The organism is Microcoleus sp. N9_A1, assembly GCF_036701795.1.
Classification (GTDB): domain Bacteria; phylum Cyanobacteriota; class Cyanobacteriia; order Cyanobacteriales; family Microcoleaceae; genus Microcoleus.
The window spans coordinates 1-43,589 of sequence record NZ_JAUBRI010000057.1 but is presented as its reverse complement, the minus strand read 5'-3'; the positions used below and the strand labels follow the sequence as shown (position 1 = coordinate 43,589).

Annotated in this window: 44 protein-coding genes; 21 read left to right on the top strand and 23 right to left on the bottom strand. The window is 45.7% G+C overall.

Going from position 1 to position 43,589, the window contains the following annotated elements:
- The 8 genes from QUA58_RS22960 to QUA58_RS22925 form a co-directional block, all read left to right on the top strand.
- The coding region (locus QUA58_RS22960) for a hypothetical protein (protein ID WP_333396174.1) at positions 1–252 on the top strand (252 nt) is incomplete at its 5' end.
- A 26-nt stretch (positions 253–278) separates the two neighbouring features.
- Entirely contained in the window at positions 279–704 is a 426-nt protein-coding gene (locus tag QUA58_RS22955; RefSeq protein WP_333396173.1) for a ferredoxin, read from the top strand.
- A gap of 648 nt (positions 705–1,352) precedes the next feature.
- Positions 1,353–2,003: a response regulator transcription factor gene (locus QUA58_RS22950; protein WP_333248574.1), complete on the top strand. Its 651-nt coding sequence runs from the start codon at positions 1,353–1,355 to the stop codon at positions 2,001–2,003.
- Between the two features lie 336 nt (positions 2,004–2,339).
- A complete protein-coding gene (locus QUA58_RS22945; protein WP_006633075.1) occupies positions 2,340–2,861 on the top strand; it encodes a LabA-like NYN domain-containing protein in 522 nt (173 codons plus the stop codon).
- 241 nt (positions 2,862–3,102) lie between these two features.
- Positions 3,103–4,746, top strand: a complete 1,644-nt coding sequence (locus QUA58_RS22940; RefSeq protein ID WP_333396171.1) for a 2-isopropylmalate synthase — start codon at positions 3,103–3,105, stop codon at positions 4,744–4,746.
- Positions 4,747–4,889: 143 nt separating this feature from the next.
- Complete coding sequence (locus QUA58_RS22935; RefSeq protein WP_333248577.1) at positions 4,890–5,690, top strand: class I SAM-dependent methyltransferase; 801 nt, start codon at positions 4,890–4,892, stop codon at positions 5,688–5,690.
- 46 nt (positions 5,691–5,736) lie between these two features.
- Positions 5,737–6,033: an antitoxin family protein gene (locus QUA58_RS22930; protein ID WP_106150941.1), complete on the top strand. Its 297-nt coding sequence runs from the start codon at positions 5,737–5,739 to the stop codon at positions 6,031–6,033.
- A complete protein-coding gene (locus QUA58_RS22925; RefSeq protein ID WP_333396169.1) occupies positions 6,027–6,509 on the top strand; it encodes a type II toxin-antitoxin system VapC family toxin in 483 nt (160 codons plus the stop codon). Before QUA58_RS22930 ends, QUA58_RS22925 begins: the two co-directional genes overlap by 7 nt.
- A gap of 72 nt (positions 6,510–6,581) precedes the next feature.
- On the opposite strand, the gene hisC is transcribed toward QUA58_RS22925, so the two are convergent.
- From hisC to QUA58_RS22905, 4 genes are all read right to left on the bottom strand, one after another.
- A complete protein-coding gene (hisC, locus tag QUA58_RS22920) occupies positions 6,582–7,628 on the bottom strand; it encodes a histidinol-phosphate transaminase (RefSeq protein ID WP_333396168.1) in 1,047 nt (348 codons plus the stop codon).
- A gap of 44 nt (positions 7,629–7,672) precedes the next feature.
- Positions 7,673–8,386 (bottom strand): glycerophosphodiester phosphodiesterase family protein, encoded by a 714-nt coding sequence (locus QUA58_RS22915; RefSeq protein ID WP_333396166.1) that lies wholly within the window; start codon positions 8,384–8,386, stop codon positions 7,673–7,675.
- Positions 8,383–9,237: an alpha/beta hydrolase gene (locus QUA58_RS22910; RefSeq protein WP_333396164.1), complete on the bottom strand. Its 855-nt coding sequence runs from the start codon at positions 9,235–9,237 to the stop codon at positions 8,383–8,385. The genes QUA58_RS22915 and QUA58_RS22910 overlap by 4 nt, the downstream gene beginning before the upstream one ends.
- 173 nt (positions 9,238–9,410) lie before the next feature.
- The gene (locus QUA58_RS22905; RefSeq protein WP_333309528.1) at positions 9,411–10,472 is read right to left on the bottom strand and encodes an esterase-like activity of phytase family protein; all 1,062 of its coding nucleotides are present in this window, start codon (positions 10,470–10,472) and stop codon (positions 9,411–9,413) included.
- 273 nt (positions 10,473–10,745) lie between these two features.
- On the opposite strand from QUA58_RS22905, the gene QUA58_RS22900 reads away from it, so the two are divergent.
- Entirely contained in the window at positions 10,746–12,068 is a 1,323-nt protein-coding gene (locus QUA58_RS22900) for a tetratricopeptide repeat protein (RefSeq protein ID WP_333309523.1), read from the top strand.
- 70 nt (positions 12,069–12,138) lie between these two features.
- Here QUA58_RS22900 and QUA58_RS22895 read toward each other — a convergent pair whose 3' ends face one another.
- The gene (locus QUA58_RS22895) at positions 12,139–12,660 is read right to left on the bottom strand and encodes a GNAT family N-acetyltransferase (RefSeq protein ID WP_333248590.1); all 522 of its coding nucleotides are present in this window, start codon (positions 12,658–12,660) and stop codon (positions 12,139–12,141) included.
- A gap of 246 nt (positions 12,661–12,906) precedes the next feature.
- Positions 12,907–13,266: a GNAT family N-acetyltransferase gene (locus QUA58_RS22890; protein ID WP_333248592.1), complete on the bottom strand. Its 360-nt coding sequence runs from the start codon at positions 13,264–13,266 to the stop codon at positions 12,907–12,909.
- A gap of 133 nt (positions 13,267–13,399) precedes the next feature.
- Between QUA58_RS22890 and QUA58_RS22885 the strand changes: the two genes are divergently transcribed.
- Positions 13,400–15,469, top strand: coding sequence for an ABC transporter ATP-binding protein (locus QUA58_RS22885; RefSeq protein WP_333248917.1), 2,070 nt, complete (start codon positions 13,400–13,402; stop codon positions 15,467–15,469).
- 217 nt (positions 15,470–15,686) lie between these two features.
- Here QUA58_RS22885 and QUA58_RS22880 read toward each other — a convergent pair whose 3' ends face one another.
- The 5 genes from QUA58_RS22880 to QUA58_RS22860 all read right to left on the bottom strand — a co-directional run bounded on the left by QUA58_RS22880 (position 15,687) and on the right by QUA58_RS22860 (position 20,147).
- A complete protein-coding gene (locus QUA58_RS22880) occupies positions 15,687–15,905 on the bottom strand; it encodes a hypothetical protein (RefSeq protein WP_172184703.1) in 219 nt (72 codons plus the stop codon).
- Between the two features lie 27 nt (positions 15,906–15,932).
- Complete coding sequence (locus QUA58_RS22875) at positions 15,933–17,150, bottom strand: DNA double-strand break repair nuclease NurA (RefSeq protein ID WP_333248594.1); 1,218 nt, start codon at positions 17,148–17,150, stop codon at positions 15,933–15,935.
- Between the two features lie 531 nt (positions 17,151–17,681).
- Complete coding sequence (locus QUA58_RS22870; protein WP_333248596.1) at positions 17,682–18,476, bottom strand: HAD family hydrolase; 795 nt, start codon at positions 18,474–18,476, stop codon at positions 17,682–17,684.
- A gap of 54 nt (positions 18,477–18,530) precedes the next feature.
- Positions 18,531–19,265, bottom strand: coding sequence for a DUF928 domain-containing protein (locus QUA58_RS22865; protein WP_333248598.1), 735 nt, complete (start codon positions 19,263–19,265; stop codon positions 18,531–18,533).
- 141 nt (positions 19,266–19,406) lie between these two features.
- On the bottom strand, positions 19,407–20,147 hold the full coding sequence (locus tag QUA58_RS22860; protein ID WP_333396161.1) for a DUF928 domain-containing protein: 741 nt from the start codon (positions 20,145–20,147) through the stop codon (positions 19,407–19,409).
- Positions 20,148–20,538: 391 nt separating this feature from the next.
- Between QUA58_RS22860 and QUA58_RS22855 the strand changes: the two genes are divergently transcribed.
- The 4 genes from QUA58_RS22855 to malQ all read left to right on the top strand — a co-directional run bounded on the left by QUA58_RS22855 (position 20,539) and on the right by malQ (position 25,463).
- On the top strand, positions 20,539–22,329 hold the full coding sequence (locus QUA58_RS22855; RefSeq protein WP_333396159.1) for a CHASE2 domain-containing protein: 1,791 nt from the start codon (positions 20,539–20,541) through the stop codon (positions 22,327–22,329).
- 71 nt (positions 22,330–22,400) lie between these two features.
- Positions 22,401–23,159, top strand: a complete 759-nt coding sequence (locus QUA58_RS22850; RefSeq protein WP_333081123.1) for a MinD/ParA family protein — start codon at positions 22,401–22,403, stop codon at positions 23,157–23,159.
- 206 nt (positions 23,160–23,365) lie between these two features.
- A complete protein-coding gene (locus tag QUA58_RS22845; protein WP_333248606.1) occupies positions 23,366–23,491 on the top strand; it encodes a photosystem II protein Y in 126 nt (41 codons plus the stop codon).
- Between the two features lie 463 nt (positions 23,492–23,954).
- Positions 23,955–25,463 (top strand): 4-alpha-glucanotransferase, encoded by a 1,509-nt coding sequence (gene malQ / locus QUA58_RS22840; RefSeq protein WP_333248609.1) that lies wholly within the window; start codon positions 23,955–23,957, stop codon positions 25,461–25,463.
- Positions 25,464–25,896: 433 nt separating this feature from the next.
- Here the strand turns inward: malQ and QUA58_RS22835 are convergent, their stop codons facing one another.
- The gene (locus QUA58_RS22835; protein WP_333396157.1) at positions 25,897–26,778 is read right to left on the bottom strand and encodes a RodZ domain-containing protein; all 882 of its coding nucleotides are present in this window, start codon (positions 26,776–26,778) and stop codon (positions 25,897–25,899) included.
- Positions 26,775–27,569 (bottom strand): pseudouridine synthase, encoded by a 795-nt coding sequence (locus QUA58_RS22830; protein WP_333396176.1) that lies wholly within the window; start codon positions 27,567–27,569, stop codon positions 26,775–26,777. Before QUA58_RS22830 ends, QUA58_RS22835 begins: the two co-directional genes overlap by 4 nt.
- 619 nt (positions 27,570–28,188) lie before the next feature.
- On the opposite strand from QUA58_RS22830, the gene QUA58_RS22825 reads away from it, so the two are divergent.
- A complete protein-coding gene (locus QUA58_RS22825) occupies positions 28,189–28,980 on the top strand; it encodes a DUF2993 domain-containing protein (RefSeq protein ID WP_333396155.1) in 792 nt (263 codons plus the stop codon).
- Positions 28,981–29,185: 205 nt separating this feature from the next.
- On the opposite strand, the gene QUA58_RS22820 is transcribed toward QUA58_RS22825, so the two are convergent.
- The 3 genes from QUA58_RS22820 to QUA58_RS22810 form a co-directional block, all read right to left on the bottom strand.
- A complete protein-coding gene (locus QUA58_RS22820; protein WP_333396154.1) occupies positions 29,186–30,103 on the bottom strand; it encodes a phosphatidate cytidylyltransferase in 918 nt (305 codons plus the stop codon).
- A 467-nt stretch (positions 30,104–30,570) separates the two neighbouring features.
- Entirely contained in the window at positions 30,571–31,164 is a 594-nt protein-coding gene (gene cbiT, locus QUA58_RS22815) for a precorrin-6Y C5,15-methyltransferase subunit CbiT (protein WP_190659397.1), read from the bottom strand.
- 99 nt (positions 31,165–31,263) lie between these two features.
- A complete protein-coding gene (locus tag QUA58_RS22810) occupies positions 31,264–32,835 on the bottom strand; it encodes an aminotransferase class I/II-fold pyridoxal phosphate-dependent enzyme (protein WP_333396152.1) in 1,572 nt (523 codons plus the stop codon).
- Positions 32,836–33,193: 358 nt separating this feature from the next.
- Between QUA58_RS22810 and QUA58_RS22805 the strand changes: the two genes are divergently transcribed.
- Complete coding sequence (locus QUA58_RS22805) at positions 33,194–33,442, top strand: gamma-aminobutyric acid A receptor, epsilon-like protein (RefSeq protein WP_333396150.1); 249 nt, start codon at positions 33,194–33,196, stop codon at positions 33,440–33,442.
- Positions 33,443–33,579: 137 nt separating this feature from the next.
- Here the strand turns inward: QUA58_RS22805 and QUA58_RS22800 are convergent, their stop codons facing one another.
- Positions 33,580–33,939 (bottom strand): hypothetical protein, encoded by a 360-nt coding sequence (locus tag QUA58_RS22800; protein ID WP_333396147.1) that lies wholly within the window; start codon positions 33,937–33,939, stop codon positions 33,580–33,582.
- Between the two features lie 121 nt (positions 33,940–34,060).
- Here QUA58_RS22800 and ychF point away from each other — a divergent pair, with 121 nt between their 5' ends.
- Together ychF and QUA58_RS22790 are read left to right on the top strand one after the other, a co-directional pair.
- A complete protein-coding gene (ychF, locus tag QUA58_RS22795) occupies positions 34,061–35,152 on the top strand; it encodes a redox-regulated ATPase YchF (protein WP_333396145.1) in 1,092 nt (363 codons plus the stop codon).
- Between the two features lie 21 nt (positions 35,153–35,173).
- Positions 35,174–35,539 carry a phage holin family protein gene (locus tag QUA58_RS22790; protein ID WP_333396141.1) on the top strand — a complete coding sequence of 122 codons (366 nt, stop codon included), beginning with the start codon at positions 35,174–35,176 and terminating at the stop codon, positions 35,537–35,539.
- A gap of 149 nt (positions 35,540–35,688) precedes the next feature.
- Here QUA58_RS22790 and QUA58_RS22785 read toward each other — a convergent pair whose 3' ends face one another.
- From QUA58_RS22785 to QUA58_RS22775, 3 genes are all read right to left on the bottom strand, one after another.
- Complete coding sequence (locus QUA58_RS22785) at positions 35,689–36,123, bottom strand: NUDIX hydrolase (protein ID WP_333396138.1); 435 nt, start codon at positions 36,121–36,123, stop codon at positions 35,689–35,691.
- Positions 36,124–36,437: 314 nt separating this feature from the next.
- Positions 36,438–36,890: a DUF3531 family protein gene (locus QUA58_RS22780; RefSeq protein ID WP_333396135.1), complete on the bottom strand. Its 453-nt coding sequence runs from the start codon at positions 36,888–36,890 to the stop codon at positions 36,438–36,440.
- Between the two features lie 15 nt (positions 36,891–36,905).
- Positions 36,906–37,928, bottom strand: coding sequence for a Sll0314/Alr1548 family TPR repeat-containing protein (locus QUA58_RS22775; protein WP_333248637.1), 1,023 nt, complete (start codon positions 37,926–37,928; stop codon positions 36,906–36,908).
- A gap of 396 nt (positions 37,929–38,324) precedes the next feature.
- Between QUA58_RS22775 and QUA58_RS22770 the strand changes: the two genes are divergently transcribed.
- Both QUA58_RS22770 and rsmG read left to right on the top strand, forming a co-directional pair.
- A complete protein-coding gene (locus tag QUA58_RS22770) occupies positions 38,325–38,996 on the top strand; it encodes an energy-coupling factor ABC transporter ATP-binding protein (RefSeq protein WP_333248640.1) in 672 nt (223 codons plus the stop codon).
- Between the two features lie 259 nt (positions 38,997–39,255).
- Positions 39,256–39,975, top strand: a complete 720-nt coding sequence (gene rsmG / locus QUA58_RS22765) for a 16S rRNA (guanine(527)-N(7))-methyltransferase RsmG (RefSeq protein ID WP_333396133.1) — start codon at positions 39,256–39,258, stop codon at positions 39,973–39,975.
- Positions 39,976–40,089: 114 nt separating this feature from the next.
- Here the strand turns inward: rsmG and QUA58_RS22760 are convergent, their stop codons facing one another.
- Both QUA58_RS22760 and QUA58_RS22755 read right to left on the bottom strand, forming a co-directional pair.
- Positions 40,090–40,842, bottom strand: coding sequence for a Fe-Mn family superoxide dismutase (locus QUA58_RS22760; protein ID WP_333248644.1), 753 nt, complete (start codon positions 40,840–40,842; stop codon positions 40,090–40,092).
- Positions 40,843–41,055: 213 nt separating this feature from the next.
- Entirely contained in the window at positions 41,056–42,237 is a 1,182-nt protein-coding gene (locus QUA58_RS22755; protein WP_333248646.1) for an aldo/keto reductase, read from the bottom strand.
- Between QUA58_RS22755 and QUA58_RS22750 the strand changes: the two genes are divergently transcribed.
- A complete protein-coding gene (locus QUA58_RS22750) occupies positions 42,200–42,328 on the top strand; it encodes a hypothetical protein (protein WP_333309531.1) in 129 nt (42 codons plus the stop codon). The two genes, QUA58_RS22755 and QUA58_RS22750, sit on opposite strands and share 38 nt — an antisense overlap.
- A 128-nt stretch (positions 42,329–42,456) precedes the next feature.
- Here QUA58_RS22750 and rpiA read toward each other — a convergent pair whose 3' ends face one another.
- Entirely contained in the window at positions 42,457–43,173 is a 717-nt protein-coding gene (rpiA, locus tag QUA58_RS22745) for a ribose-5-phosphate isomerase RpiA (RefSeq protein WP_333396130.1), read from the bottom strand.
- Positions 43,174–43,589 lie beyond the last annotated feature (416 nt).

Genomic DNA, 43,589 nt, shown 5'->3' with positions numbered 1-43,589 from the left:
GAGAGTGGGAGAGTGGGAGAGGGGGAGAGTGGGAGAGGGGGAGAGTGGGAGAGTGGGAGAGGGGGAGAGTGGGAGAGTGGGAGAGGGGGAGAGTGGGAGAGGGGGAGAGTGGGAGAGTGGGAGAGGGGGAGAGTGGGAGAGTGGGAGAGGGGGAGAGTGGGAGAGGGGGAGAGTGGGAGAGTGGGAGAGGGGGAGAGTGGGAGAGGGGGAGAGTGGGAGAGGGGGAGAGTGGTGATGACTTTCGATCGCTAACCAATTACTTTTGATTGATGAAGACAATGACAGAAAATAACGAGGAATCTTGCAGCCAAGGCTTGAGGGCTTGTGTCAAAAGCCTGGGAATCGCTCAAATCGAGCGGCATATTTTTATCTGTGCCGACCAAACCGTGCCCAAGTGCTGCGATCGGCAAACCAGTCTGGAGGCGTGGAATTACTTAAAAAAACGCTTGCAAGAATTGGGGTTGGACAAGCCAAGTGCCACTAGACCAACCTGCGTCTTTCGCACGAAAGCCAATTGCCTGCGAGTGTGCGCGTCGGGCCCGATTATGGTAGTCTATCCAGACGGAGTGTGGTATCGCGACGTTACTCCACCCGTCATTGAGAGAATTATTCAGGAACATCTCCTAAACTCAAAGGTAGTTCAAGAATACGCTTTCTTGACTCATCCTTTGCCTGTGCGTGCTGAGGCGGAGCCAAACATTTAAGTATAGCGCTGTTTAAAGTACAGGGTTATAGGTAAAGTGTTAAATTTAAGGTTAAGGGTGAGAATTTGAGACAGTTTGGCGTCCGGGCGATCGCACCTGCTACAGTTCAATAAAACTGTAGTTAGATTCTTGTCTTCCTTGTGCGGCTTCCCGTGTTCCTTGTGTTTCTCAAAAGGTACAGTAAAAAAATCGATCACAGGAACTGTGAAATTTTGTGCAAAAATTTCTCAGTGGCAGACACTAAGCAGGTTGCCAAACTACACTAGAAACAGTTAAATACGTAAGTAGGGAGTCTGCTTAAATTTCTCTATATCAGAAGTATCATTTAAAATCGGGGCATTAACCTGAAATTGAACCGATCAAGATTAAATATTTAACTTGGGATCTGTTAGGGAATCTCCAATCAATCAAGGCTGATCTTGACAGGGCGATCGTCGATTACAGGTTTGGGCTGCGTTCCAGGTCGTAAGACACTCACAAACAGCAGTCAATTATAGGTTGGAAAGCGGTAATACCCGCCCCGCTTTCCCTCACCGCCATCCCTTCAGCCGACCGTCGTCCTCCACCCCCAGCCGGGTGGCGGGGGACTGACGGAAAAGACAGAAGTGAAAATAAGGAAGCGTGCGGGATACTTTAGCGGCAATAAACATGACAAAGGACAATAATTCAGGAGATCAAAAACGGCTGATGCTGGTTGACGACGACCCCAACTTGATCTTGCTGGTCAAGGACTACTTGGAGTTTCGGGGTTACAACGTCATTACAGCAGAAAACGGCAGAGACGCTCTGGAAAAACTAGAACAAGAAGTTCCCGACTTGATTATCTGCGATGTGATGATGCCGGAAATGGACGGCTACACTTTAGTCAAACACATCAGAGAAGACCCTCGCACTAGCTGGATTCCGGTTCTTTTCTTGTCCGCAAAAGGTCAAAGTTCAGACCGAGTAAAAGGCTTGAGCACTGGGGCTGACGTTTATATAGTCAAGCCTTTTGAACCAGAAGAACTGGTAGCCCAAGTGGAATCTTCTCTGAAAGCAGCATCCCGCTTGATTCGCCACTCAAATCCCGGTATGGACAGTGGCCCCAAAATTAAGGCGCGCCGCAATGTCGAATTGACTCCCACTGAGTTAAAGGTGGTACAGTTGCTAGCGCAGGGTATGGCAAACCGCCAGATCGCAGACGTGATGAATGTCAGCCAGCGGACTATCGAAAGCCACGTCAGCAATATGCTGGGCAAAACAGGTCTGCACAACCGGACAGAGTTAGCTCGCTGGGCTCTTGAAAGCAAAAAGGCTTGAGCGGAGGTAGTCTGCACTATGAAATCAGGGAGCAAAATCTACTGCTATGCGCTTCGGTATGCCTGCTTGGCGGTAGGGCGGTGGGCGCGGTAGTTTGAAGGCGCCATTAACCTTGACACGGCAGCCGGTATTGAGTTACTAGGCGTATAGTTTGTGAGGGCCCCTCGCTCAAAAGCAAGCAGGGTTAAAAGAACCCTCTGGCGGTAGAGCCGAAAATATGAAATACTGGGGAGATGGAGTTTTCTGAAGTCTAATCTATTGCCTCAGTTAGCTCCATGTTGCTAAAATGTGATATTTAGATTAACTTCTTTCTACAATTATTAGGTCTAAGTTTCTATGACAAACTTAATGAACCGCCTTTCTATTTTTGTGGACGGGAACAATATGTTCTACGCTCAACAAAAGAACGGTTGGTTTTTTGATCCTCGCAGGGTGCTCGAATATTTCAAAACTTCGCAGCCGAATGTCATCTTGATCAATGCTTTCTGGTATACGGGTCTGAAAGACCCCCAAGATCAAAGGGGATTTCGAGATGCTTTGATTAGTCTAGGTTACACGGTTCGCACTAAAATTCTTAAGGAATATTACGACGATGCTTCGGGCAGATATTCTCAAAAGGCTAATTTAGACATAGAGATTGTGGTTGATATGTTTAATACCGTGGATCAATACGACCAAGTTGTGCTGTTTAGCGGGGATGGAGATTTTGAGCGGGCGATCGAGCTGCTCCGCTCGAAAAATACTCATATTACTGTGGTATCAACCGAAGGAATGATTGCTAGAGAGTTACGAAATGCTACAGATAGGTATATAGACCTAAATGAAATTAGGGAACATATCGAGAAGATGGATTATTAGTCAGTTGACAGTTGACAGTTGACAGTTGACAGGGAAGCAGTCCGATTTCATTAATCATTAGTCATTGGTCATCAGTCATCAGTCATTAGTCATTAGTCATTAGTCATTAGTCAGCAGTCAGGCGTTATGGGTTATTGATTATTAATTATTTGTTATGGGCGCGAAGCACAAGACTGGTGACTGGCAATAATTGCCCAGAAAAACGGACAAGTAAAAATCAGGAAAACACTTTTTTAGAGCTATGAAAACTCAACCAAGTCAAGACCGGATTATTATTTTCGATACGACTTTGCGGGACGGAGAACAATCTCCGGGTGCATCTCTGAATGTGGATGAAAAGCTGACTATTGCTCGCCAGTTAGCAAGATTGGGCGTGGATGTGATTGAAGCCGGTTTTCCTTTCACCAGCACGGGAGATTTTGAGGCCGTCCAAAAAATAGCGCGATCGGTCGGCACGGAAAATGGGCCGACAATTTGCGGTTTGGCAAGGGCGAGAAAGCCGGATATCAAAACAGCAGCCGAAGCTCTGAAACCAGCGGTAAATTCGCGAATTCATACGTTTCTGGCTACGTCTGACATTCACTTAGAATATAAGCTGAAAAAGACGCGGGCTGAGATTCTGGAAATTGTGCCGGAAATGGTGGCTTACGCTAAGTCTTTTGTGGATGATGTGGAGTTTTCGCCGGAAGATGCTTGTCGTTCGGAACCGGAGTTTTTGTATCAGGTTCTAGAACGGGCGATCGCAGCCGGTGCAACTACTGTTAATATTCCCGATACTGTGGGCTACACTACTCCGAGTGAGTTTGGGGCTTTGATTCGGGGAATTAAGGAAAATGTGCCGAATATCGATCGCGCAATTATTTCGGTTCACGGTCACAATGACTTAGGATTGGCTGTTGCTAACTTTTTGGAAGCTGTGAAAAATGGCGCCAGACAGTTAGAATGCACGATTAATGGCATTGGCGAACGGGCGGGAAATGCTGCTTTGGAAGAGTTGGTAATGGCGCTTTACGTGCGGCGCCAATATTTTAATCCGTTCTTGGGCCGGCCTGCGGATTCTGACGAACCTCTGACGAATATTGATTCGCGCCAAATTTACAAAACTTCCCGCTTGGTTTCCAATTTAACGGGGATGTTGGTGCAGCCAAATAAAGCGATAGTCGGGGCCAATGCTTTCGCCCACGAGTCGGGAATTCACCAAGACGGAGTGCTGAAAAATAAGCTGACATACGAGATTATGGACGCTGAGTCGATCGGCTTAACGGAAAATCAAATCGTCTTGGGTAAATTGTCGGGCCGCCACGCATTTCACACTCGCTTGAAAGAGTTGGGTTTTGAAATGGCCGACGATGAGCTGAATAAGGCTTTTGTCAAGTTTAAAGATTTAGCAGACAAGAAAAAAGAGATTACTGATTGGGATTTAGAGGCGATCGCCAACAACGAAGCCCACCAAGCACCGGAACTGTTCCGGTTAGAATTGGTACAGGTTTCCTGCGGCGACAAATCTCGCCCGACAGCAACAGTCACTGTGCGGAATCCGGCGGGCGAAGAATTGACCGATGCTGCGATCGGCACTGGGCCTGTGGATGCGATTTACAGGGCAATTAACCGGGTGGTAAACGTACCGAATGAGTTGATCGAGTTTTCTGTACAATCGGTAACAGCGGGCATAGATGCGATCGGCGAAGTCACAATTCGGTTGCGCCATGAAGGCAAAGTATTTTCTGGACACTCAGCAAATACCGACATTATCGTCGCCTCCGCAGAAGCATACATCAGCGCTTTAAATCGACTGTACGTGTCATTACAGTCTAGTGCTGAAAAAGCATCGGAAAAGCCAACTAAAATCAGAAGTGAAGTTGTTGCAGCAGAAGTACAGCGCTGATAAATTTATTGTCAGGCATATTTCTTAAAACAAACCGCAGACGAACCAAGATAATAGCAGATAAATCTCAATTAATCTGCGTTAATCCGCGTTCATCTGCGGTTTCAAATTAATTTTTTTACAAACAACAAACACTTAAAAAAATGCAAGACGAAACGTTAAAAAAAGAGCGACAATTCCATGATGCTTGGGCATCGACAATCGACGTTGATGGCATCCGAGTCAATGATTACTTTGAAGCTTGTACAGCCCCAGAAAATAGATTCATCGTCCAGCAAATGGGCGATATCATTGGCAAACGCCTCTTAGATTTAGGCTGCGGCGCGGGAGAAAATAGCGTTTATTTCGCTAAAAAAGGGGCGCTATGTACGGCGGCTGACTATTCTCAGGGCATGGTAGAAGTTGCTCTGAAATTGGCAGAGACAAACGGCGTCAAAATCGAAGGTTGTACTGTAAATGCAATGGCGCTAGATTTCCCAGACAATAGTTTTGATATTGTTTACGCTTCTAATTTATTGCACCATTTGCCGGAACCAGAAAAAGCAATTCGCGAAATGCAGCGCGTGCTGAAACCGGGCGGTAAAGCTTGTTTTTGGGACCCGATGAAGCACAATCCGGTGATTAATGTTTACCGCAAGATGGCTACTGAGGTGCGAACTGAGGATGAAACTCCTTTGGATATTAATATTGTCAAGTTTGTTGAATCTCTGTTTTCGGAGACGGCTTACGATACGTTTTGGTTGACCTCGCTGTGGATTTTTTTGCGTTTTTATTTGATCGAAAAAGTGCATCCGAATGATGAGCGTTATTGGAAGAAGATTATTCTTGAAGAAGAGAGATTGAAGCCGGAATACTCTCGATTGGAAACGTTGGATGGGTTTTTAAAGAAGTTGCCTTTGATGAAGCGGTTGGCTTGGAATTTGGCTGTGGTAGCAACAAAGTAATTAAAAGAAGTACAATAAGTCTAAGCATTTAATTAAGAAGCTAATTATGCCAGAAACTATTACTGCTATCTACGAAAACGGGGTTTTTCGCCCCTTGAGTTCTGTGTCTTTCCAAGATGGGGAAACTGTGCAGATTCAACTCTGGCCTGATGATCCCAAAAAGCAGGCAGAATTGGCAATCCAGTTGTTGGTCGATCGAGGATTGGTGACTCCACTACCTAACACTCCCCAGAATGTCGAGGCTGTAACCGATGAAGATGTTTATGAATTGGCTAAAAAGTTAGGGGCAAAACCGGGCAAGCCTCTGTCTGAAATGATTATCGAGGATCGCGGGCCGTGGTAAACATTTATTTTTTGGATAGCAGCGCTCTCATCAAAAGATATGTGGTTGAAATTGGCAGCCCTTGGATCAAGACTCTCACGGATTCCCAGACGGGTAACTCGCTGCTTCTCGTCCGCATCACCTGGGTGGAAGTTCTTAGTGCTTTTGCACGCAGACAGCGTGAAGGTGGTATAAATGCTGCGGAAGTTGCTACACTAATTCAACATTTTAGATCGGAATTCAATAGTCGGTATAGAGTTATTGAAGTTGATGAGGTACTAGCTGAAAGGGCGGGTGAACTGATTATTCAATATCCATTGCGGGCTTGTGATGCTGTGCAATTGGCGGCTGCTTTGCGGGTTCAATCTGTTTTAACATCAATGCCAGAAACTCAACTAATTTTTGTTTCGGCGGACAACAGGCTGCTGAATATTGCTCAGTCGGCCGGGTTGGCGATCGACAATCCTAATAATTATCGCTCATCAAACGGTTCGTAGTGCGGACTTTAGTCCGTTCTTATGCTGCGGACTAAAGTCCGCACTACGAACCTGTATTGCTGAAGTGGTTATTTAGAGGATTTTCTTCAAAGTTTTAACTAATATTTGATTCTGTTCTTCCGTACCTACACTAATTCGCAATTTGTCTTCTAATCGCGGCTGATTGAAGTATCTAATCAATATTCCCCGTTCTTTCAGTGTTTGATAAATTCTTTCTGCATCGCCGCCCAGCGGTCTGACTAACAAAAAGTTGGTTTGCGAAGGCCAAACTTCAAAGCCTAATTCCTTGAAGATAACTGCTAGTTTTGCTCGCGAAGCCTTAATCTTTTCGGCGTTGGCTGTTTTGTGGTCTGAATCTGCGATCGCACTCGCCGCCACCGCATAAGCTACAGCATCAACATTGTAGCTGTCTTTAATTTTATTTAATTCAGCCAGCAGCAGCGGATTTGCTATAGCAAAACCCAACCTCAATCCTGCTAGAGAATAACCTTTGGAAAGCGTTCTCAAAACTATAACATTACTGTACTTTTTTGTCAACTCCAAAGCATTTTCTTCTGCAAAATCTACATAAGCTTCATCAATGACAAGAATACCCGATAACTCTTGAGCCAGTTTCTCCAAATCTGCCACAGAAATAGCTGTTCCCGATGGACTGTTGGGCGAGGCTACAAATGTCACAGCACCCCTGGCTCCTATTAGCAAATCGACTGGTAACTGGTAGTCGTCTGGATAGGGAACTTCGACAAATTCTGCATCTTGAATTTGTGCCAAAGTGCGGTACAATACATAGGTTGGCGCGGGACAAACAATCTGTTTTCCCGGTTCGCCCACAGCACGAACTATCAAGTTCAATAAATCATCGCTGCCGTTACCTACAGCAATCCAATCGTCAGGAACTCCCAAAACTTGACTAGCAGCGATGCGGAATTTTTTACCCGTTGGGTCTGGATAGCGCCGCAGCATTTCTCCGTCTATTTCTTGAAGCACTTTTAAGGCTTTTGGAGAAGGCGGATAGGGATTTTCATTAGAATTTAATTTAATAATTTTTGTGCCTAGCGGTGGCTGTTCTCCCGGCACGTAACCCGACATTTCCTGGATGCTTTGGCGAAAATAATTCATCTATTATCTGGCGTTAATCTGCGTTAATCTGCGGTTAAAAAAGATCATATCAAACAATTAGTGACAATCCGAGTTATACCCAAATCAATTAATTTTTGCCTATCTTCTGGATCGTCCACCGTCCACACCACAATGTCAACTCCCTGACTCCGGCTTTCTTGAATCAGTGCGGGATTTTCCAGCAAAATGCGATACTGGCTGCTAATCAAGCGATCTTGATACGCCACAGCTTGAGATAATTGAGTTTTGTATGCTTCTAGATTAGCAACAATGTGTCCGATCGCCAAATCGCCATCTAGCCGCCGCACTTGTGCCAAAAATCCATCACTAAACGAGGTAATAACGCATTTTTCTTTGATTCCTGCACCATTCAAAGTATTGACAAAATCCGCAACTTCTGCATCCGACCATTCGCAATGGGGCTTGACATCAAAATAGAGAAATTTGTCAACTTTTTTCAGGATAACTAATGCTTCTGCGAAAGTAGGAATTTTTTGTCCTGAAAATTCATCGCTAAACCATTTTCCCGCATCAAGTTTCTGCAATTGTGACAGGTTTGTTTCCCTGACTTTACCAGAAAATCCAGTGATTCTATCTAGTGTTGTGTCGTGAAAAATCACCGGTACGCTGTCGGCTGATAGCTGGATGTCGAATTCGATCGAATTAGCTTTGCGGGCGATCGCCAGTTCAAAAGCTGCTAAAGTATTCTCAGGGGCGATCGCCGAAAATCCCCGATGTGCGATAATTTCTAAATTCACTGTCTTGTTCCCTCTAAAAAATCTGCCACAGTTTGATTAAAAGTTTCCGGTTGAGTCAAAAAACACCAGTGATTCCCCGGTACTTTTGCAGCGGTAAGATTTTTCAAGTATTTCTTGTACGGCTGCATTTGCCAATCCATGCGATTTACGCCTTTTTCCGGCTGTACAAACAAAGTCGGTATCTCAATATTTTCAGTTAAACCGGCAACTTTCATCACTTCTACAAATATCTGATTTCTGGCAGCAATCGCAAACTTACTACCCCAATTTCCGTCGGATTTTTGTTCGATTTGGTGTTGGAATACCCTTTGCTGCACGTCACTCCAATCTGCGTATTCTCCCGATTGTTTTGCTGCTGCTTCTGCTTGGGATAAAGTCGCAAACGGGCCCACACATTTGAGACAATCTAATTTTCGGTAAACAATGGGGAGGGTGAGTTTCATCACGGCGGGCAGTTTGGTGATGAAGATGGGGTCTACTAAAATCATACTGCAAAAGCGATCGGGATTTTGTCTCGCCCAAATCGGTGCTAGTTTTCCCGTCCAAGAATGTCCTACAATATGGGCATCAGGCCAGTTGAGATGTGCCATCAAAGCTTCTAAATCTGCGATCGCACTTTCAAAAGTATAGCCTGTTTTCGGTTTGCTACTCTCTCCGTGACCGCGCATATCTGGCGCTACAATATGATAGCGGTTGGAGAAGTAATTGCCCAAGCCCGTCCAGACACACGCACTATCTGCTAAACCGTGCAGTAGCAGCAAACGCGGAACTTTTTTTAGCCCAGTTTGTGGCTGCCATTCTAGGTAGGAAAGTTCAATTTCTGGTAAGTGCAAAGTCTTACGAGTTGGCATAATTAAAGTATTTTATAGTTGGATAAATGTGATTTAACTTTTTTATGAACAGGCAAGATGCCTGTTCCACAAAGAGTGAAGTTTCTTGGACTGTTTTCCTAAACAGGCTTTCCGGCTTATTTCACAAATAATAAGTCTTCTTGTGGGGTGGGCTTCTAGCCCGCCCTTCAGAGCTAATTTTTCCTTTTTAAACTTAACAAAATAAACTGAGTTTTCTGCGCTTCATCAAAATTGTCGTCACTGACCAAAACTACACTTTTGCTGCCATCTGGCAACATCGGCCCGAGGGTCATTCCCTCTAAATTGTACAGCGGAATTCCGAGTTCGCTTAAGTCTAGCAGCAACTTTTTCTTAATAGGTTCGACGGCCACTCGTCCTTTAAAACTCTGGATTCTCGAAGTATCTGTAGCCGCCCCAACCGCTACTTGATAAATCCTAGCGCTGTATCCCGACAGCCCAAAAGAACGTTCTAAACTCAGAATCTGACCGCCACCGACAGTTACTAATTCTGTTAAACCGTTCAAAATAGTCATGGGAACTTGGTCGAGGATGTAAAGATTTTCCGAGACTAATTGAGGCGTTTTATCGACGATAACATAATGTAAAAGACGAAGTTTGTTTGCCTGTTCCGGGTCTAAATCTTGCATTAACGGCGCTTCCGTAGCTGCGAACAAACGAAACGGATCGAGACCGCCCGGACTAAAAGTTTCTGGGTCGATGGTTAAAGATTCAAAACCTAAATTGTCCACCACTCCTTGCTGCTGTTTTTCATCGCTGGCATCGGGAATGTAGCGCTTTGGAATCGGCAAATTTCCCCGCATTTGCCCTGTTTTGAGGTCAAATTCACCTAGAAAAGGAGGGATGCCAACATGAGTAACGCCTTCGCTGGCGACAAATACTGAATTGCGGGGAGAAAAGGCGATGCCTTCGGGATTGATGGAACCCCAAGAGAAGGTTTCACCGTCTGCTTTTTTGAGGGATGTAACGCCTTCAACGGTAACTTTTTTCAGGCGAATATTTTCTGAATCGCTTGATGTGAGGTCGAGTCTCAAACTGTAAAATCTCGCTTCTCCGTTTTCGCTGGGGTCGTCGGAAAGAGCGTAAAAGCGATAAGCTTTAGAAGTGACTGCGCTAATACCTTTGGGGTCGTAGGTGATTCCTGACAAACCGCCGACTGGTGCTCCTTCAAAATTGATTTTTGGCAATTGGTATTCGCCCAAAAATTCTAGAGACATTTCTGGAAAAGAGCGGTCTTTTGCAACTGCGGAAGGGGGGGCGCAAGCTGTGCAAACAGTTAAGACAATTAGGGCTAAACTAAATAAGCGTAAAATACGTTGGCGAAGCCCGCCCCTACGGGGGCTACGCCAACGAAGAGGATCGCCCAGCGTCTTTAAATCAATATAATTGCTGAGTGCGGTAAAATTTATTTTGTTGCTCTTGTTGAACAGTTTGCTTTTGTGCCATCTTTGTGACATAATTTATACCGTTTTGTAGATATGCAAAACTTGATGTTTCCAGAAGAGATGCCGAATCGCGGCAACCCAATTTTGAGAATGAGAAGTTATGTGCCAATTGGGTGCTTGCTTTTCTTGTGGCTGTGTGCTGGTTCTATTGCTAGCGCCCAAACTAATCCACCAGGCCTCGATCAATTTTCTCCTAATCCTCTAGAAATTACCACACCCGATCCCCTAGCTCCCGCTAACGAATCTTTGAGCAGCACTCAGCGGGACGAACTGACAGCGGCTTTGGAGGAGTTAAACTTAGAAGCAGCGACTAAACTGGAAGCTGGAGACGGCGCGGGTGCTTTTGAAATTTGGTTCCGAGAATTGCGGCTGCGGAGGTATCTGGGCCCGGCGGCAGAAATTGCTGCTTTGAGTCGGGTGGGAAGTGCTGCTTGGAGTAACGGTAAAAACCTCGAACTACAGCTTATTACTAAACGGTTGCAAGCAATTCAAAAACAAGTCAAATCTCAAGTACCACTTAATACTGAGTTGCTCCCCACCTTGGTTGCGGCTTTTCAGCAGGTGCGCGCTAAAGGGCCGACTGTAGAAGTTTACCAACAAATTCTCGAAAATGCGCGCCAAAAGCAAGATATATTGGCTGAAGGTCAGATTTTGAAGGATCTCGCACTTATTCACATCAATTGGCTGAGTTACGATAAAGCTGCTCCGGTGTATGAGGAATTGGCAACTTTAATTCAGGAAAACCGCGCTTTATTTGCTGCTAATTCGGCTGTGCCAAATTCTGCTGTAGTTGCGGGAAACGGCGCGCCGCCGCAGCCTGTAACTCCTCCAACTGAGGTAGATACTCTGAGACAGTTGGCCTACGTTTACCAGCAGTCGAAACAACCCCTAAAGGCGATCGCCGCCCGTGAAAAACTAGCATCAGTGTATGTCAACCTGCAAAATCCCAGCGCCATACCACCGCTCAAAATTGCGATCGCCAGCGATTACCAAACCATAGGCCAAATCAATTTAGCCGCTCAATACTATCAGGAAGCATACAATTTAGCCGTCCCCATTCAACAGTATGCCCAAGCTAGCGAAGCTTTGGATAAATTAGCATTGCTTTACCGAGCGCAAAAGCAGTGGGAGCAGACTTTGCGGATTTATCAAATGCAGTTGCTGTTAGAAGAGCGGGCTTACAATTTCTACGGATTGATGAACGCTTATGACAATATCGGTCAAGTTTATCAAGAGATGAAGGCTTACGATAAGGCTTTGGAATCCTATCAAAAAGGGTTAGAAGTGGCTAAAAAATTGGGACACCGACAAGAGTATTTTGCTAAGAAAATTCAGAAAGTTAACAAGCAATTGCAAAAAACTTCGTAGTTGTCAGCCGACAATAATGCCAATCTGCGATGCGAGTAATTTAAATGCAGTAAGGTGCGCCTAGCGCACCCTACAAAACTACTTTTGACTGGTAACTTTCTCGCGATATAGAATAATATACTACATCTGTTTCGTAATAATGAGCATTTTTTTCATATTTCATGCCAACTTTCTGTATCACCCGCTGCGAGGCGATATTTTCTGGGCGGGCGATCGCAACTATTCTATCAAGCTGTAATATTTCAAATCCATAATTTAGACTAGCCAAAGATGCTTCTGTCACCAATCCTTGATTCCAATAAAGTTTGTTGAGTACATAGCCAAGCTCAACTTCCGGTGTGTTGTCCAGAAAACCAAGTCCGCAGCGACCAATCATTTTACGGTCTATTTTATGTACTACAGCCCACATTCCAAAGTTGTTTTCTTCCCAACGTTTGAGCATGGTATGAATGGCGATTTCTGTTGCTTCTCTAGTTCTAACTCCTGCGAGGTATTTCATGATTTCCGGATCGCTGTAGATGCGGTACAGCTCATCTAAGTCGTCTGGCGTAAATTGTCTCAGATACAATCGGGCTGTTTCTATTTCTTGCATGATTAATATAATTTCTACTACTAGATTATGATACCAGTTTTGATAAGTCTTGCTACAAACATTTTGGTTGGATTTCCTTCCTTAACTCAACTCAACTACTTTTGACTGGTAGATTTTTCGCGAGATTGAATAATATACTCGATCGCGATAGTCAAAGTTATGCTGGTATTTCATCCCCATTTTTTCCATTACCCGCCGCGAGGATCTGTTTTCGGTATCTGCAACTGCGACTATTTTTTCTAACTTCTATACTTCAAATCCGTACTTGATGCTGGCCGCCGCAACTTCCGATGCTAAACCTTTCCCCCAATACGCTTTTGCTAACACGTAACCGACTTCTACTTCAGGTGTTTTGCTTAAAAATCGCAGCCCCCCGTCGCCGATTAACTGGTTGTTTTGTTTATTGACAACAGCCCACAAACCGAAAGCGTGTTTTTCCCAATCAGCGATTATTTCAAATAAATCGGCTGCTGTTTCTTCTCTACTTCTGACGCCTTCGCTCAGATATTTCATCACTTTTGAATCGCTGTAGATGCGGTACAGCTCATCTAAGTCATTTGGCCTAAATTGTCTCAGATACAATCGGGCTGTCTCTATCTCTTGCATGATGACATTATAACCTTTCTTTAGATCCCCGACTTCTTTATGAAGTCGGGGATCTGGGTGTTCTGTTTTTTGAGCTTGGTCTAGTTATTTGTTACAATTATGACTTAGATAAATTGTACAGTTTTTGCCATCAATGACCATTTCCTCACCAGTAGCAGACACCAAAAACAAATCCGGCCAGGAAACAGACTGGCGGTTATTCATGAGGTTGGCATCTTATGCAACCCGCAGCAAACGCTTGCTGATTATTTCGATCACACTATTAGTACCGCTAGCAGTCTCAGGAGCAATTCAACCCATTCTCATCGGGCAGGCCATTTCGGTAATTCGCTCGGAACCTACCTACGAATTCTTGCGGGGATTGCCTCTCTCTGCTGCCTTGAATATTTTGGCTATTTTGCTCATGCTAACTATAACACTTAGATTAGCACTGCAATCAGTTCAAGGCTATTTAGTCACGAAAGTAGGGCAAATAATTACTACTGATATTAGAAATGATTTGTTCGCCCACGTCACATCGCTAGCAGTGAGATTTTTCGATCGCACTCCTGTCGGTAAATTGATGACTCGCCTCACCAGCGATGTGGAAGCTTTGGGAGAGGTTTTCTCTTCAGGGGCGATCGGCATTGTCAGCGATTTATTTTCAATTTTAGTAATTGCCATTTTCATGTTTACCATGCAGTGGCAACTAGCTTTAATGTTGGTGCTGATGATGATACCAATTACCGCAGTCATAATTTATTTCCAGTACCAATATCGCATAGCAAATTACAATACCAGAGAAGAACTGTCCGAGCTCAACGCCCAACTGCAAGAAAACCTGACTGGTATTGGCGTAGTGCAGCTATTCCGCCGCGAAAGATTCAACTCAGAATTGTTTAGAGTCACCAATAAACGCTACATTAAAGCAGTCGATAAAACTATTTTTTACGACTCCGCCGTATCTGCGACATTAGAATGGATTGCTTTAGTGGCGATCGCAGCCGTTTTATGGATGGGCGGCCAAAGGGTTTTAGCCGGTAATCTTAACTTCGGTACTCTCTCGGCATTTATTTTATTTGCTCAGCGTCTTTTCGATCCGCTGCGGCAATTTGCTGAGAAATTCACTGCAATTCAAGCAGGATTTACCGCTGTCGAACGGATTAGCGATATTCTCAACGAACCGATCGAAATTAAAGATCCAACTAGCGGGAAGAAGGAAGAAGGAAGTTCGGCAACGGATTATGTAACGGATGTAACGGATGTAACGGATTTGAGGAAGAAGGAAGAAGGAAGAAGGAAGAAGAAAGAGGGAAGAAGGGAATATTATTCGCCGTTGCTGATGGCAGGTCATCCAGAGGCACTTGCCTATAATTTATCTTCAAATGAGGAAGAATTGGTAGAGAATAATCAAACTCCTGTAACTTCTGAATATCGCCTATCCACTAACAATCAAAAATCCCTACTTGCCCATGCCCAATCAAAGCAATCTGAATCGGGAGAAATCCAATTTGACAACGTGTGGTTTGCTTACAAAGAAGACGAATATGTCCTGCAAAACCTCAATTTCACCATCAAATCCGGGGAAAAAGTAGCATTAGTTGGCCCCACCGGTGCGGGCAAAAGTTCGATTATCCGTCTCCTGTGCCGCCTTTACGAACCTAGCCGAGGACGGATTCTGGTTAATCATGTCGATATTCGGGATTTGCCTCAAGCAGAGTTACGCAGGCACATAGGCGTAATTATCCAAGATGGCTTTCTCTTTGCTGGTGACGTGAAGAGCAATATCAGCCTGGGAGAAAGTTACTCGATTGAGGAAATTCAAGCAGCAGCAGAAAAGACAAATGTTGCCCGTTTAATCGAACAGTTGCCTCAAGGTTATGATACGCAATTGCGGGAACGGGGAACCAATCTTTCGGGGGGACAAAAGCAATTATTAGCCTTTGCTCGCGCCGCTATTCGCAATCCCAGTATTTTAGTTCTAGACGAGGCAACTGCTAGTTTGGATGTGGGGACGGAAGCTTTAATTCAAGAAGCTCTAGAGCGTTTGATGGCGGACAGAACGGCGATAATTATTGCCCACAGGCTCTCGACTATCCGAAATGTCGATCGTATTTTAGTGCTCAAACGCGGGCAGTTAGTAGAATCGGGCAGCCACGAAGAGTTGTTGCAGCTAGAAGGGTTGTATGCCAGTTTGTACAAGTTGCAAATGCTGGGAAGTTAGACAGTTGACAGTTGACAGTTGACAGTTGACAGTTGACAGTTGACAGTTGACAGTTGACCGAAGGAAGAAGGCTACGCGATCGGGTAAAAAGACTTGTCAGTCAGCGTAGTCTAAGGAAGGAAGAGGGAATATTTTTCCTAAAGTCGGCAGATTTGCGGTTTTAGATTTTAGATGTGAGAACAAATCTAAAATATAAAATCCAAAATCTCAAATTGATTCACTTGCCTGAAATCATTTTCCCTAGGGTTTCCGGCAAGTGAATTATATGTTGGAAAAGCTGATTTGGCCCGATGCCAAACAATAACTGCATCGCCAGCACAATTGCTGCTAAAGCAATCGCTGTTCCGATGCTGGCTTTCAACACTTTAAACGCCCAATTAAAGACTAGCCAAGATACAAGTAAGGAAGCGATTAAGATAATTAGTTCTATTGGCATATAACATTTTTTACTGTCATGTTTGATTCAAGCAATACTGCCGCGCTTCCGTGTTTCCTTATAAGAAATTCCGACATTTTTTAAGCCGGCTTTAATCATTTGCTGCTCTAACAAAGCGAAAAAGCGAGTTCGATCGCCCCCCGTGACTACCGCTTGATTGTGAGCTTCTGCTAGCGTCACCGGATACCCGCCGCCTTTGTGTACTTGAGCCAGCATCATTCCTAATGCTAAATCTAGCTGTGCTTTATCTTGTGCTACCCATTCCGGCACTTCTATTCTAGCAATTTCTGTGCCAACGTGAACGTAACAGAAATAAACTGAATTGAGGCCGTACAAATCTAAAATTCGAGCTTGGGATTTCCACAAAGGGCTTCTTTGTCCCGGTGAGAGGATTGTTGCCCACAATATGGCATCCCGCAAAGGTTCAAATTCTTGACAAGGTGCTTTTTCGGCGAAAGAAATTGTGGCGGCAAATCCGACGTTCGGACAATTTGTCATGCAGTCTGGTACTTCGTGGGTGCAAGCTTCAAACCGTAAAAAAGATAAACTTTCGCTGCTGCGAGAAGCGCTTAAGTATCCTAACAGCGGAATTCCTGCTAAACGCAACTTGTCCCAAGCTTCTAAAATTGGCAGCAAAATTTGATCGCGCGCTTCGCTGGGTAACTGTTCCAAAAACCAATAAATCAGGGAACCATCTACCATTGCTAAAGCTGGCGCGGGCAATTTATTGTCGTTAACTTTTGCCCAATTGCAGCCCATTTCTGCTAAGGCAATTGCTTCGGAAACGGCGCGCCGGTATCCCATCCATTCTTCTGTTCTAATTCCCCACTGTCGCGAACCGTACAAGTCTTCGGGTTTGTAGAAAACCTCGGGTACGCTGTCTAAAACTGGGTGGCGGCTTTGCCCGTAGTGCAGCATGACTGTGCCGACGTTTAGCAGGTAGCAGTAGGCTATTTCGTGATGGTTGGGGGAAATTTGCGAGCCGTCTGTGGCGAAGACTGTGTGAGCGGCGGGGGGTGCGGTAATGTAGGTGCGATCGCCCAAAGGCTCGATCGGCGTAGCAGCATTAAATAAAGTGCGATCGTGCCAATTCTCTTGCAATTCCACCAATTTTTCTTGTCCCGCTGCTGCCTTAACCAGCAAATTCTGAGCCACTTCCAAACGTTGGCGAGCCGCCTGAGCTTCCACATTCAAATGTTGGCTCATTCCCTGCATTGCCTTAGCTGCTTTAGTTAAATCGAGCATTAGTTTTAAGTCTCAATATTAGAAAGCTTTCAAGTTGATGGAGCGATCGCACTTGCGACTCAGAAACCCGGTTTCTTCCTTCTATTTCTCGTTCCTGGACCCAAAACTCCTAGAAACCGGGTTTCTCACCCGATGCGCCAGCCCTAAATCTGAGAAATCATCAAAACACTTTTCAAATTTTGGGTTCCGAAGCTTGCTTTTTTTTGCCAGAAACTGGGTTTGACGGACGAAACTACACAGATTATAACCCGTAGGAACAGTAATAAAATCTGGTTTTTCAGCTCAAGATAGCCTCCAAAACTGTATCAAAAAAAAATCGATTTTTTTTTTCAATATCCTTGCTTTTTTTGAAAATTCCTGTTATGTTTATCTTATAATGGGAGTGCGTCTAAAAATATTATTTTCGCAACCATCCCATTATTTAAAAATACCATGCCAGCGCCGCAACAGTCAACCCCAAAATGTAAAAAATTGTGGATTTTTTTTGACTCTGGCAATCGAAAAAAAACCCACCAGCCAACAAATCTAACATCAAGATTCGAGCGGCAGCCAATCGGCAAAATCTCCGGCAAACTGCGACAGAGAAAGCAATTGAACTGGTGGATTTTGAGCCACAGATTCCCGTTCTGCCAAAGTATTGTAACCCCAATCAGCCAAAAACAACCTCACCTGAGATAAATCCGGCTGCTGCTTCACCGACAGCAAAGTTTTTAACCGATCTTCTACAAACCAAATAATCGAATCTTTACCAGACGCTGCCAAAAATTCTCGCAAGATTTGATGTTTCGGCTTGTTGTATTCCTTGCCAAAAATCAACTCCGACGGTATTTGTACGCCAGCTAGCTGTAAAAGTTCTCGGACAAAACGACCTTCCTTCGTAGTGACGATCGCCACTTTAACCGAACTATCCTGCAAAGAGTGCAGGCGATCGGCTACCCCTGGATAAAAACGGTGCAAAGACAGCCACCCAGGTAAATCCTCAGCAATCCAGTTATCGCGCAATCCGTCCAACATAGCGCCGACAGACTGGGCTTTCAAATTATTTTCGGTCAATAAATTGGGTACAATATTGGGCCAATCCAGCAGAATTTGCTCTTCCGTAATTTCTGTCAGCAGTGCGCGAATCAGCAGTGGCATTTCCCAACCAGTTTCGATGGCGGGGCGCACTCGGTAAAAACTCAAAGCTAAATCTGGATCTGGCACTGTTTCGACTGGTTTCCAGATTTGACAGTAGCTGCGCCAAGCTGTTTGGAAATATTCGATTAGTCCGTCACAAATCACACCGTCAAAATCAAGGGCTAGAATTGTTGGAGAGTTATTAGTCATCAAGCGATTTTAGATTTTAGATTTGGGATTTGGAATTTGGGTGAATAGTCTCGATTAAAAAGACTGAACTAGCGGTTTATCGGCGATCGCTTCTAGTTTCTGGGACTGCAACAATTGCGTCCACTCTGCTTTCAGCATCGGATCGTCAGGAGCTTTTCGTCGCATTTCGGCTAGAGTAGCAAGAGTCTCGTACCAAATCCCATTTTTAGCATAAGCAATCACCTTAGCCATAGGGTCGGGATTTGCCAAATCCTTCTTGAGATTTCCCTGGGGTTCAATTCGCTGCATCCATCCTTTAACAATATAATCTCCAGAACGCTCCAGAGGATCGCAGGCTAGTGCAAACGACCACACATATCGCTTACCAACCTCAATATTTTTTGTCGGGTCTTTCTCAGGAAGGCTAACTCCAACAATTCCGGCTTTGTCATTTTTTAAAGTAGTTTCGTAAACTACTTCTGATTCATCTGCGTTTAGCAAAATAAACTCTACTTGAGCCGCCGGTTGAGAAACATATACAAAAAATGTTGGCGACTCTGTTAGCGTTAAGCCAATATTGCTTTCAGGTATTAAGGGAGTAATGAATAAACCATCCCGTAACTTACAGCCTCGATGCGTCCCCCCTTGCCTGTTGTCGGGGGCTGTTACATCTGGGGGTTTGAAATTAACATTCTGACTCAGCAGAATGGGTGCAGGCACAGCCTGCATCGGTGTAAGCAAACTGGGGAGAGTAACTGCGATCGCCAATACAGTCATCACCAGTGCAGTAAAATGTATAAAACGTTTCATTTTTCCACCAACTTGTAGAAATATTTATAGATTGCATCTCTAATTTTAACCCGGAGTGTTAACCCCGGGCGCGATCGAGTAAATGGGTTAATTTTCACATCGCCATCGGAAGACTGACAAAACTTTAAGAAATAGCGAGATTTAAAGAGGCGCAACCAGTGGTTGAGCTGCAACTGATTCCAGTCCTTGGGACTGCAATAATTGCGTCCACTTGGCTGTCAGCTTCACATCCTCCGGTGTCTGGCGCCGCATTTGGGCTAAAGTAGCAAGAGTTTCGTACCAAATCCCATTTTGAGCATAAACGTTGAGCCTAGTCATCGGGTCGGGATCTGCCAAATCGCTCTTGAGAGTTGCCTGGGCTTCTATGCGCTGCACGAACCCTTTAACAACTAAATCCGCCGATCGATCTTCGGGGTCGCAAACCATCGAAAATGACCATACGTATCGCTTGCCAACTTCAAGGGATTTGTTGTTGTCTACGGTGGCAGGAATACTAACTCCAACAATCCCCGATTTTTCAAGTTTAAAGGTTTTTTCGTAGACCACTTTGTCCTCGTTTTCGTTGAGCAAAGTAAACTCAATTTCGGGCGAGGTGTTAGGAATATAGACAAAAATTGTGGGAGAATCTGTTAAGGTTAAACCGATATTAGTTGGAGGGACTAAAGGAGTAATAGATAAACCCGCTGGACAAAGCTTGTTGCCACGATGTGTCCCTCCTTGTCGGCCGGCCGGGGCTGTTACGTCGGGAGGCTTGAAATTAACATTTTGACTCAGTAGAAGCGGCTGAGATTGTGCGCGCATCGGTGCCAGTGAACTGGGTAGGGTAGCTGCGATCGCAGATACGGCGATCGCAAGTGTAGCCCGATGTAGAAAACGTTTCATTTTGTTGTACCTTTCACTATAATTGCAAACACAGGCATTCGCTGATGGCGACAAATATTTTTGAGATGCTAGTCGAGGGCTAGTCGAGGGCGCAGATACACAATTTAAACCTTGACATATCATCAATAACATTAATTAATTCGAACGGCAAGTGATTCTCTGTCGGAAAAATCAGCTTGCCTAGGTCGCAAGTATCATTGGATACAGTTGCTCGCCACGTACTGTAAATTTTTGTAACAAAGTGGTCGGAGTTTCCGAGTGTTCTAAGATGGAGGAAGTCTCCAGCAGGCGGGAAATGTGAAACAACTACTGTTCCAGAAACGAGTCAAACTTTTATGCTGGGATAGTAAGCAACCCCGGTCTAAAGACACGGGGCTTCGTAAGGATTCAGATGAGTAAAATATCTAACAACATTCGATCGGCAGCGGCTCAATTGAGTCTAATGTATAAACCATCACTAGCATTGGCTAAGTCTGTATTAATTGCCAGCGCGGCAGTAACATTATCCTTGATGGGAGCCCGACAGCTAGGAATACTCGAACCATTAGAATTAAGCGCTTACGACCAAATGGTGAGGTGGCGTCCCGAAGAACAGCCAGACTCGCGTTTGCTAGTTGTGGGGATTACCGAAGCAGACATTCAGAAACTGAAACAGTGGCCGATATCCGATCGCAAAATAGCTGAAATCTTACAAAAACTTGACAAAATGCAGCCGGCAGTCATCGGTTTAGATGTACTGCGAGACGTACCTTTAGGAGACGGGCGCGAGGAATTAACTAAACTTTTACAAAAAAGCGATCGCATTATCGGGGTATGTTTAGTCACCGACGGGAACCCCGACAATCCAGGTTCTCCACCTGCGCCGGGGCTGCCAGAAAACCGGGTCGGATTTGCAGATTTCGGAGTCGATCCGGGTGGCATACTCCGCAGGGCTTTATTATTTATGAAACCGCCGACCATTGAGGGCAACTCCTCGGCCCAAAAACATTTTTGCAATGACGATTCTCAAGTTTTATATTCCTTCAACCTCCAGCTAGCACTCCGCTACCTGCAAGGGCAAAAAATCTCTCCCAAACTCGCCCCCGATCAATCTTTATGGCTGGGAAAAACCCAATTAAAACAACTAGCAAGCAATGACGGAGGATACAAAAATGCCGATGTCAGGGGATATCAAATATTAATTAACTATCGTTCCAAGCAGCAAGTCGCAAACCAAGTCAGAATCACCGATGTTTTAGAAGGGAAAGTTGACCCGAATTTAGTTAAAGATAAAATAGTGCTCATCGGTTACACCACAGAAACCGTTAAAGATTTCTTTTATACTCCTTACAGTGGGCGACAGCAAAGCAACCAATTCATGCCTGGTATCGTGGCACACGCACAAGTAGTCAGCCAAATTTTGAGTGCCGTTTTAGACAACAGACCGATGTTTTGGTTTTGGCCGGAATGGGCAGAAATCTTGTGGATTTCGGGATGGTCAATTGTGGGAGGAACCTTGGCATCGCGGATGGCTCACCCAGCGAAGTTGACAGTGACATTCGCAGCACTGCTGTCCGGGTGCTGCGCGATCAGCTTTGGGATTTTTCTGTTGGGAGGGTGGGTGCCTGTGGCAGCGCCAGCCTTAGCATTAATCTTAACGGGCGGTAGCATTGTATCAGCAGAGAGATTTAATAAAGCCGGATACGGGAAAGCAATTAGCGATCGAGTAAAACAAGTCTTCAAAATCGAAATAGACCAAGCCAAAAAAGAACAGCAAGTCGCAGAAATCACAGAATCTGATTTCTTTAAAGAATTGCAGCAAAAGAAAGATAAACTGAGGATTAGCAAACAAGAAACCTCTGAAAAAGCACCTTCCGATCCCCAAGAAATAACTGCTAGTAACGCAGAGCTTCCCAAGGCCGAAAGTCAGGCAGATGAATACTTAGGTCAGTTGCAGGAAAAAGCCAAACAGCATAAGCAGCGCGCCGCCGTGACTGAATTGGAAAGCAGCTCAAAAACGGGTACCCCGAGCGATGCCTGTTCGGGTGCTAGTTCAGCAGAAACCAAACCCGATGACGAGTTCAGCGATTTGCAAGCCAAAGCCAAACAGATGCGGCAGCGCAGGGGCGCAGAAAAGAGGATAAAAGATGAAAAAATTGATAGTTTAACAGACAAGGAGGATTTGGGGGGCAAGGAAGAATGACAGACAGCTCGACTGCATCGAGAATTGCATCATAATTAATTCTCGCCGTTTCTTACGCTCATACGCAGATCATGTCCAAAATCATCTCTGTCCACTCTTACCGGGGCGGAACTGGCAAATCGAACACGACAGCAAACCTGGCATCTATTATCGCTCGCAGCGGAAATCGGGTCGCCATTGTGGACACAGACATTCAATCGCCCGGGATTCACGTGCTGTTCGGTTTCAGCGAGAGCAACATGGATCGCTGCCTGAACGATTACCTGTGGGGCCGGTGTCCGATCGCGGATACGGCCTACAATGTGAGTTCGCTGCTGCCAAAATTAGCCAGTAACGGCAGCCTCTACCTGATTCCTTCGAGCATTAAAGCAGGGGAGATAGCGCGAGTTTTGCGGGAAGGCTACGACGTGGGACTGCTTACCGACGGCTTTCAAGAACTGATCGAGGTTTTGAACTTAGACTACCTATTTATAGACACGCACCCGGGGCTCAACGAAGAAACCCTCCTCAGCATCACCATTTCCGACATCCTGCTGCTGATTCTGCGTCCGGATCAGCAAGATTTTCAGGGAACGGCTGTCACGGTAGATGTGGCCCGCAAATTAGAAGTTCCCAAGATTTTGATGACGATTAATAAAGCCCCAGAATCGCTGGATTTCGAGGATTTGAAGCAGCAAGTAGAGAGTATTTACAAAATCCCAGTGGCAGGGGTACTGCCCCACAGCGACAAGATGATGCTGCTCGCCAGCAAGGGGGTGTTTGCGCTGCACTTCCCTAACGACCCTCTAACTAAGGTGGTGGAAGGGATTGCCAAACAGATTGTGGGATAATTGGTACAGCGAAGACCGATCGCCCACCCAGGAGTTTCGCTTTCGCTCTCAATTCTTGGGGAGCGATGTCCTCCTGCGTATCCGGCTGCCAGTGGCAGAGGAACTTTCTCAGCGACAATATTTGGTTAAAGAGTCAGGAGAATGGCGACAAAATGAGATACAAATAGATTATGAGAATTTGTTAAAAAACTTTAGGAGGAGAACTCATGGATTTTGACTTCCGCATACTAATAGTATTGATGCCCGTATTGTTGGCTGGCGGCTGGGCTGCTTACAACGTCGGCACTATAGCTCTCAAACAAGTGCAGAAAATGTTGAACAAGCAAGCTTAAACTCAGCCTCTTTTCAGGTAATTCCGCAGCCGACTGTTTTTTGTGATACAAAACAGTCGGCTGATTTGTGCATTGGCTCTGCTTAAGTGATGGCTGATTTTTGGCGGGCAATTTACGACTGCAGAGAGATGGAGCGAAAACAAAAGAAAAGTTAGATTTAAAAATTAAGCAGAAACCGGGTGCGATCAAGCAAAATACTTTATTGCAGCAAACGAGCCTGGGTAAAAAAACCTAGCTGTGAAAGCAGGGCGATCGTGTAAGTTCGGATTTTGATGTTTTGAACTCTACTCATAACTTCTGAGTAGAGTTCCATAAAAATATTGGGTAAGCACGTTATCGCAGAAAATATGAGACAATCACAAAAGTATTTGCCCTAACAATCGCCCTAAAAACTGCGAAGTTTAACGGGTAGGGAAGATAGGTCAAATTGTCAATGTTTAAATCCTATATCTTTAGATAGATTATGCTTTTTCCCCGATCGAGCGGCATTCTACTCCACCCCACATCCTTTCCCAGTCGATTTGGCATGGGAGACATGGGAATAGAAGCATATCGCTTTATTGACTTTTTAGTAGAGAGCGACCAGCAATACTGGCAGGTATTGCCGCTGGGGCCGACAGGATACGGCAATTCTCCTTATTCGTGCTATTCAGCAATGGCGGGAAATCCGCTGCTGATCAACCCAGAACTGCTGCGGGACGACCAATTGCTCGCCGATGAAGACTTCGCTAATTTACCAGAATTTCCGCTCGATTATGTAGACTTCGAGCGGGCGATCGCCCTGAAAGTGCCTTTGCTCAAAAAAGCTTGCGAAAACTTCAAAGCCAAAGCATCCCCCATCCAGCAAAAAGAATTCTCAGCTTTTTGCGAAAGCAAAGAGAGTTGGCTGGAAGATTACGCCTTATTTATGGCACTAAAAGACAACTTTGGCGGTGTTAGCTGGAACAATTGGGAACCAGAAATTGCCCGTCGAGAACCAGAGTCGCTAGAGAAGTGGCGCCAGCAGCTAAATGCTGAGATTTATTACTACAAATACGTCCAGTTTGAGTTTTTTCGCCAGTGGACGGAGTTGAAACGCTATGCCAATCTGCGGGACATTAAAATTATTGGCGACATTCCGATTTATGTAGCTCACGACAGCGCGGATGTATGGTCTCATCGAGAAATATTCTGCTTGGATGAAGCCACCGGAGAAGCAGCTTTAATGGCGGGAGTTCCCCCGGATTACTTCAGCAATACAGGTCAATTGTGGGGCAACCCGGTATACAATTGGGAGAAGTTGCAAGCAACTAATTTTGAGTGGTGGGTGGAGCGTTTTGAAGCGATTTTCGCTTATGTAGACGTGACTCGGATCGACCACTTTCGAGGATTTGAGGCTTACTGGGCGGTGAAACGCGGGCAAGAAACTGCGATGTACGGAGAGTGGATTAAAGCGCCGGGAACAGCTTTGTTGGATGTAATTAACGAGAAGTTTGGTAACTTGCCGATTATCGCTGAGGATTTAGGGGTGATTACTCCAGAAGTGGAAGCTTTGCGCGATCGATACGAGTTTCCGGGAATGAAGATTTTGCAGTTTGCTTTCGGTGCTGGCCCTGGCGATCCTTTTTTGCCTTTCAACTACGATCGCAACTGCGTAGTTTACACCGGAACCCACGACAATGACACGACTGTGGGCTGGTTCAATCAACTGCAAAACTACGAAAGAGATGAGGTTTTGCGTTATTTGGGCTGCATAGATCCCCAAGGAATTCACTGGTCTTTAATCCGCATGGGTTGGATTTCTATTGCTAATTTGGCAATTGTGCCGTATCAAGACTTGTTGGGTTTGGATACCGACGCGCGGATGAATTTTCCGGGGAAAGCAGAGGGAAATTGGGGCTGGCGGTATCGGCCTGAAGCTTTGAATTGGGAGGTGCGCGATCGGCTCAAAAGCATGACTTACATCTCCGGCCGCGCTCCTAATAAACATTGAGCGTCGGTAAGGGGTAGTTGGTAGTTGGTAATTGGTAATTGTTAATGGGTAATATCAAATCTGTTAGCATCGGAATTATTCCTATCTCTCTACTCTTGATCTGCGTTAATCCGCGTCAATCCCTTGTCATCTGCGGTTCGAAAAATTCTCTTTGTTTGACCGCAGATGAGGGCAGATGCAACACAGATTAACGCAGATGAATTCTCTCAATTTCGGTTGCACCATCCATCGGGAATTGTTGACCCTTCGGCTTCGCTCATGGCATCGCTGTTGACTGGATTTGACTATTCCGATGCAACCGGAATTTATCTAATGGGTAATTGTTAATGGGTAATTGGTAATTGGTAGTGAGTGAATCAAGACGGACATTCTAATTAAAAGCTGGGGACTGCCCGCTCTTAGCTATTACCCATTAACAATTACCCATTAACACTCAACCTTGATTCTTGGGCGGTGCTGAAGGCTTGAGTTCGTTTGCTTTAAAAACAACTTCTTTGGCGACTCCCGGATCTCCGAGTTGTTCGGCTTGTCCGTTATTAACAGCAACCATTACGCCGCCGGCGTTACCTGCTACCAATACCAATTGCTTTTGAGCCCCCCAGGTGCGAACAGTCCCGGTCGGCAAAGTTCCCTCAAACTCTGTTTTACCATCGACTTCAACCTGCATCCAGGATTCTGCTTTAAAAGTGACGCTAATCATCACTGGTTTATTGCCAGATTTATTTAAATTTTGACCGGTTCTTGCTGCTTCCACAGTGGCGTAAGTATCCGGTTTATGAGTTTTTGAGGCGCTAGATGCCTCAGCAGCTAAACGGGCTTGTTCTTTCTGCCCAAGCGCTAGTTCTTCGGCTCCCGCACCGTTTTTTGGGGTCACAGAACCGCTCATCAACTGAGATAAGACATTGACCGAACAGATAATTAGAAATGTGTAAAAGAGGTAGAGGTGCATCGGCCGCAACTGAGGCCCATCTTGCCAGGATAGCTTGGTTCTCGATCGGGGCGGCGGTTCGATCGGGAAAAACTCGGCAAACTGAGTTCCGTCCAAACCCATTGCTTCAGCGTAGCGCTTGATCAAACCCTGAGTGTAGACGGGTTCGGGAAGTTGGTCTAGTTGACCGTCCTCGATGGCTTGTAGCAGATTCCGCCGAATCATTGTTACCAGGGCTACTTTGTCCAAACAAATCGACTGCTGTTCGCGGTACTGACGGAGTTGAGTTCCAATTTCGGCTAGCTTCTTCTGAGCTGTTTCTGGCTCTTGGGAGTGCCGTTTCTGCTTAGTGGTTTTGAAGAATAAAAACAATAAATTCTTTGTCATATGCTGTGCTCCTGGGAATTTACTGGCACGCTTATTGATGTTAGGTTGACTAGATTCCATAAATAAATAATTTCCGCATCTTCTAGGGGTCGGCAGCAGCCTGGTGGCAATATTGGCGAACCGGGCCGCTGCAATTGAATCGGGCCAATGGCTGTGCGGTGCAGGCGCACCACGGGATATCCCAACAGCTCGGCTGTTCGCCGAATCTGTCGGTTTCTGCCTTCTGATAGAATGACTTCTAACAGAGTTTCGTCTCGCGCGCGATCGATAACTTTAACTTTCGCGGGCAAAGTTTTTCTGCCGGACAAGATGATGCCCTGACGCCACGTTTGTAGTATGGGTTCCGGGGGATCGCCCCGTACCCAAACCTGATAAGTTTTGGCGATCGAGTGACGCGGATGGGTTAAACAAAATGTCAGCTTACCATCATTGGTGAGCAAGAGGGCGCCGGTGGAATCTGCATCTAAGCGTCCTACGGGGTGGATGCCTTGACCGGAGCGCAGTTGTGGTGGCAGCAAGTCGAGAACTTTCGATCGGGATCTTGGATCGCTGCAAGTAGAAACTACGCCTGCCGGTTTGTTGAGCAACAGATAGACCTTTGCGGGTCGATCCGTTGGTTTCACCGGGATTCCATCCACTTGGATGAGATCGCGATCGGGATTCGCTTTTTCTCCTAAGCGAACAATATTGCCATTAACTCGGACTCGTCCAGCTACAATCATCTGTTCTGCAAGACGGCGAGAGGCAATGCCCCACTGGGCGAGGATTTTTTGCAGCCTTTCATCAGACATGACGGGAGTGTGGAAATCCCCAACGAGCCAGCGGTGGGGGAGGAAACACGACACGGTTAATTGATTAACCGTACTAGCAATGCTCAATTCCTGGTTGGGAATAAATTATAATGCTGACCAATTATTACAGGACGCCCGGCCTGGCACAGATTTTCCTTGTGCCCGGTGCAGATTGTCCTGATGGCATTACCCTGAATGCTGTGCAAAAACTACGACGAAAAGACTCGTGGCAGGCACAGGTTTGCACCGTTGGTTTGCGGCTGGTTTGAAAGGTGTGGGTCTGACCCGACCATAAACCAACACTACCATAAATCCCGTACTGCTGGTTAAATTTATACGCTCGATCGCGAATTTTTCATGGGGATCGCACAACTCGTGAACTACCCAAAGATCCCAAGGGGGGAAAGGTGAGAATTTTTCTGCTTCTGGCGTTGCTGATGCCAGATTTCGGCTTGATTTTTGAGTTAATCGGACTTGTTTTCATCAACCCGGTTTCTAAGGAAAATCAGAGGTTGACAGCCGTATATCTGTGCAGAAACCGGGTTTTTGAGGCCGGATGTGCAAGTTCTAGTTAAATTTCTGTGCTTGAATATTAAGGGTTTTTATTCTGAAATTGTTTATGACTGTCGATCGAAACTCTCTTCAATTTGACAATAGAGATGGGGCTGGTGGCTCTGGTGGGACTGTTAATCTCGGCGAGGAGCCGGGGAGACCTTCGCCGAATCCAGGCAGCCGGATCGCGAGCGCGGTGCTGTCTCCGGCGGTGCAGTTGTGGCTGCGATCGCAAGTTCAGCAGGTGGACGAGTTGAAGGTGAAAATTGAGGGGAGCGATCGACAAATCTTCAGCGGTGCGATCCCCAAAGTCACGGCTGCAGCTCGCGGTGCTGTGTATAAAGGACTACACCTAACTGAAGTTGCCATAGAGGGCTGTGGCATTCGCATCAACCTCGGTCAAGCTCTCAAAGGCCAACCAGTGCGCCTCCTGGAATCCGTTCCCGTGGCAGGGGTTTTGAGGCTCAGCCAAACGGATTTGAATGCGTCGCTGAAAGCGCCTTTGCTGGCTGATGCTTTGAGCGAATTTTTGCTGCCTATGCTGCCACTGACAGATAGGGAAAAGTCGCTGAAGTTGCAAAATTCTCAGATCGCAATTGAAGCGGGTTTGTTAACGCTTTCGGCGGCAATCTTGTGCGCTGGCGGTAGGCAAATTCCTTTGGTATTGCGGACTGGTTTGCGGATAGCCAGCGGTCGCGAATTGATGTTTGAATCACCAGAAATCGAACTCGATGGAGAATTAAAGAGCAGTGATTTCAATGGTTTTAAAATTGATTTTGGGCCGGAAGTTGAGATAGAAGAGTTGATTTTGAGTCCGGGGGAGATTGTTGGTCGGGGGGGAATTAGAGTTTTGCCTTAGTTAGTTGACTGTTGACAGTTGACTGTTGACAGTTGACTGTTGACAGTTGACTGTTGATTGTTGATTGTTGACAGTTGACTGTTGACAGTTGACTGTTGATTGTTGATTGTTGGCTTTAACCTGGTTCTTTGGTAGCTCCTGGGAATAAATAGCCAATGCCCAATGCCCAATGCCCAATGCCCAATGCCCAATGCCCAATGCCCAATTACCGATTAATTAAAAAAGAGTCGATCGCGGGCAACAGTAAAGTCACAAAATAATAGACTAAGGGTGCGGTAAAAACATAACTGTCAGTGCGATCGAGAATGCCGCCATGACCGGGGATCAACTGTCCCGAATCCTTAACGCCGGCGTCTCGTTTCATCATCGACTCAGTTAAATCTCCCAACAGGCTAGCAACCCCAATCAACAGACCAAAAGCAGCCCCAGTATACTGCCACCCCGGCCAGTGTAAATACCAAGAACCAGCGACTGCCACGGCGATGCTGCCGCAAACTCCAAATACGGCACCTTCAACGGTCTTTTTGGGGCTGATGTGGGATAGGCTAGTGCGCCCGAAGAATTTGCCGACAAAATAAGCCCCAATGTCAGCGGCCCAGATGCAGAAGAAAGCCAGCAGCAGCGAAGTCAATCCTAAAGATATGTGGCTGGAATTTGTCCAAGACGGGGACGGGTAAATGTTAACCGGCAAATTGCTTGCTACTGCGCTCGATAGTTGGGTTGTAGCAAGATTGGCGGGGTCGAGGCCGACTCGCAGCCGTACCCAATAGCTGGGCAAATAACCGCCGTAGAACAATCCTAAAACTGAGGAGGCAATATCGGCGATCGTCGATAATTTAGGTTGGAATAACAGGTAGAAACAAATTAAGGTTCCCGCTAAGGGGAACATGGCATCTACGAGTTCCGGTGCTAGGGCGGCAGTAATTAATAGCCCTTGACTGACGGCTAAGGTAGTTTTGGCAGCGGGTGCAATGCCTTTAGCCCTGGCTAATTGAAAATATTCCAATTGGCCTAGGTAGACGATGACTCCAAAGCCGACGGTGAAGTACCATCCGCCCATAATAATCATTCCCAAAGCAAGGGCGATCGCAACTATTCCACTCAGGATACGAGACCAAGGCATAAAATGAATTTCTCTTGCAGACGGCGGTGGATCATTCGATTTTGGATTTTGGATTTTAGATTTTAGATTCTAGATTTACTCCACAGATGAATCTGGGAGATTGAACCTTGGTCTAAAATTTTGGGTGGTTCACGACGATTGTCGGCTGCTTGTACCCGTTTTTGGGCGGTGTCTGTCATTCGACGCAAGGATGTAAGGATTGTTAGGGTACGTTTTCCTCCCTTGCACAGCCAAGCCGAATACCCAACTGGCGATGATCCAAAATCTCAACTCAGGGGTTCAATCCAGCTATGGTCGCCCTTATTCTAAGTATGAAGGTTAAGTGAACTTAAAAAAGATTAAGAATTACATTTAGGAATGGGCATAGGGCATAGGGCATGGGGCATTGGCTATGTATTCCCAGGATCTGCCGAGGAACCAGGTTAAAGTTAACTGTCAACTGTCAACTGTCAACTGTCAACTAACTTCTAATCCAGCTTTTCGCCGCTGAGAATAAATATGGGATTGACGGCGGCAAAGGTTTGACTGAGGCCGCGAGTCTCCAAGCGGTTGACGGCGGACTGGACTACCTCGATGTTGCGGACTTGTAACTCGGCGAACCCTTCGGAAAGGGCGTAAAGATTCTCTAAATTCGATGCTGTGGCGACAACTCTACCGTGGGGCTGCAAGTACCGCCAGACTTCTTGGAGAATGGCTTTAATGGGGCGACCTCCTTCGATGCAGACTCGGTGGGGGGGTTGGGGCAGGTTTTCCAGACATTCCGGGGCACTGCCTTCTATGACTTCTACGTTGTCGAGCTCGAATCGATCGCAATTTCTGCGAATCAAGCTTGCTACTTCTTCGTCCCTTTCGACGGCGATAATCCGACCTTTGGGACACAGCAAACCTGTTTCTACGGCGATCGTACCAGTACCTGCACCGATGTCCCACACGACTGAATCTGCTTGCAGCCGCAGGTGGGATATTAACAGCAGTCGGACTTCTCGCTTACTCATGGGAATTCCCGGTAAACGTTCAAATAAGTCATCGGGAATGCCTGGAGTGACGTAGGGCCAAAGCATAGTTCTATTTTTGATTTTTGATTTTTGATTGAAGCAAGACCGAAGTTGGAACTCGCGGAAGAAGTATAAATTCTCCCCATTTCCCCCAAGCCTTAATATTTACTGTCGCACAACCTTGAGTGTTTGGAGGCCGGGATCGCTGCAACCTGTAATTTTTCCGCCGGCGGCCAGGATTTGTTGCAGGTAGTCAACGGCTGCTGGGGTAATAATTTCACCGGGCATCAGGACTGGTATTCCTGGGGGGTAGGGACAGATGAGTTCGGCGCACAGGCGATCGACTGCTTTGTCTGCGGATACTGTTTCCGCCGGGAAAAAGAAAGCCTCGCGGGGGGAGACGAGAGGGGGAGAGGGGGAGAGTGGGAGAGTGGGAGATTGGGCAAATCTTCCATCGGACATCTTCCTTCTTCTCTCGGACTTCTTCTTTCGGACTTCTTCCTTCTTCCTGACATCCGTTACATCCGTTACATCCGTTACAGAATCCGTTGCCGAACTTCCTTCTTCCTTCTTCCTTCTTCCTTCTAAAAGAGTACAAGCTTTAACTAAATTGTCAATATCTGATTCTGTATTTCCCAAGCTGATAATAAATGTTAAATGTCGGGGCATGGGAAGTTCTGCGGTGACGGCGAGTTGAGAGTGCAGAATTTCATCGGCGGCAAATCCTGTGATTCCTAAATCTGATACTTTTACTGTTAGCCTGGTGCGGTCTAATGCTGCACAACCCGGAGTATTTAATGGTTCTAAAACAGATAAGCCGGGAATTTGACTAATGCGCGATCGCGCTTTTTCGGCTAGCTGTAAAGTTTGCGCCATTAACTCTTTGCCGTGGAGTGCGATTTGTTGGCGGGCTGCGTCTAGGGATGCTAATAGTATGTAACTCGGACTGGTAGATTGTACTAACTGCAATGCTCTATTTAATTTTTGGATATCTATGCGATCGCCCTTGAGGTGCAGCATCGATGCTTGTGTCATTGCACCGAGGGTTTTGTGGATTGATTGTACTGTTAAATCGGCACCGGCTGATAGTGCTGGTTCTGGCAAGTTTGGATGAAAGTTAAAGTGCGCGCCGTGGGCTTCGTCTACTAATAATGGTATGTTGTATTGATGGGTAATTTGGGCGATCGCCCGCAAATCCCCGCAGACGCCGTGATAGGTTGGGTAAACCATCATTACTGCTTTCGCGTCGGGATGTTGTTCTAATGCTGCGGCTGTGGCTTCTGGGGTGATGCTGTTGGCAATATCCCAATCCGAGTTGTACTCTGGATTGACAAAAATTGGAATTGCACCGGATAAAATCAAACCTGAAATCGCCGAGGTGTGGATATTTCGAGGCAAGATAATTTTATCGCCGGGGCTGCAAGTTGCTAAGATGGCGGCGATAATTCCGCAAGTCGAACCGTTAGCCAAAAACCGAGTTGATTGGGCTCCAAAAGCTTCGGCGGCTAAGTCTTGAGCTTCGGCAATTGCACCTTCTGGGTTAAAGAGATTATCTAATTCCGGCAATTCCGGCAAATCCGATCGAAATACTGTCGCACCGAATAAGTCAATTAGGGGTTGAGAGATTCCTTGTCCGCGTTTATGTCCGGGGGCGTAAAATGGGGCGTGCGGATGATTTGTGCGATCGCGCAAGGCATCTAATAGAGGCGTTTGTTGTTGAGAGTTTGCTGGTGACACGCTTAATCCTGATTGCTGTATTTGATATCTAAGTAGAGCGATATGAAAAAACCATAATATCTTGTAGGGACGGGTTGAGCTAGTACCTTTACTTTCAGGCAGTTTCTTGCTGTACTCACGCGATCTACCCATCTAATGTTTATTTGTAACCACCTACTTAGTTTAATGCCAAAGGCATAAATTTCTGCAGCCGTAATAATTAATTATAGCTATTTAGATAGATGTGTTCACTGCACTCTTGAGTTTAAAATTATGATATAAAACAATACCACAACTCAGTTATTTTTGTTGAAAAATATAGCTAGAAGTGGCGACCAAATGTTTTTGGAATATCTCTATTAGCGAGCAAAACACTAACATGATTTTTCCCAACCCTACTCCATTTCCCGGCCCGCAGATTCCCAGTACCGAACCGGGGCTGCCGACTATACCCGCATCGCCACCAGTGCCGGGCCCCGTTCCCGAACCGATTCCCGGGATAGTACCGGAACCGGTACCTGCGCCAATTCCGCAGCCAATTCCCGAACCGGTGCCAGAAACTGTACCCTCTCCGATTCCTCAGACAGTGCCGAGTCCAATTCCTCAGACAATCCCTGAACCTGTTTAAATGATGTTTTAGTCGATCGCCAAATTTAAGATTGTTTGTAAGGTCGATCGCAAAAACCGAGTTTCCCCAAAGTCCCCAATATTTTTGTGGAATATCAGACTTGAAAAAACTCGGTTTTTGCCTAAATTATCGATTAACTACTTACTGAAGTTGATCGAACTCTCTTTACAAAAGTTAACACCAAACAAATCACTGGATTTGCCGTCAGAGTATTCGGCCCTGACATCAAAAACACAGTCCGTCGCGCGAGGACCCTCGTAGTCAGCTGAATCCCAGTCAAAAGAGAAAGTGCCCCGATCGGCAAGCGGACCGTCTAACAGGTTTTCTCCCCAATCCTCGTCGGAAGTACCCGAATAGAGGCCTATCATCGTCTTGCCGCTGTTGTTAAGCACCGAAATTTTGACCCTCTCAGCGAAAACGCTAGCTGCTGCGAGCCCTAACAGAGGCAGCGACAGCACCGCAGCGATCGTTACTTTGCTTAACCATCGGTTAACCATTGAGCCATCTACCTTAAGTTGTATATTTATTTAAGCTTAGCAGTGGAAGTTAGAAAGCACAAGTCAGATATATTGCTATTGCTTATGATATTTTGAAACAGTGATATGTTTCTAAATAGCTATGCTTACTGCCGGAATTGTCGGACTGCCTAATGTTGGCAAATCTACTTTGTTTAATGCTCTGGTTGCTAATGCCAAGGCGACTGCTGCTAATTTTCCTTTCTGTACGATCGAGCCAAATACGGGTATCGTGGCAGTGCCAGACGAACGTTTGAAGGTGCTGAGCAATATTTCTACTTCCGCGCAAACAGTGCCGACGCGGATGGAGTTTGTGGATATTGCGGGTTTGGTGAAGGGGGCGAGTCAGGGGGAAGGATTAGGAAATCAGTTTTTGTCTCACATCCGGGCCGTAGATGCGATCGTCCACGTTGTCCGCTGTTTTGACAATGATGATATTATTCACGTTGCGGGTTCTGTCGATCCCCAGCGAGATATTGACATTATCAATCTCGAATTAATTTTAGCAGACTTAGCTCAAATTGAACGCAGGCTCGATCGCACTCGCAAGCTCGCCCGCAACAATAAGGAAGCTCAGGCCGAAGTGGATGTACTCGAAAAATTAGTCGCTGTTTTGAATGCGGGGAAACCGGCGCGGCAGTACAATTTCACAGATGAAGAAGCTGAATTAGTTAAAGGTTTGGAATTACTGACCAACAAACCAATTATCTATGCTGCTAACGTGTCGGACGACGATTTAGCAACTGGAAATAGCTATGTCGAACAAGTGCGGGAAGTAGCAACTAAAGAAAATGCTAAGGTTGTCATAGTTTCGGCGCAAGTTGAGTCAGAATTGGTGGAGTTATCCGAGGAAGAACGAACGGATTTCCTAGAATCTCTGGGAGTAAAAGAAGGTGGCTTGAAATCTCTGATTCGAGCTACTTACGAATTATTGGGTTTGCGGACTTATTTTACTAGCGGGCCGAAAGAAACTCGCGCTTGGACAATTATCGCGGGAATGTTAGCACCGCAAGCTGCGGGGGTGATTCACTCGGATTTTGAACGGGGTTTCATCCGGGCCGAAACTGTAGCTTATGAAGATTTGGTTGCTACGGGCGCGATGAATGCGGCTAAGGAAAAAGGCTTAGTTCGCAGTGAAGGAAAAGAGTATGTTGTACAAGAGGGGGATGTGCTGTTGTTCCGATTTAATGTTTAGCTTTTTTAAGGAGATGAACACATGGATATCGTTTCGCTGGCAATTGCTTGGCTGGTAACTTCGGTGAGCTTTTTTATTATTTCCAAGTTACCCATCGGGGTGGACATTGACACTTTTGGAAAAGCGATGATTTCGGCTGCAGTTTTTGGATTGCTGAATGCTTTTCTGCGGCCGCTTTTTGTTGGAAATGTTGGACCATTTGCGTTGCCAACTTATAGCTTGTTTGCGATTGTTATCAACGCTGCTATGTTTGGATTGGCGGCTTGGCTAGTAGATGGGTTTCGCTTGCGGTGGGGAATTTGGAGTGCTTTGCTGGGGGCGATCGCCCTCGGTTTTATCAACTCTTTGCTCTCTGAGCTGTTGCGGACTCTGCCTAGTGTAAGGTAGCTCCGGGTAATGCGGGGGCGGAAGGAAGGGGCGGGTTTATTCATCCTGTTAGTTATCGCAAATCTTTCAGGTGAAACCCGCCCTTACGGCAAATATTTTAGGTTTAATTCCCCATATCAGGTATTTGTTTTTTGGTATTGGTTGAGTTTTTAGCCTTCGCAGTAGTCGATAAATTGCTCTGGAACTAGGCGCAATTCGCCCGATCGAAAGCGATCGATCGGCATCCAAAATGCAGTATGTTCCCCATCTCCGTCTGCAAAATCCAGACTCTCCAATTGATAAAATTTGGAATCGACAAAATCGCACTGGTATAGTTGTATTAATTCGTGTCCAGCCTGACCATTAAAAATAAAAAAATTTTCCAAACAAGCCAAATATTTGATATTTGTTAACTCGGCTTGAATTTCTTCTTGAAACTCTCTTTGCACAGCGTCGATGCTGTGTTCTCCGAATTCTATGCCACCCCCCAGAGCTCGGTAAAATGTGTCTTGTTTGACCGGATCTTCGCATTCTGACACGAAAATGCGATCGGCCGATCGAATTAATCCTAAAACAATTACGCGAATATTAGGTAATTTTTGCATAATTAGTCATTAGCCATCAGTTAGTCTATTTAGATTTTAGATTTTGGATTGAGGATTGAGGAGTGAATTAAATCATTTAAATAAGCTTGTGGGATGGGCGTCTCGCCCGTCTATAAGGGACGGGCGAGACGCCCATCCCACAAGAAAAATCACGCATTGCAGTTTATTTAATTCTCCTTCCTTACTTGCAGCATTGAATCTGGGAGGATGAACCTTAGTCTAGGGCTTATGGAAATTTAATTATTTTAGGGTGCGGGTTCCGTACCTTACTATTGCAAGTCGCGAGGGCGGGCACGGGGACACCGCCCCTACGGTTAATTATCAGCAACAAACGCCTCTCGACTGCGACTATTTTCAATGGGCCAGTTTTTATTTTCCCCGCCAATAATCAGTTTTTCAATCGTTACGAATTCTTTGCTGAGTTGCTGGAAAACATTAATCAAAACATCGAGGCCAATTGCATCGCTAGTCCCCAAATCAAACCAACAGCGAGCCCAAGAACCTTGATACTCCATTTCTCCCATATTGTGCATTAAAGCCATCATGCTTTGGTCGGCTAGATTAACATCGTAATTCATCTGACTGATATCTAAGCCTTCGTCTTGAACTTGCAAATTTTCCGCATTAAATCCTCCCAGTTTTCCCAAGAAAAACCAAGAGTCAAACACTTCTTCAACATACTGTTTTTCACCGTTTGAAGGCACGTTGCTGAACTTCAGCCAAATCCAGAGGTCAAAGGGGTTAAACTCGCGAAACTCTACTTGCATAGTTTTTTGGTGTTTTTATAGTGGTGGTAAGGCTGTCGGCCCCCAGACTCCATCTGCATCTCTAATTTTATCGCGCATCGGGTCGCAGGCGCGAGATTGGCTGTCGAGACGGTTGCGGGTTCTGCACTGCTGAAAGAAGATTTCGGCTACTAAACTGCGCGGCAGTTGGTCGGGTTTTGCTAAGGCTGCGTCGAAGTTTTTTCGGGCTTCCTCAAGTAAGGTTTTGTTGCCGTCTTTCCCCTGGGATTGGGAAAACAAGATTTGTGCTTTTAGATATAGAACTTCGGGATTATTTGGCGTTTCTGCTAGGGATTTGTTCGCAAATTCTAAAGCGCGATCGTACTTTTTCAAGTCTCGATAGCCTACTGCCATGCCGCGATAAGCTAAGTAGCGGGGAGAGGCTTTTTGTTCCAGTCTTTGAATGGCTTCGTTGGGGTTGGAAAAGGGCAGGTTTGTGGCTAGAATTAAGTCCATGTAGCCTTTAATCAGGTTAAGTTCGGGGTCGTTGGGCGCTATTTTATCGGCGGCCTCTAGGTATTGAAATACTACTCGCAATTTACTCAAAGCTTGGGGCGCGCCTTTGGCTGTTCCTTCTTTGGCTATAATGTGCGATCCTTCTAGAAAGTGACCTGCTGCTGTGTAGATGTTGCCACGCAGTGGGTTGGTTTTGCTTAATTCTTCGGCGACTTCGCGGGTTTTTTGTGCGTAGGAATTCATCGAGTTGAAGTCCTGCTCGATGTATGAGAGGGAAGCTGCCATTGCATAGACTAGCGGCTCGTTTGGTTCGGCTGATAGTGCTTGTTGAATTTGAGTTTTTGCTTGTTTGTAGTTTCCTTGCTGAAACATTGTTTTGAAAGCGGTTTCGGTGTTGGGGCCGATCGCCTGCGGGTTGCTGCTGCGAAAGGGATCGCCCGCTACTGCTGAGTTAATGCAAATGCTGAGGGCGATCGCTCCTGCACAGGCGATGATCATCGCCCGCACTGTCTGTTTAGAACCTAACATTTGCTTGCCCAGCGATGCTAAAGGGGTTTTCGTCATCGTCAATTCTCTCAATGTAATATACTGTAAACTAGAAACAAGAGAGTTAAATTTTCAGACTTTCGGGCCGCGACCAAAAAAAGAGTGAAATTTGCTTGATTTTTTGTGGTTGTTGAGGTATATTTTAATAATGGGAGTGTGACTTGTAATATATATATTAAAAGACAGATTTCGATTATTAATAATATACCATGAAATAACAGAACAATCAAACGCCAATCCTGAAAAAGAAGGAAATTTTTGTAAAGATTTATGTAAAATAATTGTGTGCGATCGGCACGAGCCAAAAACCACCTTAACTATCAATAGGACAACCAGGAGTTCCCTCATCCAACAATAACTATTTTTCTGACTGCCAACTGCCAACTGCCAACTGCCAACTAACAACTGCCATTAATGCTTTATCTAAAAAACTTAGTATATCATCCTACCGCCTGTCCGAATCCTATTCTGAAAAATATTAACTTAGAACTGCCCTCGCAGCAAATGGGGCTGATTGTGGGTCGCAGCGGTTCAGGCAAAAGTACGCTATTAGAAATATTAGCAGGTTTAGCGGAAAAAACTAGCGGCGACATCCGTTGGCGGGAACAAGAATTAACACCGGAACACTTGCAACAATTAGGAGGTTTAGTGTTTCAGTTTCCAGAAAGGCATTTTTGCGGAGGCACAATTTTAGAAGAATTGCGGTTGGGTCATCCTGAATTGGGACAAGAACAAATTAACTCAGCAATGGCAGAAGTGGGACTAGGACATTTGCCGCTGCGCGCTTCCCCCCACGCTTTGAGCGGCGGACAACAGCGCAGGGTAGCGCTGGCGGTGCAGCTAATTCGGCAGCCGCATTTGCTACTATTGGATGAACCGACGGCGGGTTTGGATTGGTCGATGCGGCGGCAGTTGGTAAGCTTGTTGAGCAAGTTGAAAAATCACTGGACTTTGTTGATTGTTACTCACGATGCTAGCGATTTGCTGAGCGTTGCCGATCGATTTTGGACTTTAGATCACGGTGATTTGCAGGAGGTCGATCGGGCTAAATTAGAAGCTAAGGAAACGAGTTGTGTGAGTCAGTAGTCAGTTGGCAGTTGGCAGTTGGCAGTTGTTAGTAGCCAGTTGGCAGTAGTCAGTAGTCAGTAGTCAGTAGTAATTTTAGCCTGAGCGAAGTCGAAGGCTAGTCAGTAGTCATTAGCATTTTGTAGGGGCGGGTTTAGCTAAGGATATCTGATACAAATGACTAAAAAAAGGCAAAACCCGCCCTCTCTCTCTCTCTCTCTCTCTCTCAGTCATTAGTCAGTAGTCATTAGTCAATAGTTCTTTCAATAGTTATTAGAAAATGAACCAGACGGAAATTATGATGTTGCCGGAAATGAACGACTTGTGGCAAAAAACGCTGAATTGGCAGCCGGATGAGTCGCAGCAGCAACAATTTCAGCGGCTTTATGAGTTAATTGTCGAGGGAAATCGCTCTTTGAATTTAACTCGAATTACCGAGCCGATGGAGTTTTGGGAAAAACATTTGTGGGATTCTCTGCGGGGAATTGCGAGACTGCTGCCAACTAATCACAATTCGGCGGAAAATCCAGAATCGGCCACCGAGTCGGTGCAGAAAGCGATCGACATTGGGACAGGTGGGGGTTTTCCGGGTCTGCCGATCGCGATCGTCCTACCGCATTTATCTGTCACTCTCCTGGATTCAACCCGCAAAAAAATTACTTTCTTGGAAACAGTTTTGCCGTATTTAGGGATAGAAAATGCTGTGACTTTGTTGGGTAGATCTGATGAAATTGCCCGACAGCCGCATCACAAACAAGCTTACGATCTAGCACTTCTGAGAGCAGTTGGAGCCGCTCCTCTCTGCGCTAAATGCGCGCTGCCCCTGCTGAAAAATGGCGGTTTGGCTGTACTTTACCGAGGAAATTGGACGGTGGAGGAAGAGACGGAGTTGCAAAGGGCGATCGAGCATTTGGGCGGCACAGTTGAGTCAGTCGAAGCATTCACAACGCCGACGAGTCAGGGGGCGCGGCACTGCGTTTACTTGCGGAAAGTTGAATAAATTTGTAGTTATGAGATTGGGATTTTTAAACCGCAGATATTAGGAGATAAACACAGATAAACGCAGATAAAATTCCACCTGCGTTTATCTGCGTTTATCTGCGGTTTAAAAAAATCATATCGCCTTTTCGTAGCGCTTGTTAACTTCCGTCCAATTAACCACGTTCCACCAAGCTTTTAAGTAGTCGGCGCGGAGGTTTTGATACTTGAGATAATAAGCGTGTTCCCAAACATCATTGCCCATAATTGGATAGTTGCCATCTATAAAAGGAGTGTCTTGATTTGCCGTAGTTGCAATCTCTAGTTTGCCTGCTTTGTTGCGAACCAGCCAAACCCAACCGCTGCCAAAACGCTTAGTTCCAGCCTCATTAAATTTGGCTTGAAAATCGCTAACACTGCCGAAATCTTGCTTGATTGCTGTTGCAATTGCCCCTGTGGGTTCGCCGCCGCCGTTGGGACCCATGATTTCCCAAAACATACTGTGATTTAGGTGTCCGCCGCCATTGTTACGCACGGTTGTGCGAATATCTTCTGGCACTTTGCTCAAATCTCGTAGCATATTTTCCGCAGTGATATTTTTGAGTTGCGGGTATTTACTGACAGCATCGTTGAGGTTTTTAACGTAGGCGGCGTGATGTTTGTCGTGGTGAAATTGCATGGTCCGCGCGTCGATGTGCGGTTCTAAAGCGTTGTATTCGTAAGGCAGAGGCGGCAGTGTAAAAGGGCCGGGAGTTTGGGCTGTTTTTGGACTTTCTGCAATGGGACTTGCTTGCGATACATTATTTCCTGACGCTTGGCAAGCACCTGCGGTAATAGCTCCGACGGTAGCAGTCACCAAATACAAGAAATCTCGGCGTTTGAGAGTCATAAAAAGTACCTAAGTGAATTATTAACTGTTTTATCTCAGATTAAAGCAAAATGGGAGTGAGTTGAGAAAAAAAGTGGTATCGCCCGAATGGATGAGACGGATGGGCGATGGTTGTGAGAGTTTCTCAAGTATAGGCTAATTGTGTGCGCGTAACTAACTCACGTGCTCCGGTTCACTAATCCGGTTTCTGTCTCGAAACCGGGTTTTTTTTGATTATTCTTGGGACAAGCGCTGGATGGCTTCGCCTCCAAAAAGCCGATCGGCTGCTTGAAGAATACCGGGAATTTTAGCAGCGTGGGGACTGTGGGCGAGAGGGCGGCGCAAGTCTAATTCATTGAGGCGATCTGCTTTTTTGCCGGGAAACCAGTGGCTGGCGTTACCCAAGAGGTTGTAGCGCATCTTGCAATAGTCGATCGTATCGTAAGCCTGCGCCAAATTCCACAGCCACAAAATCACACGAATGTTAACCTCTCCGGGAGTATTTTCGATAGTTGGTAAACCGACATCCCAAGTCTTAAACCAATCTTCTCCTAATTTATCAATCGCTGCCTTTTCCAACCTTGCTAATATCGGCGGCAACAATTCATCGGGTCTATCTAACAATTCTACAGCTTTCAGATGCTCGTTAAAATCTTCAGGTTTGGCAGCACCCAAACTCAAAGTATGTACTTGCGGGTGCGACAAACAAAACAAATCATTAAACACCATCGGACTCAGGGGATAGCACAAATCAACCAATTTTTGCGATGGGTTGTAGAGTTGACCGCCTTTGTCGGAAGGGCTGATAATAAAAACGCCCATGTCGTGACGTTTTGCTGCTTCAATTGCGGGCAAATTAATTTGATTGATGTAGTACCAGTGCAAATTAATATAATCAAATTGATTTGTCTCAATGGTTTTGACAATCACATCCGTCGGCCCGTGAGTTGCAAAACCAATAAACCGAACTTTGCCTTCTGCTTGCAATTGTTTAGCAACATCCATGCAGCCGCCGGGACGCATGGAGTCATCTAGCAATTCCCACGTATTAATGCCGTGTAGGGAAAATAAATCGACGTATTCTAATTGCAAATAAGCTAAGGATTTATTAAATTCTTCGCGAAAATCCTGGGAGTTGGCTTGGGGATTTACTTTAGTTTGAACTATCAATTTTTCGCGGGGAAACTGCGGCAAAATTAAGCCCAACTGCATCTCGGAAGTGCCGTAACCGCGAGCAGTTTCTATGTGATTGATGCCGCATTCGATAGAATAACGAATTGTGGCTTCTACATTTTGTTGATTCTCTGGTGGAATCTCATTTACTGGCACGTCTTGCCATTTGTGGTGATATCTCATACCGCCACAGGAAAAGACGGGCATGGATAATTCTGTGCGGCCGAATCTGCGATATTGCATTATCAAAAAGAAGGAAGAAGGAAGAAGGAAGAAGGAAGCGGGAAGAGGGAAGAAAAGAAATTTAACGTCGGAACTTACGCACCAAGCTTAAGAAACTGGGTTTCATGGACGACAATATTTCGTTGCAGTCCGTAGATTCGGGCAAAAACTCAGTTTCTGACTATCAGTGCGTAAGTCCTATTAACTCTAGGTACGAGCAGCGCCCGGGCTAACTATTTCCTATTTAGAAATTTCGCGCACTACGGGTTTACCGTCTTTGATTTCGCCGACTAAAACCAAATCTGTACAGTTAACAAACAAGCCATTTTCTAACACGCCGGGAATATTATTCAAAGTTTTTTCTAATTCCGCAGGATTGTCAAGGTTATCAAATTGAACGTCTATTACCATGTTACCTTGGTCGGTAATTACTGGGCCGGCTTTTTTGATTCCCATGCGGAGTTCTGGTTTGCCTCCCAATTTTTCGATGGCGCGAGTAACGGGGGTGATTGCCATCGGTATTACTTCGATGGGTACGCGAAAAGTCGAACCCAATTTATCTACCATTTTGGAACTGTCAACTACTACAATAAACTGAGTTGCGAGGTAATCTACAACTTTTTCGCGGGTGTGGGCTGCGCCACCACCTTTAATTAAGTTGAGGTGGGGGTCTACTTCATCAGCGCCGTCAATAGCAACATCAATTCTGTCAATTTCATCTAGTGTTGTCAGCGGTACTCCGTACTGTTTGGCTAACACTTCTGATTGAAAAGATGTCGGCACTCCCTTGATATCTTTGAGTTGACCTAATTTTATGCGATCGCCCAACGCTTGAATAGTATAAGCTGTAGTTGACCCCGTGCCGAGTCCGACAATCATACCAGATTGTACGCGATCGGCTGCTGCAAAGCCGACTTGCTGTTTCATCAATTTTACGGGGTCTTGTTCTGTGGTCATGTTCGGTACTCCTCAATAGCTTTAAGATTATATCATTTATTATGGATTTATTTAACCGCAGAGAACGCAGAGAACGCAGAGAGGAAGAAGCAGAAGAGACGGCACTCGCAAATTGTGTCAAGTGGGAAATTCTCTCTTTCTTCTCTGCGCCCTCTGCGCCCTCTGTGGTTAAATAAAAAAAATCTAGTTCACAAATCGGCGGATAATTGCCATAATGAAAATCGGTTTTCTGGATACCTACACTTGGGATTACAATATTGAAACTCCTTACCGCGAACCTTTGGGCGGCACTCATACCATTTTTTTAAAGATGTGCTAGAGATAAAGAATGTAAAATCCAAGACCATCCTGTGAGAAAACCAATGACATGATTCGTTAAAGATGCTAAGATTTCCTGAACTTTTACGCGGAGTTCG

Coding starts and splice junctions, on each gene's coding strand:
- QUA58_RS22955 (WP_333396173.1), top strand. CDS start 279: ATGACAGAAAATAACGAGGAATCTTGCAGCCAAGGCTTGAGGGCTTGT.
- QUA58_RS22950 (WP_333248574.1), top strand. CDS start 1,353: ATGACAAAGGACAATAATTCAGGAGATCAAAAACGGCTGATGCTGGTT.
- QUA58_RS22945 (WP_006633075.1), top strand. CDS start 2,340: ATGACAAACTTAATGAACCGCCTTTCTATTTTTGTGGACGGGAACAAT.
- QUA58_RS22940 (WP_333396171.1), top strand. CDS start 3,103: ATGAAAACTCAACCAAGTCAAGACCGGATTATTATTTTCGATACGACT.
- QUA58_RS22935 (WP_333248577.1), top strand. CDS start 4,890: ATGCAAGACGAAACGTTAAAAAAAGAGCGACAATTCCATGATGCTTGG.
- QUA58_RS22930 (WP_106150941.1), top strand. CDS start 5,737: ATGCCAGAAACTATTACTGCTATCTACGAAAACGGGGTTTTTCGCCCC.
- hisC (WP_333396168.1), bottom strand. CDS start 7,628: ATGAATTATTTTCGCCAAAGCATCCAGGAAATGTCGGGTTACGTGCCG.
- QUA58_RS22910 (WP_333396164.1), bottom strand. CDS start 9,237: ATGCCAACTCGTAAGACTTTGCACTTACCAGAAATTGAACTTTCCTAC.
- QUA58_RS22905 (WP_333309528.1), bottom strand. CDS start 10,472: ATGTCTCTAGAATTTTTGGGCGAATACCAATTGCCAAAAATCAATTTT.
- QUA58_RS22900 (WP_333309523.1), top strand. CDS start 10,746: ATGTTTCCAGAAGAGATGCCGAATCGCGGCAACCCAATTTTGAGAATG.
- QUA58_RS22895 (WP_333248590.1), bottom strand. CDS start 12,660: ATGCAAGAAATAGAAACAGCCCGATTGTATCTGAGACAATTTACGCCA.
- QUA58_RS22890 (WP_333248592.1), bottom strand. CDS start 13,266: ATGCAAGAGATAGAGACAGCCCGATTGTATCTGAGACAATTTAGGCCA.
- QUA58_RS22885 (WP_333248917.1), top strand. CDS start 13,400: ATGACCATTTCCTCACCAGTAGCAGACACCAAAAACAAATCCGGCCAG.
- QUA58_RS22880 (WP_172184703.1), bottom strand. CDS start 15,905: ATGCCAATAGAACTAATTATCTTAATCGCTTCCTTACTTGTATCTTGG.
- QUA58_RS22875 (WP_333248594.1), bottom strand. CDS start 17,150: ATGCTCGATTTAACTAAAGCAGCTAAGGCAATGCAGGGAATGAGCCAA.
- QUA58_RS22870 (WP_333248596.1), bottom strand. CDS start 18,476: ATGACTAATAACTCTCCAACAATTCTAGCCCTTGATTTTGACGGTGTG.
- QUA58_RS22865 (WP_333248598.1), bottom strand. CDS start 19,265: ATGAAACGTTTTATACATTTTACTGCACTGGTGATGACTGTATTGGCG.
- QUA58_RS22860 (WP_333396161.1), bottom strand. CDS start 20,147: ATGAAACGTTTTCTACATCGGGCTACACTTGCGATCGCCGTATCTGCG.
- QUA58_RS22855 (WP_333396159.1), top strand. CDS start 20,539: ATGAGTAAAATATCTAACAACATTCGATCGGCAGCGGCTCAATTGAGT.
- QUA58_RS22850 (WP_333081123.1), top strand. CDS start 22,401: ATGTCCAAAATCATCTCTGTCCACTCTTACCGGGGCGGAACTGGCAAA.
- QUA58_RS22845 (WP_333248606.1), top strand. CDS start 23,366: ATGGATTTTGACTTCCGCATACTAATAGTATTGATGCCCGTATTGTTG.
- malQ (WP_333248609.1), top strand. CDS start 23,955: ATGCTTTTTCCCCGATCGAGCGGCATTCTACTCCACCCCACATCCTTT.
- QUA58_RS22835 (WP_333396157.1), bottom strand. CDS start 26,778: ATGACAAAGAATTTATTGTTTTTATTCTTCAAAACCACTAAGCAGAAA.
- QUA58_RS22830 (WP_333396176.1), bottom strand. CDS start 27,569: ATGTCTGATGAAAGGCTGCAAAAAATCCTCGCCCAGTGGGGCATTGCC.
- QUA58_RS22825 (WP_333396155.1), top strand. CDS start 28,189: ATGACTGTCGATCGAAACTCTCTTCAATTTGACAATAGAGATGGGGCT.
- QUA58_RS22820 (WP_333396154.1), bottom strand. CDS start 30,103: ATGCCTTGGTCTCGTATCCTGAGTGGAATAGTTGCGATCGCCCTTGCT.
- cbiT (WP_190659397.1), bottom strand. CDS start 31,164: ATGCTTTGGCCCTACGTCACTCCAGGCATTCCCGATGACTTATTTGAA.
- QUA58_RS22805 (WP_333396150.1), top strand. CDS start 33,194: ATGATTTTTCCCAACCCTACTCCATTTCCCGGCCCGCAGATTCCCAGT.
- QUA58_RS22800 (WP_333396147.1), bottom strand. CDS start 33,939: ATGGTTAACCGATGGTTAAGCAAAGTAACGATCGCTGCGGTGCTGTCG.
- ychF (WP_333396145.1), top strand. CDS start 34,061: ATGCTTACTGCCGGAATTGTCGGACTGCCTAATGTTGGCAAATCTACT.
- QUA58_RS22790 (WP_333396141.1), top strand. CDS start 35,174: ATGGATATCGTTTCGCTGGCAATTGCTTGGCTGGTAACTTCGGTGAGC.
- QUA58_RS22785 (WP_333396138.1), bottom strand. CDS start 36,123: ATGCAAAAATTACCTAATATTCGCGTAATTGTTTTAGGATTAATTCGA.
- QUA58_RS22780 (WP_333396135.1), bottom strand. CDS start 36,890: ATGCAAGTAGAGTTTCGCGAGTTTAACCCCTTTGACCTCTGGATTTGG.
- QUA58_RS22775 (WP_333248637.1), bottom strand. CDS start 37,928: ATGACGAAAACCCCTTTAGCATCGCTGGGCAAGCAAATGTTAGGTTCT.
- QUA58_RS22770 (WP_333248640.1), top strand. CDS start 38,325: ATGCTTTATCTAAAAAACTTAGTATATCATCCTACCGCCTGTCCGAAT.
- rsmG (WP_333396133.1), top strand. CDS start 39,256: ATGAACCAGACGGAAATTATGATGTTGCCGGAAATGAACGACTTGTGG.
- QUA58_RS22760 (WP_333248644.1), bottom strand. CDS start 40,842: ATGACTCTCAAACGCCGAGATTTCTTGTATTTGGTGACTGCTACCGTC.
- QUA58_RS22750 (WP_333309531.1), top strand. CDS start 42,200: ATGGATAATTCTGTGCGGCCGAATCTGCGATATTGCATTATCAAAAAG.
- QUA58_RS22755 (WP_333248646.1), bottom strand. CDS start 42,237: ATGCAATATCGCAGATTCGGCCGCACAGAATTATCCATGCCCGTCTTT.
- rpiA (WP_333396130.1), bottom strand. CDS start 43,173: ATGACCACAGAACAAGACCCCGTAAAATTGATGAAACAGCAAGTCGGC.